Source organism: Mucilaginibacter sp. P2_A5 (genome assembly GCF_056404995.1).
This window is the reverse complement of the sequence record NZ_JBFUCY010000021.1, coordinates 1-57,671: the sequence shown is the minus strand read 5'-3', so window position 1 is coordinate 57,671 and position 57,671 is coordinate 1. Positions and strand designations below refer to the sequence as shown.

General features: G+C 42.9%; 58 protein-coding genes. 25 read left to right on the top strand and 33 right to left on the bottom strand.

The window, feature by feature from the left end:
* Window positions 1–158: 158 nt before the first annotated feature.
* The 6 genes from AC1DXF_RS19030 to AC1DXF_RS19005 form a co-directional block, all read right to left on the bottom strand.
* Window positions 159–1,202 (bottom strand): NAD(P)-dependent alcohol dehydrogenase, encoded by a 1,044-nt coding sequence (locus AC1DXF_RS19030; RefSeq protein ID WP_477450282.1) that lies wholly within the window; start codon window positions 1,200–1,202, stop codon window positions 159–161.
* A gap of 245 nt (window positions 1,203–1,447) precedes the next feature.
* The gene (locus tag AC1DXF_RS19025) at window positions 1,448–2,068 is read right to left on the bottom strand and encodes an ABC transporter ATP-binding protein (protein ID WP_477450281.1); all 621 of its coding nucleotides are present in this window, start codon (window positions 2,066–2,068) and stop codon (window positions 1,448–1,450) included.
* A 131-nt stretch (window positions 2,069–2,199) separates the two neighbouring features.
* Complete coding sequence (gene lpxA / locus AC1DXF_RS19020) at window positions 2,200–2,985, bottom strand: acyl-ACP--UDP-N-acetylglucosamine O-acyltransferase (RefSeq protein ID WP_090638506.1); 786 nt, start codon at window positions 2,983–2,985, stop codon at window positions 2,200–2,202.
* On the bottom strand, window positions 2,982–4,388 hold the full coding sequence (locus AC1DXF_RS19015) for a bifunctional UDP-3-O-[3-hydroxymyristoyl] N-acetylglucosamine deacetylase/3-hydroxyacyl-ACP dehydratase (RefSeq protein ID WP_477450280.1): 1,407 nt from the start codon (window positions 4,386–4,388) through the stop codon (window positions 2,982–2,984). The genes lpxA and AC1DXF_RS19015 overlap by 4 nt, the downstream gene beginning before the upstream one ends.
* A gap of 109 nt (window positions 4,389–4,497) precedes the next feature.
* Window positions 4,498–5,541, bottom strand: coding sequence for a UDP-3-O-(3-hydroxymyristoyl)glucosamine N-acyltransferase (gene lpxD / locus AC1DXF_RS19010; RefSeq protein WP_477450279.1), 1,044 nt, complete (start codon window positions 5,539–5,541; stop codon window positions 4,498–4,500).
* A gap of 136 nt (window positions 5,542–5,677) precedes the next feature.
* Complete coding sequence (locus tag AC1DXF_RS19005; RefSeq protein WP_477450278.1) at window positions 5,678–6,916, bottom strand: HD domain-containing protein; 1,239 nt, start codon at window positions 6,914–6,916, stop codon at window positions 5,678–5,680.
* A gap of 280 nt (window positions 6,917–7,196) precedes the next feature.
* On the opposite strand from AC1DXF_RS19005, the gene porX reads away from it, so the two are divergent.
* On the top strand, window positions 7,197–8,750 hold the full coding sequence (gene porX / locus AC1DXF_RS19000; RefSeq protein ID WP_477450277.1) for a T9SS response regulator signal transducer PorX: 1,554 nt from the start codon (window positions 7,197–7,199) through the stop codon (window positions 8,748–8,750).
* A gap of 239 nt (window positions 8,751–8,989) precedes the next feature.
* Here porX and AC1DXF_RS18995 read toward each other — a convergent pair whose 3' ends face one another.
* From AC1DXF_RS18995 to AC1DXF_RS18940, 12 genes are all read right to left on the bottom strand, one after another.
* The gene (locus AC1DXF_RS18995) at window positions 8,990–9,670 is read right to left on the bottom strand and encodes a YiaD family glycine zipper/OmpA-like lipoprotein (protein WP_477450276.1); all 681 of its coding nucleotides are present in this window, start codon (window positions 9,668–9,670) and stop codon (window positions 8,990–8,992) included.
* A gap of 231 nt (window positions 9,671–9,901) precedes the next feature.
* Window positions 9,902–11,236: a sensor histidine kinase gene (locus AC1DXF_RS18990; protein WP_477450275.1), complete on the bottom strand. Its 1,335-nt coding sequence runs from the start codon at window positions 11,234–11,236 to the stop codon at window positions 9,902–9,904.
* A 4-nt stretch (window positions 11,237–11,240) separates the two neighbouring features.
* On the bottom strand, window positions 11,241–11,924 hold the full coding sequence (locus AC1DXF_RS18985) for a response regulator transcription factor (protein WP_477450274.1): 684 nt from the start codon (window positions 11,922–11,924) through the stop codon (window positions 11,241–11,243).
* Between the two features lie 9 nt (window positions 11,925–11,933).
* Window positions 11,934–12,806, bottom strand: coding sequence for a hypothetical protein (locus AC1DXF_RS18980; RefSeq protein ID WP_477450273.1), 873 nt, complete (start codon window positions 12,804–12,806; stop codon window positions 11,934–11,936).
* 33 nt (window positions 12,807–12,839) lie between these two features.
* On the bottom strand, window positions 12,840–13,178 hold the full coding sequence (locus AC1DXF_RS18975; protein WP_477450272.1) for a hypothetical protein: 339 nt from the start codon (window positions 13,176–13,178) through the stop codon (window positions 12,840–12,842).
* A 190-nt stretch (window positions 13,179–13,368) separates the two neighbouring features.
* A complete protein-coding gene (locus AC1DXF_RS18970) occupies window positions 13,369–14,310 on the bottom strand; it encodes an FAD:protein FMN transferase (RefSeq protein WP_477450271.1) in 942 nt (313 codons plus the stop codon).
* A 344-nt stretch (window positions 14,311–14,654) separates the two neighbouring features.
* The gene (locus AC1DXF_RS18965) at window positions 14,655–15,308 is read right to left on the bottom strand and encodes a metal-dependent transcriptional regulator (protein ID WP_477450270.1); all 654 of its coding nucleotides are present in this window, start codon (window positions 15,306–15,308) and stop codon (window positions 14,655–14,657) included.
* 146 nt (window positions 15,309–15,454) lie between these two features.
* Window positions 15,455–16,090, bottom strand: a complete 636-nt coding sequence (locus AC1DXF_RS18960; RefSeq protein ID WP_477450269.1) for a hypothetical protein — start codon at window positions 16,088–16,090, stop codon at window positions 15,455–15,457.
* A gap of 199 nt (window positions 16,091–16,289) precedes the next feature.
* The gene (locus AC1DXF_RS18955) at window positions 16,290–16,787 is read right to left on the bottom strand and encodes a hypothetical protein (protein ID WP_477450268.1); all 498 of its coding nucleotides are present in this window, start codon (window positions 16,785–16,787) and stop codon (window positions 16,290–16,292) included.
* Window positions 16,788–16,918: 131 nt separating this feature from the next.
* Window positions 16,919–18,658, bottom strand: coding sequence for a S41 family peptidase (locus AC1DXF_RS18950; RefSeq protein WP_477450267.1), 1,740 nt, complete (start codon window positions 18,656–18,658; stop codon window positions 16,919–16,921).
* A 67-nt stretch (window positions 18,659–18,725) separates the two neighbouring features.
* Window positions 18,726–18,941: a hypothetical protein gene (locus tag AC1DXF_RS18945; protein ID WP_090638442.1), complete on the bottom strand. Its 216-nt coding sequence runs from the start codon at window positions 18,939–18,941 to the stop codon at window positions 18,726–18,728.
* A 78-nt stretch (window positions 18,942–19,019) separates the two neighbouring features.
* Window positions 19,020–19,655, bottom strand: coding sequence for a pyridoxamine 5'-phosphate oxidase family protein (locus AC1DXF_RS18940; protein ID WP_477450266.1), 636 nt, complete (start codon window positions 19,653–19,655; stop codon window positions 19,020–19,022).
* 81 nt (window positions 19,656–19,736) lie between these two features.
* Here AC1DXF_RS18940 and pdxR point away from each other — a divergent pair, with 81 nt between their 5' ends.
* The 9 genes from pdxR to pyrH all read left to right on the top strand — a co-directional run bounded on the left by pdxR (window position 19,737) and on the right by pyrH (window position 28,230).
* A complete protein-coding gene (gene pdxR / locus AC1DXF_RS18935; protein WP_477450265.1) occupies window positions 19,737–21,188 on the top strand; it encodes a MocR-like pyridoxine biosynthesis transcription factor PdxR in 1,452 nt (483 codons plus the stop codon).
* Window positions 21,189–21,392: 204 nt separating this feature from the next.
* Window positions 21,393–21,989 (top strand): porin family protein, encoded by a 597-nt coding sequence (locus AC1DXF_RS18930; protein WP_477450264.1) that lies wholly within the window; start codon window positions 21,393–21,395, stop codon window positions 21,987–21,989.
* A gap of 643 nt (window positions 21,990–22,632) precedes the next feature.
* Complete coding sequence (locus AC1DXF_RS18925) at window positions 22,633–22,995, top strand: hypothetical protein (RefSeq protein WP_477450263.1); 363 nt, start codon at window positions 22,633–22,635, stop codon at window positions 22,993–22,995.
* Between the two features lie 227 nt (window positions 22,996–23,222).
* Window positions 23,223–23,660: a 50S ribosomal protein L13 gene (gene rplM, locus AC1DXF_RS18920; RefSeq protein WP_090638869.1), complete on the top strand. Its 438-nt coding sequence runs from the start codon at window positions 23,223–23,225 to the stop codon at window positions 23,658–23,660.
* 26 nt (window positions 23,661–23,686) lie between these two features.
* A complete protein-coding gene (rpsI, locus tag AC1DXF_RS18915; protein ID WP_090638861.1) occupies window positions 23,687–24,073 on the top strand; it encodes a 30S ribosomal protein S9 in 387 nt (128 codons plus the stop codon).
* 18 nt (window positions 24,074–24,091) lie between these two features.
* Window positions 24,092–24,955: a 30S ribosomal protein S2 gene (rpsB, locus tag AC1DXF_RS18910; RefSeq protein ID WP_147054487.1), complete on the top strand. Its 864-nt coding sequence runs from the start codon at window positions 24,092–24,094 to the stop codon at window positions 24,953–24,955.
* 157 nt (window positions 24,956–25,112) lie between these two features.
* On the top strand, window positions 25,113–25,964 hold the full coding sequence (gene tsf, locus AC1DXF_RS18905; RefSeq protein ID WP_477450262.1) for a translation elongation factor Ts: 852 nt from the start codon (window positions 25,113–25,115) through the stop codon (window positions 25,962–25,964).
* A 313-nt stretch (window positions 25,965–26,277) separates the two neighbouring features.
* A complete protein-coding gene (gene nagA, locus AC1DXF_RS18900; RefSeq protein WP_477450261.1) occupies window positions 26,278–27,399 on the top strand; it encodes an N-acetylglucosamine-6-phosphate deacetylase in 1,122 nt (373 codons plus the stop codon).
* A gap of 126 nt (window positions 27,400–27,525) precedes the next feature.
* On the top strand, window positions 27,526–28,230 hold the full coding sequence (gene pyrH, locus AC1DXF_RS18895) for a UMP kinase (protein WP_477450260.1): 705 nt from the start codon (window positions 27,526–27,528) through the stop codon (window positions 28,228–28,230).
* A gap of 355 nt (window positions 28,231–28,585) precedes the next feature.
* On the opposite strand, the gene AC1DXF_RS18890 is transcribed toward pyrH, so the two are convergent.
* From AC1DXF_RS18890 to AC1DXF_RS18870, 5 genes are all read right to left on the bottom strand, one after another.
* Window positions 28,586–28,897 carry a hypothetical protein gene (locus AC1DXF_RS18890; RefSeq protein ID WP_477450259.1) on the bottom strand — a complete coding sequence of 104 codons (312 nt, stop codon included), beginning with the start codon at window positions 28,895–28,897 and terminating at the stop codon, window positions 28,586–28,588.
* 80 nt (window positions 28,898–28,977) lie between these two features.
* Window positions 28,978–29,409: a DUF3805 domain-containing protein gene (locus AC1DXF_RS18885; protein ID WP_477450258.1), complete on the bottom strand. Its 432-nt coding sequence runs from the start codon at window positions 29,407–29,409 to the stop codon at window positions 28,978–28,980.
* Between the two features lie 142 nt (window positions 29,410–29,551).
* Complete coding sequence (locus AC1DXF_RS18880) at window positions 29,552–30,457, bottom strand: prohibitin family protein (protein ID WP_477450257.1); 906 nt, start codon at window positions 30,455–30,457, stop codon at window positions 29,552–29,554.
* 9 nt (window positions 30,458–30,466) lie between these two features.
* Window positions 30,467–30,655: a DUF6358 family protein gene (locus tag AC1DXF_RS18875; RefSeq protein WP_477450256.1), complete on the bottom strand. Its 189-nt coding sequence runs from the start codon at window positions 30,653–30,655 to the stop codon at window positions 30,467–30,469.
* 2 nt (window positions 30,656–30,657) lie between these two features.
* Window positions 30,658–30,972 (bottom strand): rhodanese-like domain-containing protein, encoded by a 315-nt coding sequence (locus AC1DXF_RS18870; RefSeq protein WP_477450255.1) that lies wholly within the window; start codon window positions 30,970–30,972, stop codon window positions 30,658–30,660.
* 208 nt (window positions 30,973–31,180) lie between these two features.
* Between AC1DXF_RS18870 and AC1DXF_RS18865 the strand changes: the two genes are divergently transcribed.
* The 4 genes from AC1DXF_RS18865 (at window position 31,181) to AC1DXF_RS18850 (ending at window position 35,002) form a co-directional block, all read left to right on the top strand.
* The gene (locus AC1DXF_RS18865; protein ID WP_477450254.1) at window positions 31,181–32,281 is read left to right on the top strand and encodes a DUF4407 domain-containing protein; all 1,101 of its coding nucleotides are present in this window, start codon (window positions 31,181–31,183) and stop codon (window positions 32,279–32,281) included.
* Between the two features lie 437 nt (window positions 32,282–32,718).
* Window positions 32,719–32,958: a helix-turn-helix domain-containing protein gene (locus AC1DXF_RS18860; protein ID WP_477450253.1), complete on the top strand. Its 240-nt coding sequence runs from the start codon at window positions 32,719–32,721 to the stop codon at window positions 32,956–32,958.
* A 51-nt stretch (window positions 32,959–33,009) separates the two neighbouring features.
* On the top strand, window positions 33,010–33,657 hold the full coding sequence (locus tag AC1DXF_RS18855) for an HD domain-containing protein (RefSeq protein WP_477450252.1): 648 nt from the start codon (window positions 33,010–33,012) through the stop codon (window positions 33,655–33,657).
* Window positions 33,658–33,691: 34 nt separating this feature from the next.
* Window positions 33,692–35,002 (top strand): carbohydrate porin, encoded by a 1,311-nt coding sequence (locus AC1DXF_RS18850; RefSeq protein WP_477450251.1) that lies wholly within the window; start codon window positions 33,692–33,694, stop codon window positions 35,000–35,002.
* Here the strand turns inward: AC1DXF_RS18850 and AC1DXF_RS18845 are convergent.
* Together AC1DXF_RS18845 and AC1DXF_RS18840 are read right to left on the bottom strand one after the other, a co-directional pair.
* Window positions 34,999–35,433 (bottom strand): hypothetical protein, encoded by a 435-nt coding sequence (locus tag AC1DXF_RS18845; protein ID WP_477450250.1) that lies wholly within the window; start codon window positions 35,431–35,433, stop codon window positions 34,999–35,001. The two genes, AC1DXF_RS18850 and AC1DXF_RS18845, sit on opposite strands and share 4 nt — an antisense overlap.
* A 59-nt stretch (window positions 35,434–35,492) precedes the next feature.
* Entirely contained in the window at window positions 35,493–36,377 is an 885-nt protein-coding gene (locus AC1DXF_RS18840) for a UbiA family prenyltransferase (RefSeq protein WP_477450249.1), read from the bottom strand.
* Between the two features lie 143 nt (window positions 36,378–36,520).
* Between AC1DXF_RS18840 and AC1DXF_RS18835 the strand changes: the two genes are divergently transcribed.
* The 9 genes from AC1DXF_RS18835 (at window position 36,521) to AC1DXF_RS18795 (ending at window position 44,281) form a co-directional block, all read left to right on the top strand.
* The gene (locus tag AC1DXF_RS18835; RefSeq protein WP_477450248.1) at window positions 36,521–37,051 is read left to right on the top strand and encodes a YceI family protein; all 531 of its coding nucleotides are present in this window, start codon (window positions 36,521–36,523) and stop codon (window positions 37,049–37,051) included.
* A 50-nt stretch (window positions 37,052–37,101) separates the two neighbouring features.
* Entirely contained in the window at window positions 37,102–38,214 is a 1,113-nt protein-coding gene (locus AC1DXF_RS18830) for a type III polyketide synthase (protein ID WP_477450247.1), read from the top strand.
* Window positions 38,215–38,219: 5 nt separating this feature from the next.
* Window positions 38,220–39,344: an NAD(P)/FAD-dependent oxidoreductase gene (locus tag AC1DXF_RS18825; protein ID WP_477450246.1), complete on the top strand. Its 1,125-nt coding sequence runs from the start codon at window positions 38,220–38,222 to the stop codon at window positions 39,342–39,344.
* Between the two features lie 18 nt (window positions 39,345–39,362).
* The gene (locus tag AC1DXF_RS18820; RefSeq protein ID WP_477450245.1) at window positions 39,363–40,058 is read left to right on the top strand and encodes a methyltransferase domain-containing protein; all 696 of its coding nucleotides are present in this window, start codon (window positions 39,363–39,365) and stop codon (window positions 40,056–40,058) included.
* 12 nt (window positions 40,059–40,070) lie between these two features.
* Window positions 40,071–41,135, top strand: coding sequence for a sensor histidine kinase (locus AC1DXF_RS18815; protein WP_477450244.1), 1,065 nt, complete (start codon window positions 40,071–40,073; stop codon window positions 41,133–41,135).
* Between the two features lie 47 nt (window positions 41,136–41,182).
* The gene (locus AC1DXF_RS18810; RefSeq protein ID WP_147054451.1) at window positions 41,183–41,833 is read left to right on the top strand and encodes a DUF47 domain-containing protein; all 651 of its coding nucleotides are present in this window, start codon (window positions 41,183–41,185) and stop codon (window positions 41,831–41,833) included.
* A 20-nt stretch (window positions 41,834–41,853) separates the two neighbouring features.
* Window positions 41,854–42,864 carry an inorganic phosphate transporter gene (locus tag AC1DXF_RS18805; protein ID WP_477450243.1) on the top strand — a complete coding sequence of 337 codons (1,011 nt, stop codon included), beginning with the start codon at window positions 41,854–41,856 and terminating at the stop codon, window positions 42,862–42,864.
* A gap of 42 nt (window positions 42,865–42,906) precedes the next feature.
* Window positions 42,907–43,638 (top strand): DUF4197 domain-containing protein, encoded by a 732-nt coding sequence (locus AC1DXF_RS18800; protein ID WP_477450242.1) that lies wholly within the window; start codon window positions 42,907–42,909, stop codon window positions 43,636–43,638.
* A gap of 142 nt (window positions 43,639–43,780) precedes the next feature.
* The gene (locus AC1DXF_RS18795; RefSeq protein ID WP_477450241.1) at window positions 43,781–44,281 is read left to right on the top strand and encodes a heavy-metal-associated domain-containing protein; all 501 of its coding nucleotides are present in this window, start codon (window positions 43,781–43,783) and stop codon (window positions 44,279–44,281) included.
* Between the two features lie 83 nt (window positions 44,282–44,364).
* On the opposite strand, the gene AC1DXF_RS18790 is transcribed toward AC1DXF_RS18795, so the two are convergent.
* From AC1DXF_RS18790 to AC1DXF_RS18775, 4 genes are all read right to left on the bottom strand, one after another.
* Window positions 44,365–45,495, bottom strand: a complete 1,131-nt coding sequence (locus AC1DXF_RS18790; RefSeq protein WP_477450240.1) for an acyltransferase family protein — start codon at window positions 45,493–45,495, stop codon at window positions 44,365–44,367.
* A 104-nt stretch (window positions 45,496–45,599) separates the two neighbouring features.
* Entirely contained in the window at window positions 45,600–47,381 is a 1,782-nt protein-coding gene (locus AC1DXF_RS18785) for a RagB/SusD family nutrient uptake outer membrane protein (protein WP_477450239.1), read from the bottom strand.
* 22 nt (window positions 47,382–47,403) lie between these two features.
* Window positions 47,404–50,901, bottom strand: a complete 3,498-nt coding sequence (locus AC1DXF_RS18780) for a TonB-dependent receptor (protein WP_477450238.1) — start codon at window positions 50,899–50,901, stop codon at window positions 47,404–47,406.
* A 225-nt stretch (window positions 50,902–51,126) separates the two neighbouring features.
* On the bottom strand, window positions 51,127–52,188 hold the full coding sequence (locus AC1DXF_RS18775; RefSeq protein ID WP_477450237.1) for a FecR family protein: 1,062 nt from the start codon (window positions 52,186–52,188) through the stop codon (window positions 51,127–51,129).
* 243 nt (window positions 52,189–52,431) lie between these two features.
* Between AC1DXF_RS18775 and AC1DXF_RS18770 the strand changes: the two genes are divergently transcribed.
* Complete coding sequence (locus tag AC1DXF_RS18770) at window positions 52,432–52,998, top strand: RNA polymerase sigma-70 factor (RefSeq protein ID WP_477450236.1); 567 nt, start codon at window positions 52,432–52,434, stop codon at window positions 52,996–52,998.
* Here the strand turns inward: AC1DXF_RS18770 and AC1DXF_RS18765 are convergent.
* The 4 genes from AC1DXF_RS18765 to uvrA form a co-directional block, all read right to left on the bottom strand.
* On the bottom strand, window positions 52,995–53,249 hold the full coding sequence (locus tag AC1DXF_RS18765; protein WP_477450235.1) for a Txe/YoeB family addiction module toxin: 255 nt from the start codon (window positions 53,247–53,249) through the stop codon (window positions 52,995–52,997). The genes AC1DXF_RS18770 and AC1DXF_RS18765 overlap by 4 nt on opposite strands.
* Window positions 53,246–53,500, bottom strand: a complete 255-nt coding sequence (locus AC1DXF_RS18760; protein WP_090638667.1) for a type II toxin-antitoxin system Phd/YefM family antitoxin — start codon at window positions 53,498–53,500, stop codon at window positions 53,246–53,248. Before AC1DXF_RS18760 ends, AC1DXF_RS18765 begins: the two co-directional genes overlap by 4 nt.
* A gap of 103 nt (window positions 53,501–53,603) precedes the next feature.
* Window positions 53,604–54,335: a phosphodiester glycosidase family protein gene (locus AC1DXF_RS18755; RefSeq protein WP_477450234.1), complete on the bottom strand. Its 732-nt coding sequence runs from the start codon at window positions 54,333–54,335 to the stop codon at window positions 53,604–53,606.
* A 34-nt stretch (window positions 54,336–54,369) separates the two neighbouring features.
* Window positions 54,370–57,216: an excinuclease ABC subunit UvrA gene (uvrA, locus tag AC1DXF_RS18750; protein ID WP_477450233.1), complete on the bottom strand. Its 2,847-nt coding sequence runs from the start codon at window positions 57,214–57,216 to the stop codon at window positions 54,370–54,372.
* 227 nt (window positions 57,217–57,443) lie between these two features.
* On the opposite strand from uvrA, the gene AC1DXF_RS18745 reads away from it, so the two are divergent.
* Window positions 57,444–57,671: transposase family protein (locus tag AC1DXF_RS18745; RefSeq protein ID WP_477450232.1), on the top strand; the 228-nt coding region annotated here is incomplete at its 3' end.

Genomic DNA, 57,671 nt, shown 5'->3' with positions numbered 1-57,671 from the left:
GAAGAGCAAAATCGACCTGGGATTTTTGAGATCGAAGTAACACTTGTTTAACGACACCTTGCTTAGGTTCGCGGAAAGGATCGTGTCCCTACAAAAAAATGAGATTTGAGCAGCGGCAAACCGCAGCTGTCTCAAATCTCACATCTAATATCTCAAATCTACAGCGTAGCTATATCAATCACGAAACGATATCTTACATCACCCTTTTCCATGCGGGCATAAGCTGTATCGATATCTTTGATATCTATCATTTCAATATCTGAAACAATTCCGTGTTCAGCGCAAAAATCAAGCATTTCCTGGGTTTCGGCTATGCCGCCAATGCCCGATCCGGCAAGGCTTTTACGGCCGCCCAATAAACTGAATGCCTGTATGCTGGCTGGTTCTGGTGGTACGCCCACGCAAATTTGTACGCCATTGGTGCGCAGCAACGACAGGTACATGTTAAAATCATGCGGAGCAGATACCGTATCCAAAATAAAATCAAAAGAATTTTTGGCAGCCTCTATCTGTTTCGGATCGCTGGTAACTACAAAGTGGTGGGCGCCCAATGCTTTTGCATCGGCCTCTTTGCCTGGTGATGTGCTCAATACGGTAACTTCTGCACCAAATGCTACTCCAAATTTAACGCCCATGTGGCCTAATCCGCCCAAACCTAAAACTGCCAGTTTGTGACCTTTGCCAACTTTCCAATGCCTTAACGGCGAGTAGGTGGTTATCCCGGCGCAAAGTAACGGTGCAGTGGCGGCAAGGTCAAGTTTGTCAGAAATATGCAGCACAAAATCTTCATTAACCACAATGCTGTTTGAGTAGCCGCCGTAAGTTGGTGTTTTGTGGTCTTGCTCTAATCCATTATAAGTTTGTGAGCTGCCGTTTAAGCAATATTGTTCCAGGTCCTGTTTGCAATTTTCGCAAACCCTGCATGAGTCAACCAGGCAGCCTGTTCCTGCTAAATCGCCAACTTTGAATTTTTTTACATGGTCGCCAACTTTGACAACCCGGCCGACAATTTCGTGACCGGGAACCATCGGAAAAATACCCGGGAACCAATCATTTTTAATCTGGTGCAGATCGCTGTGGCAAACGCCGCAAAATAAAATGTCAAATTGCACATCATGAGGCCCAACCTCACGACGCTCAAAATCCCATGGGGCAAGGGTGGTAGTTGGCGATTGTGCCGCGTATCCTTTAACTGGTATCATAAGTAGTGTTTTAATTTTTGATTACCTAAAGGTACGGGAATAGATTTGAGATGTGAGATATGGGATTTGAGATTTTGCGCGGAAGTTGCTGAATTATGACAATAGTATAGGTTTGAGATGTTAGATATGAGCTATGAGGTTTTGTCCGGAAGTTGATGGATTACCCATGCATATGGAGATTAGAGCAGAACAAATTCTTCGGCAAGGAATGTCAAAGCTCCTGTCTCAAATCTAACATCTCGCATCTAACTTTTGTAATCCGATATATTCAACCTATGCCTGCAAAAGCCATATTCATGTTCCTGGTTGGAGCAAATAATGGTAAGGCGACCGGTAGCAAAACGCTCAACAAGGCTTAAATACCAATCAACACCCTGGGCATCAAGGTTTGATGTGGGCTCATCCAGCATCAGCATCGATGTATCAGCGCAAAAGGCCAGGATTAGTTTGAGGCGCTGTTTCATGCCCGACGAAAAATAGCGGATAAGCTTGTGTTCGCTTTTCGGGAGATTTAATAGTTCGATCAGTTGCTTTTTATCGAGCCCCTGTTTGTAGTTTTTAAATTTGAAATGAAAATCTATCATTTCGCTTAGCGTAAATTCTTCAATCACTTCCAGGTATGGCGCGGCAAGGCTCAGGTAGTTAAATACCTGCGAAATTTCAATGGGTTTATCCTGGAAGGTGTAATTTATTGTACCGATGGACGGCGCAAGGCTTCCGTTTAAAACCTGCAACAAGGTAGATTTACCCGAACCATTCGGACCAAGAATAGCGTATGATTCGCCGGAAGTGAACGTATGATCAACCCCCCTGAAAATCCAGTCGCGGTTAAAGCGGCGGCCGATGTTGTTGAGGGTGATGGTCATATGTGGTTCGTGTTGCGGGGTTCGAGTTGCGTGTTGTGAGCTTGGAGTTGCGGGGTTCGAGTTGCGGGATTCGTGTTAATTGCTAACCCGCAACCTTTGCCTCACAACTCGAACCCCGCAACCCGAACCAATTAAGAATTCCCAAACCCCTTCATGATACCCCTTTGCGAGTTTTGCAGGAAGTTGATGATTTCATCGCGTTCGACGCTTGGGGTAAACTCGGCTTCAATGATATCAAGGGCTTTACTTACGTTATATTTTTTAAGGAACAGGATACGGTAAATCTCCTGGATTTCGGCGATGGTAGCAGCCGAAAATCCTCTGCGGCGTAAGCCTACGGAGTTAATACCCACATAAGATAATGGTTCGCGACCTGCCTTGGTGAACGGAGGTACATCCTTACGTACCAATGAGCCTCCCGAGATCATGCTATGCGCGCCAATCTCAACAAACTGGTGTACGGCCGACGACCCGCCGATGAACGCATAATCATACACATTAATGTGGCCTGCCAGTTGCACTGCGTTGGCAATAATTACGTTATCGCCAATAACACAATCGTGTGCTACGTGTACGTACGCCATCAGCAGGCAGTTGCTGCCTATGGTGGTTGTGTTTTTATCTAAAGCGGTGCCGCGGTTAAGTGTTACGCATTCGCGGATGGTGGTGTTGTCGCCAATGGAAACGGTACTTTGCTCGCCTTTGTACTTTAAATCCTGTGGCGGTGCAGATACTACCGCACCCGGAAAAATACGGCAGTTTTTACCTATCCGGGCACCATCCATAATTACCGAGTTGGAACCGATCCAGGTACCTTCGCCAATTTCAACATCCTTGTGGATGGTAACAAAGGGTTCAATCACCACGTTATCGGCAATTTTTGCCTGTGGGTGTATATATGCTAAAGGCTGGATCATGCTTCGTTTCCTTTTACTTTTACAATTTGTGCCATTAATTCGGCCTCAACAACAACCCTGTTACCCACCATACCAACACCCTTCATGGTTGCAATACCACGGCGGATTGGCGCCAACAGATCGCAAATATAAATAATGGTATCGCCCGGCACTACCTTACTTTTAAAGCGCGCGTTCTCGATCTTTAAAAACAAGGTCAGGTAATTTTCGGGGTCGGGTACGGTGTTTAGCACCAATATACCGCCCGTTTGTACCATACCTTCAATTTGCAGCACGCCAGGAAATATTGGCGCCCCGGGGAAATGGCCTTTAAAAAACTCCTCGTTAATAGTTACGTTTTTAGCCCCCACCACGTGGTTTTTGGTCAGTTCCAATATTTTATCAATCATTAAAAAAGGCTGCCTGTGCGGCAGTAAGCCCATAATCTCAACGGTATCGTACACCGGTTTAGCATTGGCATCGTAAACTTTAACCTGTTTACGGCTTTTTTCTTTTTTAATCAGGGTTTTTATTTTTTTAGCAAAGGCTACGTTGGCAGCATGACCGGGGCGGGCAGCCATAATATGGCCCTTAAGCGGTACGCCAACGAGGGCTAAATCGCCAATCATATCCAGCAGTTTGTGCCTTGCCGGTTCGTTTTGATGGCGTAGTTCGGCATTGTTTAAAATTCCTTGCGGGGCTACGCTGATATCCTTGCGGTTAAATAGCTTGGCCAGGTGGGCAAGTTCTTCTTCGTCTACTTCTTTATCAACAACTACAATAGCGTTGTTTAAATCACCGCCTTTTATCAGGTCGTGCTTTAACAACATTTCAAGCTCGTGCAAAAAGCAAAAGGTGCGGCATGAGGCTATTTCCTTTTTAAACTCGGTAATGCTCGAGATACTGGCATGCTGGCTACCCAACACCTGCGAGTTATAATCAACCATGCAGGTAAAGCGGTAATCGTCTAAAGGCATGGCAACCATTTCTACCTTACGGTCGGGCTCAGAGTAATGGATATTGTAAGGTATATGGTAATATTCGCGGTCTGCTTCCTGCTCGGTAAAACCTGTTTCGGTTATAATATCAACAAATTGGATAGAGCTGCCATCCATAATGGGCGTTTCGGGGCCGTCCATATCTATCAGCACATTATCAACCTCCATACCTACCAAAGCCGCCAACACATGCTCTACAGTATTAACAGTAGCCCCATTTTGCGAAATGGTGGTACCGCGCGATGTATCGGTTACATTATCAACATCGGCATCAATTATTGGCGAGCCTGGTATATCAATCCTCCTGAATTTATAACCGTGGTTTTCTGGCGCCGGGTTAAAGGTCATGGTAACCCTTTGGCCGGTATGCAGGCCGGTACCCGAAACCGATACAGGTGATTTAATGGTTCTTTGTTTTACATTCATTTCTTTTAGTTCATTAGTTCACTGGTTCATTAGTTCATTGGTGGATAGTTCATTAGCTAAGTTCATTGTTTACCTGCGCAAAAGACCAATGAACCAGTGAACTAATGAACTAATGAACGTCCTTCTTTAATTCTGCAATTATTTTTTCTAATTCGTTTATTCTTTTTTCGAGTTCGGGCAGGCGGTTTATTACTACGTTCGAGCGCATATTCGCGCTGTAAAGGGTAGCCGGGCTGCCGGCCCATTTTTTTCCTTCTTCCGTGATGTTTCGGCCAATGCCCGATTGGGCCTGTACTTGCGTGCGGCCGGCAATACTGATATGTCCTACTACCCCTACTTGTCCGCCTAATATCACATTTTCGCCAATTTTGGTACTGCCCGAAATACCTGTTTGCGCGGCAATTACTGTATTGTTGCCTATTTCTACATTGTGGGCTATCTGCACCAGGTTATCCAGTTTAACGCCTTTGCGTATCACTGTTGAACCCATGGTTGCCCTGTCGATAGTGGTATTTGAACCAACCTCAACATCATCCTCTAAAATTACATTACCTATCTGGGCTACTTTAGTGTAAGTGCCATCAGGATTAGGAGCAAAACCAAAACCATCGCTGCCAATAACCGCGCCGGAGTGCACTATAACGTTATGGCCTATCACACAATCAAAATAAACCGTTACGCCCGAAAATAAGGTAACGTTGTTACCAATGGTTACATTATCAGATATGTTTACGTTAGGATATATTTTACAATTATCGCCAATTTTTGTGTTAAGGCCTATGTAAGCGAAAGCGCCTATGTATGGCTCGGCACCAATTTGAGCGGTGGGGTGAATAAAGCAAGGTTGCTCGATACCTTTTTTGTTAAGCTTAAATGTGTTGTACTTCTCCAACAATACCGAAAACGCACTGTAGGCATTCTCAACCCGGATAAGTGTGGCTGTTACCGGCCCGGTAAGCTGTAAATCGTTATTAACAATAACAACAGAGGCATTGGTAGTATACAAATACTGCTCATATTTGGGGTTGGCCAAAAAAGAAAGACTGCCGGCGGCACCTTCTTCTATTTTAGCTAACTGACTAACAGTAACCGAAGGGTCACCTTCCACCGTTCCGTTAAGCAGAAAACTTATATCCTGGGCAGTAAATTGCATCGACAAATTTAAATGTTATAATTAAAGCAGCAAATTATTAATTCTCAGTATCAAGTATCAAGTAGTTAGTATCAAGACAGCTGCATTGAATTGGGATTAGAATCTTCCGCCACACAAAAAATCTTGATACTTGATACTAACTACTTGATACTATTAATTCTTTACTATAGCAAAGTATGTATTTTTTTACGGTTTTTGCTAATGCCTCCAAATTGGAGTTATCGCTGGCCGTTGTAATGTCATGTACGTGGCCATCCTTCATCAATATGCCTATGTTGCCGTCGCCGGCTGTGTAGGCGTTATTACGGATGGATGTAGTGAAAACAAAGTACCCGGCTTCCGCCTCGCTTATGCTGTATTTTTTCATCGCCTTTTTTATAAGCGAGTTCACAAATTCCTTATCCGGCCGTTTATTGCTGATATCTACATGATACAACTTACGCTGCACCAGGTTTTGTGCCAGGGTTGATAGTATAAAATCGCTGTGCCCGGCCCAAACTTTAACCGCAGCCATAATATCTGTATCATCCAAACTGGCAAAGGTCTCCAGGTGATGGTCCTCACTCATGAAAGCGTCTCTGCCGATACCACCTTTTATAAAATGCTTTAAACCCGGTGTGGCAAAAAGATCCTCGCCTTTTAAGGTGAGCTCGCGACAGCGTTTAAATATCTTTACCAGCAGTTCCTCGCCCGCAATAACGGTTTTATGCAGGTATACCTGCCAGTACATGAGCCTGCGGGCAATCAGGAATTTCTCTATCGAATAAATTCCCTTGGCATCAACCACGATGTGATCGTCCTTAACATTCAGCATTTTGATGATCCGCTCGGAGCTGATCACCCCTTCGGATACGCCTGTAAAAAAGCTATCGCGGTTAAGGTAGTCCAGCCTGTCCATATCCAACTGGCTTGATACCAGCTGATGCAGAAATTTACGGGGGAAGGTATTGTTAAAGATGCTGATAGCCATGGTTAATCGCCCGTCAAACTGCTTATTGAGTTTGTTCATCAGCATAGATGAGATATCCTCATGATCAATCCCCTCAATAATAGTGCGCTCCAAGGCGTGCGAGAATGGACCATGCCCAATATCGTGCAGCAATATAGCAATGGTAACCGCCTCTTCCTCTTCGTCGCTTATGTTGTGCCCCTTGTTACGCAGGGTTTCAATGGCGGTATCCATCAGGTACATGGCTCCTATGGCATGATGAAAACGGGTGTGCAGCGCACCGGGATAAACCAGGTGCGTCATCCCTAATTGCTTAATGTACCTTAACCGTTGAAAGTAAGGGTGCTCAATCAGGTCGAATATCAGCTCGGTTGGGATGCTGATAAAGCCGTAAACCGGATCGTTTATTATTTTCTTTTTATTCAATGGATCAAGTAAAGTGCAAAAATGTAAAACAAAGGTAAAATAAGCCGGGGATGTTTGTTAAATTTTGTTAATACCTTTACTAATCAACAACAAATCCGTCCCTTTGGGGTTTACTGACTGAATCAGAATTATTTCTGAACCGGAATTCATCGAATTTATGAATTAACAGAATTGTTTGAATGCCAAATACTTACCATTAAAGTAAAATTCAAATAATTCTTTAATTCGATGAATTCCGATTCGGACGTTTCTGATTCAGACTACTTAAAATACAGATACTATGCAAGATACCACCATTTTATGGGCTGATGACGAAATTGACCTGTTACGACCACACATACTTTTCTTAGGCGAAAAAGGCTATAAGGTTACCACTGTAACCAATGGCAACGATGCTGTTGATACTTTCAAAAGCGGCTACTTCGACCTTGTTTTTTTAGATGAGAATATGCCGGGCCTTACAGGGCTGGAAACACTGCAGCAAATAAAAAACATCAATAATGATGTACCTATTGTGCTGATAACCAAAAACGAAGAAGAATATTTGATGGAAGATGCCATCGGCTCAAAAATAGATGATTACCTTATTAAGCCGGTGCACCCCAAACAGATACTGCTTACCATTAAAAAGCTGACGGAAAACAAGCGCCTGGTAACCGAAAAAACTACCATGGCTTATCAAATGGATTTCCGTACGCTGGGCATGACGCTGAACGATAACCTGAGCCACCAGGAATGGGTTGACGTTTATAAAAAACTCATCTACTGGGAACTGGAACTGGAGAAACTGGAAGATGCCGGCATGCACGAGATTTTGACCATGCAAAAGGCCGAAGCCAACATGCAGTTTTGCAAGTTTATTGAACGCAACTATTTAAACTGGATAAAAAATCCCGATTCGGCGCCAACAAGCTCGCCGCAGTTGTTTAAAAAGAAGGTGTTCCCTAAAATGGATGGCAAAGGGCCGTTGTTTTTTATATTGATAGATAACCTGCGTTACGATCAGTTTAAGATCATCAACCCCATAATTTCCGAATATTTCAGGATGGAGGAAGAAGATACTTACTACAGTATTTTACCTACAGCAACCCAATACGCCCGTAACTCCATTTTTAGCGGGCTTATGCCTTTAGATATGGAAAAACGCTACCCGCAAATGTGGCAAAACGATGAGGATGAAGGCGGCAAAAACCTTTATGAATCGGAATTTGTAGCTGATCATTTGAAACGTGTTTTACGCCGTGACTGCAAATACTCGTACCACAAAATTTTAAATATCGATGAAGGACGCGCGCTGAATGAGTCGGTCAGCAACCTGATGAACAACGAACTGAACGTAGTGGTTTACAACTTTGTGGATATGCTATCGCATGCCCGTACAGATATGCAAATGATCCGCGAACTGGCAAGTGATGATGCGGCCTACCGGTCGTTAACACTCTCCTGGTTTGAGCATTCGCCCCTGTTTGATCTGTTGAAGTTTTTGGCCCAGAAACAGGTGCGCGTAGTTATTACAACCGACCACGGCACTATTCGCGTAAAAAACCCAAGCAAAATTGTAGGTGATAGGAATACTAACACCAACTTGCGTTACAAACAAGGCAAAAACCTGAACTATAACGCCAAGGAAGTATTCCACATCCGCAACCCGCACGATGCCATGCTGCCCAAGCTGCACTTAAGCTCGAGCTTTGTATTTGCCAAGGAGGATAGCTATTTTGTGTATCCGAACAACTACAATCATTTTGTTAATTTTTATAACGAAACCTTCCAGCACGGGGGAATTTCGTTAGAGGAAATGATTATACCGATTGTAACTTACGGGCCGAAGTAACTCCCCCAGCCCCCTGAAGGGGGAGCAAAAAAGCCTGTCGGAATATTTGTTATCCGACAGGCTTTTTAATTTAATTCGCGCTTCTGCGACTGGCCTTTTTTATCATCGGCATCTTCGGCGGCATAATTAATGGGGTTTATTATATTAATTTGCGCCAATGCCGGGCGCAAAAAAAAGAAAACCCGGCCCTTGCGGCCAGGATTTTCTAATTAACTATCGATCTTAACTATTAAATTATATTATTGAGCCGATTGTTTTGCCTGGTTTTTCATTGTTGAGTTGGCAACAATTACAATTTCGACCCGGCGGTTTTTTGAACGGCCATCTACCGTTGTGTTATCGGCAATTGGCTCTGTTTCACCTTTGCCTGAAGTTTGCAAGCGTGATGCGGGAACGTTTTGGGCAGCTATAAATGATTTTACAGCTTGTGCCCTTTGAACGGATAAATCCATATTATGCGCGTCGCTTCCTGTGTTATCTGTATGGCCAACAATTAAAATATTGGTTTCGGGGTTGTTTTGAAGCGATACTGCCAATTTTTCCAGGTTGCTTTGCGCTTCGGCTTTTAAAGCCGATTTGTCGGTATCAAATAAAATGCCCGAGTCAAATTTCACCAGGATGCCTTCGCCCTCACGGGTTACGGTAGCGCCGGGAACAGTTTGTTTAATTTCTGCAGCCTGCCTATCCATATTTCGGCCAATAAATGCACCTGCGGTACCACCAACGGCTCCACCTATAATAGCGCCTAAAGCAGTGTTACCCGCAGCCTTACCAATAAAAGCGCCTACAGTACCACCGGCACCAGCGCCAATAGCAGCCCCTTTTTGTGTTTTGGTTAATGAATTACAGCCCGAGCCTAATATTCCAACCGTAGCTAATGCTATACTGAAAGTTGCTACCTTAATTTTTAGAGATTTCATAATAATAGTATGTATATATGTACTACCATTTGCAAAGCAGATGCCAAAAGCAAAATGGGGATAAATTGACTGCCCCTAAAAGCAAATACACACTTCTGCTTTATTTTTTTAACAATTACGAAATTGACGATTTGAAAAATGATCGCAGATTAGCTTTAATCTAATAAGCTGACTAATTTTTAGTACATAAATGTAAAATTGCCGATACAAAAGAGAGGTACAGGGAACCGGTCAACTAACTATTATCAACGTAGCCGGAAAAATGAGTTTAAAGGTACTGCCAACATCTTTTTCAGATACTACATCAATCTCGATGTCGTGGAAACCGGCTATTGATTTTACAATAGGCAGGCCCAGGCCAAAGCTATCCTGCTGAAGCGATTGGCGGAATTTTTTGAAGCGGTTAAATATCAGGGGCAACGCTTCGGCATCTATCCCTATCCCGGTATCGGTTATGCTTATTACAAATTTATCATGCACAGCCACTGCCACAACCCTGATGCTGCCGCCCTCGCGGTTATATTTTATAGCATTGTTAATCAGGTTAAAAAACAAGTTAAAAAGCAGGAACTTATTAATGTTTACCATGTACCAGTTATCGGGCACCGAAATTTCATAGCTGATGTTCTTATCCTGCAGGCGGATGGAGATTTCGTCATAAACATCCTGCAACAACTCACTTACCGAAACTTTATCCTCTTTTAAAAATTGCTCATTCTCTATCTGCGATATCAGGAGCAGGGTTTTAGTGATGCTTTTAAGCCGGTTAAGAATCTTCTGCATTTCCAGCAAACGTACTTTCAACTCGTCATTTATATCCTCTTCCTCAAACATATTCTCAATTTTGGATTGAAGGATGGATATGGGGGTCATCAGCTCATGCGATGCATTGGAAATAAATTCACGTTCCTTATGAAATTTATCGGCAATAGTCTCAATCATTTTGTGGATGCTCAGATCAAGATGCTCAAAATCAGAAGTACTGGTGCGCACCTTTCGGTACGACTGAAAATTGGGGAATCTTTGGCCTACCAGCTTGGTTTTGATAATGATGCGTAATGGTTTAAGCACATAATTGGAGTAAACCTGGTCGGCAAGTATAGTAAGCAATATCATGCCCAACAACACCTGGAAAGCCAGGTTTTGCAGGGGGATGCTGGTTTCATCAAGCGTATCTACGCTTTTGCCAATTTCCAGAAGGTAGTTTTTGTTTTTAACCTTAAAGGTATGGCTCAATATCCGGTACTCAAGCGTGTCGCCTTCGCTAAAAAGGCGTTTACCACGCTGAATAGTATCTAAAAAATACTTCGGATCAACCTCATCGAGGCTTATATACTCATCTTTAAGCGGGAGGTAGCTGCCATAGCCTTCGCCATTTACTATATAAGTTTCAATGCCCTGGCTTTTTACAATTTGCAGCAGTTTGTTTTTTTGTTTTATCAGCTTGCTGTCAACATAACTGCTGCTGATATTTTTAATCAATACGGGTACAAGCAATACAAACAGTATCACAATCACCAGTTTTGATATGGCGTTAAAAAGTGTAAGTTTTGTTCTTAATTTCAAATAATTAAGCGTTTATCTTTACTTTATATCCAAGCCCCCGTACAGTTTCCAGCCAATCGGGCGAGGCAAATGCGTTTAACTTTTTCCTGATATTTTTAATGTGCGCGTCTATATAATTGGAGTCGTAATCATTATTAACCACGCTGCCCCAAATATGTTCACTTAGCTGCATCCGGGTAAGTGTGCGGTTTTTATGCAGGATGAGGTAAGCAATCAGATCGAATTCCTTTTTTGTGATGGTATTGACAATGCTTGTGCCGTATGATATGGTACGGTTGGTTAAGTCAATCAGGAAACCATCAAGATCTATAATATTATTTTTAACCCCAAATTTGCGGCGAATAATGGCTTGCATCCTGCTTTGCAGTTCCAGCAATGAAAATGGTTTGGGCAGGTAATCATCGGCCCCCAAATCAAGGCCTTTAATGCGGTCGTTAATTTCGGCACGGGCGGTTAATATAATACAGGCGGCATCTAAACCCAGCTTTTTCACCTCTTTTAACAGGTCGAGCCCATCGTAATCGGGTAAGCCGAGATCGATCAGGATAAAATCATATAAATTGGTGGCTATTTTTTCCGATGCCGAAGCACCATCATAACAAACCTCGCAGATGTAGTTGTAATTGGTCAGGAATATTTCCAGCTCATGTGCAAGCGCCTTTTCGTCTTCGATGATCAAAACATTCATGCGCTGCTACTAATAAAACAAGTAAAAAAATGTCAGGTTAAAAAACGATTCTTTGTGATTTTCGAGCACACCCTCTACGTTAACAGGGATTGAATAACGCCACGAAGCCTCGAGGGTATAATGTGGCCTGTTGTAAGCAATGGGCACCTTAAAGCTATAGTTAAGCATTTTAAACTTACGGTTATAACGTGCCGAGTTAGGGTCATCGTACACAAATATATTGTCAATATCCTGTTTAAAGCGATGGTCTACCGAGTAGCGCTGCACAAAATTTTGTGTACCCGTTATAAAATTGAATGATGGATTAAATGAAAGGTAATCCTGATCGTCAAAAATACTCCAGCTGGTTTCAATGTATTTGGAGTTGGTAACAGTAACAAAAAAGTCATTGGATTTGCCAAAAAGATAATCGGCAATTACGCTGGTTTTCAAAAACTTCCAGTCGTATGAGTTTTTTAGGTTGATATCATTTGACGAGGCCGATTTAATTACGTTGGCCTGCTTGTTAAAAATAAACCGGGTATAACTTACCGTGCCCGAAAACTGTTTAGACAGTTTGTAAAAGTAGCCGCCGCCAACATCAATTTCATCAACCGGTGCATATCCCAAAACCTTTAATATCGAGCTATAGGCAAAAAAGCCTTGTTTGCTGTTATAAATAACATCGCCGGTAACAAAGGGATATTTAACGGGACTGGTGCGTCCGAAAAAGAGCGCGTCGCTGCCGTAGTTTACCCCTACCGAAACAGATTGTTTCCGGATGATGGTATCTGTATCGGCCACAATACGGATGTTGCCACTGGTCAAAAACGTATTGTTAATACCTGTAGCATATAAGGCATTACTGCCGGCAATAAAAAAAAGTAAGCAAAGGTACTTCATCAAAAATTGGTAAATTGTTTGTTAACCACCTGTTTAATCGCCATTTCTTCGAGGTATTTCCGGCGGACGCTCCAGTCCTTCTGGCCGGCGCTGTCTTTTTGGCTTAGGTTTAGGCGGCACAGGTGGAGTGTTTTCATTCACCTTTGCGGGCTTGGCCTGCCGTTTTGCTTTAGCTACCTCTTTAATTTTATTTTTTTCTTCCTGCTCTTTTTTACTTTTTGATAACGTAGTATCGGCCGGTAAATTATGATGCTGCAACGTAACCGTATGATGGTATTCAACAGGATTTGATGGGCTGTTTGTAGTACCGGCAGCTGATAAACGGGGCGTAAATATCAATAACAGTACAATATACGCAAACCACTTTACCATTGAGAGGAAGAAAAACTTAAAATTATATTCAAATATCGGTCAATATAAACAGTAATACCCAAAGTGGGGGTACTGTTGATAACAATTATCACTTGTTTATTTAAGCAGGGGAAAAATGCTTAGATAAACAAGTGATTATACGCTTACCGGAATAATTATGATTGGTTTAAAATAAATACGATTAAAGCTGTTATATGTTAATGCCTTTTGACATATAAACGCGGTCCTGGTCGTCAATAATAACGCAGGCAATTTGGTTTAGCTGGTTAATTAAATACATTCCGGCGTTAACACCGATGCTAATCATAGGAGATGCCATGGCATCGGCCAGTTCGGCGGTTGGGCTAAGTACACTTACACTTTTAATTTCGCTTACCGGGAAACCTTTATTGGCATTGGCAATACTTTGAAATTTTTTCTTGCTGATGCTTGCATATTTTTCGGCATTTACCGACGTTGCAAAAGCCATATTGCTAATGTTAAGGTGGGCAAATGGTTGTTTCCGCTGTTCAGGATCGGCAGTGCCTACTGTCCAGGGTTTGTTGTTGGGTTGCGTACCCCAGGTTAACAGGTCGCCACCTGAATTTATAACGCCGCTGCTAACGCCGTTCATTTGCAAAACAAATTTTGCCCTGTCGGCAGCATAGCCCTTACTGTTGGCGCCAAAGCCAATACGCATGCCTTTTTCTTTTAAAAAGATAGTTTGTTTGCCGGCATCAAGTACAACATTTTGATAGTTGGTTTGCATTACCGAGTAAGGGGCCGTTTTAACAGTCACGTTTTCAACCAAGGTAGTATCGCTGCCGGTATTGCCGGTGAAATAGGTAATATCAAAAGCACCGTGGGTAAGTTCAGATATCTGCAAAGCACGGCTTATAAGCCTGAAAATTTCGCCGTTGGCTTTAACCGGGGCAACGCCGGCTTCACGGTTTATTTGTTTAATGTTGCTGTCGTCGCCAAAGGCCGACAGTAGTTTTTCAACCCTGTTGATCTCGTCAATAGCGATTTCTATTTGTTCATTGGCCAATAAAGGATCATTCCCAACTACACTAATCTCAAATTTATCACCCATAGCGTGTACATTACGTTTGTAGGTGGTTAAATTGTTACTTAAAGTTTTTACTGCCAGCATAAAATAAATTTTTATCGTCAAAAAATCAAACTACTCTAATCCCGCTGTAGGATGATATGTTTATAACAAAAATGTTACCTCTCACCTCTACAACAACTAAGGTAAATTGCTTATATGAAAATAAGATGAAAACAAGATTGCGAATAACGTAAATCGCCGTTTTGGCTTGATCTTGAAGCAAATTGTATGAAATAAAGACGTGATTTTGACAAAAAAACCGGGATACGGAAAAACTGCAAACTTTTTCCGCATTACCATCAACTTTTAAATTTCCCCGAAATTCCATCCATCTAACCATGTGTTTTGTGGCTTTTTTGGGGAATTGGCGTTTAGATTTTAACCCCTTAATCGATCAAAATATTCTCGCCAAATTTTTGCGACACCGTAGTGTTTTCCTTGCCATTGATACTAATCACCAGGGAATCATCAAAAGGTATTTTTTCAATTAGCTGGATGCGGGTGCCAATACCAATATTAAGCTTAATGAGGTATTGCAAAAACGAATTGCTGGTATCACGTACGGCAGCCACACGGCAGGCGGTACCCGGTTTAAGATCGGTTAACGTTACCGAAAATGATTTGGGTACTTTGCCGTTGGCTTTGGGTATTGGATCGCCATGGGGGTCGTATTCGGGGAATCCAAGGAATTTGTCGAGCCTGTCGGCCAGGGTTGCATCGCTGATGTGTTCCAGTTCTTCGGCAATATCGTGGATCTCGTCCCAATGATAGCCCAGTTTCTCTAACAGGAAAACCTCCCAAAGCCGGTGCCTGCGCACAATTAACACGGCATCTTTTAAACCCTGAATAGTAAGCTTTACGCCAACTTTTTTATCATAGGCTATCAACTCCTTTTCGGTAAGCTTCCTGATCATATCAACTACCGAGGCCGGGTTATTGCCCAGGGCCTCGGCTATAGCAGTGGGCGTTATTTTAACATCCTTTTGCTGCGCAATACGGTAAATAGCCTTTAGATAGTTTTCTTCTGATAATGTATACATCCGCGGTTGAACTGGGAACGTACAAACATAAATAAAAACCAGCCCGTTTGTAATAGTTAGCCATGGCTAATTATTGTAAACCCGGTTTAAACAAAACAGGCCTCCGTTTTACGGGAAGCCTGCTGGTGTTTTTTTTGATTGGGTTATTAATGGTGCCCATGACCACCGCCATGCCCTCCGTGTCCGCCGCCACCATGGTTGCCGCCGCCGCCACCATGGTTGCCGCCGCCACCGCCATGATTGCCGCCGCCACCACCATGGTTGCCACCGCGGCCACCATTGCCGTGAAATTGCGGCCCGCGGCCACCGTGGTTACCATTATCAAAGTGGCCATTACCGCGATTATAAACTACCCTGCGGCTGTGGTTGCCCCTCCAGTAATTGGCGTACCTGGCATCGCGGCTGTTACGGATAACAACCTGGTCATGACGGCCCCTGTAGGTGGCGTACCTTGTTCTGTAAACATCGTTCCTTACCCATGGGGTGCGGTCATTTATTACCACTTTATAGCTGTGGTATAAATCGTAGTTACGGTAGCGTACCGGTAAATAGGTGCGGTGTACCCATACATTGTTATCAAAGTATACATACTGATGTGTTGGCACGTCATAGTACGTATCAATATCGGGCATGTAGTAGTAGTTGGCATAATCGTATCCAACAGGGCCCCAGGCCGGCTGGCTGCCTATGTTTACCCCTAAGCTTACGCTTACCTGGGCACTGGCTGTTTTAATAACGAAGCAGCTTAATAATATAGCTGCCGACAGGATGATCTTTTTCATTTGTTTGCTTTTTAAGTAGTGCCCCTTGTTAACGATCAATAGATTGCCAACCGGTAGCGTTGTTTGAATGTATGACAATATTAAATCAAAAAAGTTTAATATAAGTAAAACCCAAGTGAGGGGTACGTCTTCAAGACATAAAAAAACAGGCCTCCGTTTTACCGGAAGCCTGTTTTGTATAAAAATTAACAATCAAAAATTAATCTTTGTGGCCATGCCCTTTATTGCCATGGCTGGTTTTCCGTACCTCTTTGTGTACAATTACCTTGCGCGAGTTGCCCCGGCCATTACCTGTCCAATGGTTTTTGTATTTAACCTCGCGGCTATCGCGAATAATGGTTTGGTTATGTTTGCCTTTATAGCTTGCGTATTTAGTGCGGTACACGGTATTGTGCACCCAGGGTGTACGCTCGTTCACCACTATTTTGTATCCGTGGTAAACATCGTAGCTGGCATAGCGCGGTGGCAATGCGACTGAGTGTACCCATACATTATTGTTAAAATAAACGTATTGATGCGCGTTTACGTCATAGTATGCATCAATATCGGGCATGTAGTAATAGTCGGCACGGTCATAACCTGTCGGGCCCCATTCGGGCTGGCTGCCAATATTAATGCTTAAACTAATTTGGGCGCTCGCAGGCTTTATTGCCAAACAGCCTAAAAATATAGCGACTGTTAAAATGATCTTTTTCATGGTATTATTGTTTTGTTTGAATGTATGACAATAACCAATGAGAAAAGTTTAGTTTGAAGTATGCCAAGGCGGGTAACCAATCAGTTACAACATTTTAAATGCTAAATAAGCGCCTGATATAAGGTGGTTAGTTATTGGTCGTCATCGTTATCTTTATCGGTTACCTTTTTACCGGCCATGGCCAGCATAGGCTTACCAATAACTTTATAGTTGCCTTCGCCTTTAAGGATGGATGCCAGCTGGGTTTTATCCTGCATGGTTTTTACGGCCTGGGCCAGTTCTTTATCGTATTTAAAGTTTACTTCGTAGCGGCCCTTTTCGTAGTAATAGCGGGAGGCTATCTCGTTTTCAAGTATCTGCTTAATCTCGTCCTTATGCAGCTGAAGGTCGTTCTTTTTGGTGGCCATCAGCTTGGCTTTCAACACATCGTACTCGGCCTGTATGTCGGTAAACTGTTTTTCTTTGGTGGCCTCGGTCTTCAGGCTGTTCAGCACCTTTTCTGATGAGGTGGTGTAGTTATAGTTTTTATCGGCCAGGTATTTCACAAAATCACCGTATTCGCCATCAGATAACACGAACGACTTGGTATCGGCTATTTTAGCGTGCTTATCGCGGTAAACGGTGGCGTAATCAAATATCAGCAGCTTACCTACCAGCGCCTGGGTTACATTGGCAAATTTTTCCTGTTTGATAAAAATATCGGGGTAAATGGCGCTGCCGTCATAAACCGAGCGCCCATTTTTAGTTTTAAACTCGTGGATTAACGAATCGGCTACTTTAACTACGCTGCCATCATCCTTACGGTGCGTATAATCCAACTCCTGGATGCAGCGGCCCGATGGGATATAGTATTTGGCAATGGTAATTTTAACCAGGCTGTTATACGGCAGGTTAAAGGTTTGTTGTACCAGGCCTTTGCCATAGCTGCGTTGCCCAATAATAATGGCGCGGTCAAGGTCCTGTAACGAGCCGGCAACAATTTCTGATGCTGATGCCGAATGACTGTTAACCAATACTACCAACGGCAGGTTTGGCTCAAGCGGCGCGCTTACGGTGCTGTACGTAAAATTCTTTTCTTTTATTTTTCCTTTTTGCGATACAACTTCCACATCCTTCTGCACAAAAAGATTTACGATTTTTACAGCCTCCTGCAAAATGCCGCCACCGTTTGAACGCAAATCGAGGATGATACCGTTAGGATTATTCTTTTTTAAGGTTACCAGGGCGTTGGTAACTTCGGCAGCCGAGTTTTCTAAAAACTTATCCAGCTTAATATAGCCCATATTGCCCTGCACCATACCAAAGTACGATACGTTGGGTTGTTTAATTTCATCGCGCAGCAAGTTTTTTTCAAAAGGCTGAGGTACGTTATCGCGTTTGATAAAGAGCTTGATGGCTGCCCCTTTTGATCCTTTGAGTAAAAGGCTTACCTGGTCGTTGTTTTTTCCGTTAAGGTCAATGTCATTTATTTTCAACACCTGGTCGCCGGGGTGTATATCGCCCTTTTGTGCCGGGAAGCCCTCAAATACATCGGATACGAATACCTTGCCGTTACGGGTAAAAATACTTGCGCCAATACCACCGTACTGGGTACTTACATAATGTAGTTTATAATCTTCAATTTCCGATTCGGGTACAAATTCGGTGTAGGGGTCCAAACCATCCAGCATGGCATCAACTCCTGTTTTTACCAGTTTGGCCGAGTTAACGTTATCAACATAGTTAATATTAACTTCTTTATAAACCGATGCAAAAACATCCAGGTTTTTCGAGATCTGGAACAGGTCATCGTCAAAGGCCGCAACACCAACAGCCAGCGTTACAATGCCGGCAAACAAGCCTATCTTTCTGTATTTTTTTGAGATCACCATACCCGGTACAACATTATAGCATATAAAAATACGAAAAGCTTATCGATTTTTACAATTGAACGCTTATTTACAGCCTGTTATTGTCAATATTCACCAAAGCTTTTTTCAGGGTGAACACCACATATTCCCTGTTACGGTTTACAAGCTCCATAAGTTTGGTTATCAGAGCTTCTTCCTGTCCTTCGGTATATTTTAATTGCTCATCGCTCAGGTTGTTGTATTTGCGTTGAACTTTAATTTTCACACGTTCCCAATCTTTATTGGAGATACTGATCTCGGCCATTGTTAAATTATTTTAAGCAAAAATATAAAAAATACACGTTGGCTGAATTAAAAATGAGGCTACGCGCTCTTTTTACCACTAAATTACAGCAAGATGAGACGGCAATGGCAATCCTTCGCTAAGCTTATCGGGGATTGGTGCAAGCCGTTTGGTTTGCAAGGGGATAAGGCCCGACCAAATGGGCAGTTCCATGTCGTCATCGTCATCAACCGGCATACCGGTACGTATTTTAGCCGATGCTTCATCAGTTTTAAAAGCGAGGGCCGTGGTTTTAAGCACCTCTCTATCGGTTATAGGGCGCAGGTAATCCCAGCTGCCGGGCACAATTTTTTCGGTAAGCCATTTAAAAGCCTCCGTTTTATCGGCCACGCTTTCAATTTTTTCTGCCTGCGCAAATATCACCACCGACCGGTAATTAACCGAGTGGTGAAAAGCCGATTTGGCTACCACCAGTTCATCCATCAGGGTAACGGTGATGCAAACCGGGATGCCTTTCTCCAGCTCGCGCATCAAATGGCTGCCTACCGAGCCATGTATATAAATGCGGTTGCCGTACCGCACAAACGCGGTGGGGATGGCGTAAGGTTTATTATCTGCCGAATAGCTGATGGTGCAATATAATGCTTCATCAAGGATATTGTTGATGGTTTCGGGCTCGTAGCTGGCCCTTTTTGCTGCCCTGCTGGGGATAAGATGTGCCGGTGGATTTGCCATGATTTTGTTTTTTTGGTAAAATTATGCGTTTATTGGATGGTGACAATGCTCCAGATAATACAAAACAGGTAGTCCAATTTTATGCAGGTATATTCATCATGTTTGATAATTGATAAACAGGCGCAGCTGCCGGTTTATATTCAACTGGCCAATCAGCTTATGACGATGGTAAAAGCGGGCACGTTACAACCCGGTCACCGGTTGCCCAGCACCCGGCAGCTGGCCACTTTATTAAACCTGCACCGTAAAACAGTGATAAGGGCTTATGACGAGTTATTGGCACAGGGCTGGCTGCAAAGCCATACAGGCAGCGGAACTTTTGTGGCCGGCCATTTACCGGTAACAAAGCCCCGGCAGTTATTAAATAATAGCCCAAATGCGGCTAAAGTAGCCGGCTTTAGTATAAAAGAGGCGCCGCACCTGCAACGCGGGATCGTCGATTTAAACATCGATCTGCATCTTGATGATGGTTTCCCGGACACCCGCATGGCACCCGTGACCGAACTTTCAAGGGCTTACCGTACCCAGCTTTTAACAGGCAATCCCTATACTCGTTTGGGTTACGCTGACCCAAAAGGATCAGAGTGGTTGCGTACAGAGTTGGCCACCTATTTAAATATCACCCGCGGCCTGCGGGTTACACCGGCCAATATCCTGATAGCGCGGGGTACGGTTATGGGCCTTTATTTAACCTGCGCCGGACTGCTGCAACCCGGCGACACAGTAATCACCGCCGAACCGGGTTGGGCGGGTGCCGAGGCCAATTTTTTACAGGCCGGGGCAAATCTTTTAAAAGTGCCGGTTGATGAATACGGATTAGATGTAGATAGCCTTGATGAGCTTTGTAGCGGGCAAACCGTGCGCATGGTGTATGTTACATCGCACCATCATTACCCCACAACAGTAGCCTTGCGGCCAGATAGAAGGGTGCGCCTGCTTGAGCTGGCCCAAAAACATGGCTTCATTATTTTTGAGGACGACTACGATTATGATTTTCACTACCAAAACAAACCGCTGATGCCATTGGCCAGCGCCGATGATGCAGGGATGGTGCTGTATTGTGGTGCTTTCTCCAAAAGTATTTCGCCGGCTATAAGAGTGGGGTATTTGGTTGGCCCCGAAAACGTGATTGAGCATTTGGCCCAATTACGGCGCACTATTGACCGCCAGGGCGACAGCATGCTGGAGAATGCCATGGCCGAGCTTTTACAAAACGGAGTGATACAACGCCACCTGCGCAAATCATTACGGGTTTACCAGCAGCGGCGCGATTTTTTTTGTGGATTATTGAATGATCGCTTAAAAAATTACGTGCAATTTAAAGTGCCCGAAGGGGGCATGGTCGTGTGGACGGGTTTTGATTCAACCATAGATTTAAACAAACTTGCCCAAAGTGCCTTAAAAAAAGGACTGTATTTTCAGGGCACGAATAGCCCCTCGGCACCAAATTTTACCCGGCTGGGTTTTGCATCTTCCACTCCCGAAGAGTTGGAACAATGCGTTGATGTACTGGTGAAATTACTGGTAAAATAGCCTTAAGCGTTAACCTTGTTAAAATTATTTTAGCCCGATTATAAAAAACGGGTCAAAGCAACGTTTAAAACTTTGGCGCGTCAATTGATAGGCTGTAAAACAGGCTATCAATACAGCCGTATTGTAAACTAACTATGTAAACAAGGGGTTTGGTTATAATTATTCAAAAAATTATAGCTTCGCCCCGCTAAAAATTAAAAATTCATGAAAAAGTATTTATTAAGTGCCGCGTTACTGATTGCCGTGAGCATCAGCGCGAAAGCACAATTTTCTTTAGGTGTTAAAGGGGGTGTCAATTTTTCAAAAATTAACAGTACCGCATTGGGCGAATCAACATTAACAGGTTATCAGGCGGGTTTATTTGCACGAATTGGCAGCGGATTATATTTACAACCCGAGCTTTATGTGGCCAGCAAGGGTGGAAAATTTGAATTTCAAAGTGGCAGCGGAGCTTCTTTTACCAGCGAAGGGAAAGTAAGGTTTACCACGTTGAATGTGCCCCTGCTGTTAGGTAAATCTTTCGGCGCTAAGGATTTGAATTTTCGTGTTATGGCAGGTCCGATTTATACCTACAACATGAGCGAAAATAAAGACCAGAGCTTTAAAGATAACCTAACTGGAGCTTACCAGGATTTTGGTAACTACAACAAAAGCACATTAGGTTTCCAGGCTGGCGCCGGCGTTGATATCGGTGCAATAACTGCAGATCTGCGTTACGAGGGTGGCTTATCCAAAGTAAACTCCAGCTATGGTCAGCGCCAAAACCTTTGGGCTTTAAGCGTTGGTTTTAAAATTTTATAAGCTGGCTGTTAAACGGCTACCACAACATTATTACCCGGTATCGTTATCTCACTTTGCTGCACTCCGCGTAGGTCATAGTGCTTTTTTACAGGATTCCAGGACATCGCTTGAATAACAGCAGACATAAAAACTCTGTTACAAGCGATAAGTGCAGGCCGTTACCAAAGCGTATTTGTGCCGTGGTTTAACAATAATTCGGCGTTAACCGGTTTTTGCCCTATAACGGATAGTGTCTGGTAGTAATATACGGGGAGCATTTTCACTTGTTACGAACGCGACAAATGAAAATGCTGCCCCGTATAATTTAAAGCTCAACAGCGAAAAATCCATCAAAGCAGTTTTTAGTGTTGATTTTCAGCGGTGGATTGCTGTATAACCAAAATGCAGGGAAATTTAGATTTAAGGGACAGGATACTTCTATCAGCCGGAAATAATAATGAAGTTCATTATAAGTATAAACAGGGTTACTTTTAATTATTATAAGTATTAATTGTAAACGGCCATGAACTATTTTTTCAAAGTTGGGCGCAGTACATTTAAGCTTACTCTACTTACTACAATATTCATAGGATTGACGTCTTGTAATCAAACAGGAACAACGTTCTTTTCGGAAAAACGAGTGGTATACTTAAAGACTAACTTAATGGTTGAGGCAGATGATAGCATACTTGACTCAACGATGGGGCCGTCGCTTATCCGTATCTTTCCGTGCAACAGAGCAGGTAAAACAAATAGCCAGGTTCCCTGCGCGGACGTGTTTTTATGTAAACTACACAATAGAACAAACGCTTTATTAACAGATACCATCATGGTGCTTGATACCGGCAAAACAGCATCAGAACCGCCGACTAATTTAGACTATTACTGGACGGGGCTAAAAAGATCAGCAAAGTTTGAACAATGCAAGATTTCCGTTCCGGCAGAATTTGAAAATCAGATGAAGAGATACAAATATAAATACGCATCAGTTACGTTAGTAACCGACGATTTTGATTATAAAAGATAGCAGGTCAACCAACGAAGGGCTTTTTTTAATTGTTTGAGCGCGATTTTTTAGTGTAAAGGCGAGAAATAGAAGGCTTATGCTACCTCGTTAACACTGCTTCTAACAAAACAATTATTCAAGTCTATAATTTTCCACAAAAGCATTTGTTAATAACATAATAAGCTGTATCTTTGCAGTCCCGAAAATGCGGGGTATAATAAACGTTTAAACAATTTAATTTAAAGCAAGTGAATACGTTAAGTTACAAAACTGTCTCAGCCAACAAAAAAACCGTTAACAAACAATGGGTTGTTGTTGACGCACAAGGCGAGATTTTGGGGCGCTTGTCCACTAAGATCGCAATGATCATCCGTGGTAAAACCAAGCCAGATTTCACCCCGAACGTAGACTGCGGTGATAATGTAATAGTTATCAATGCAGACAAGGTAAAGTTGACCGGAAACAAATTCAGCGCAAAGCAGTATGTTTCTTACACTGGTTATCCAGGTGGTCAGCGTTTCATTTCTCCTAAGGAGTTAATGGCAAAACATCCTGAGCGCGTAATTGAAAAAGCCGTTCGTGGTATGTTACCTAAAAGTCGTTTGGGTAAAGCATTATTTGGTAACCTGTATGTATATGCAGGTGGCGAGCATCCACATGCAGCACAAAACCCAACAACCATTTAACTTTTTAATTTCAAAGGAGAAAAAAAATGCCAACAACTAACACTTCAGGCAGAAGAAAAACAGCCGTTGCCCGCATCTACCTTTCAGAAGGAAATGGTGCGATCATCGTTAACGGTAAAGATTACAAAGAGTACTTCCCAACATTGCCATTACAGTACATCGTAACTCAGAGCACTGAGGTTTCTGGTAGCACCGGAAAATTTGATGTTAAAGTAAATGTTGCAGGTGGTGGTGTAAAAGGACAGGCAGAAGCCGTTCGTTTAGCTATCGCTAAAGCCATTGTTGAACTGGATCCTGAAAAGAAACCAGCATTACGCGCTAAAGGTATTATGACTCGCGATGACCGTATGGTTGAGCGTAAGAAACCAGGTCGTAAGAAAGCACGTAAGAGATTCCAATTCAGTAAACGTTAATCACAGGAGGACAACAAAATGGCAAGAACAACATATCAGGATTTACTGGATGCAGGTGTACACTTTGGTCACCTTACCCGCAAATGGGATCCGAAAATGTCACAGTACATTTTCATGGAGCGTAACGGTATCCACATTATCGATTTAAATAAAACCTTAACTAAGGTTGAAGAAGCTGCTGCAGCTATCAAACAAATAGTAAAATCAGGCCGTAAAGTATTATTCGTAGCTACAAAGAAACAAGCGAAAGATATTGTTGCTGATTATGCAAAAAGTGTAAACATGCCCTACATCACCGAGCGTTGGTTGGGTGGTATGTTAACCAACTTTGCTACCGTTCGTAAGTCGATCAAAAAGATGTCAAACATCGATAAATTGACTAAAGATGGTACTTACAGCAACCTTTCTAAAAAAGAAAGACTGATGATACAACGTGAGCGTATCAAATTAGAAACCCTTTTAGGTGGTATTGCTGATTTGAACCGTTTACCTGCAGCATTATTCCTTATCGACGTTAAGAAAGAGCATATTGCAGTATCTGAGGCTTTGAAGTTGAACATCCCTACATTTGCTATGGTTGATACCAACTCTGATCCTTCAAACATTGATTTCCCTATCCCTGCGAATGACGATGCTACCAAATCAATTTCATTGATTACCAGCATTATCATCAAAGCGATTGAAGAAGGTTTGGAAGAACGCAAACGCGATAAAGAAGACGAAGCAGAAAAAGAAGCAGTTGCTGCTAAAGCAAAAGCTGATGCTCCTGAAGTAAAAGACCGCAGCGAAAACGAAGGCGGTAAAAGAACCAGGAAAACTGCCGAAGTTGCAGACGTTGTAGCCGACGCTGACACTGAAGCACCTGCCGAAACAGAAGAGTAATTAAATAGTTGTGGGTTGTAGGTTGTGAGTTATAAGTTTTTATAATCTGCAATTTGCAACCCATAATTTTAATAATAAAATAAGTTACAGGTTATAGTAAAGCTTTAATTTTGAAGCCAACTCATAACTCACAACTCAATACTTAAAACTAATAAAGATGTCTACAGTACAAATATCTGCAGCCGACGTAAATAAACTGCGCCAGCAAACTGGTGCCGGTATGATGGATTGCAAAAAAGCATTAACCGAAACTAACGGTGATTTTGAAGCAGCTATCGATTTTTTAAGAAAAAAAGGTGCTAAAGTGGCAGCAAGTCGTCAGGACAGAGAATCAAACGAAGGTGTTGTTATATCGCGCACAAGCGCTGATGGCAAAACCGGTGTTATCATCGAGCTTAACTGCGAAACTGATTTCGTGGCAAAAAATGCTGAGTTCATCGCTTTCGCTAACGAAATTGCTAACAAAGCAGTTGAAAACCAGCCAAAAAGCATCGAAGAACTTTACGCGCTTTCTATCGATACGGAAAACACCACTACTACTATTGGTGAAGCTGTTATTGACAAAACCGGTAAAATCGGCGAAAAAATTGGTGTTTCTAAATTAGAGATCATCACAGGCGAAAAAGTTATCGCTTATGTACACGGTAACTTCCGTTTAGGTGTATTGGTAGCTTTAAACTCAAACCCTGCCGGTGTTGAAGAAGCTGGTAAAGATGTTGCCATGCAAATTGCCGCAATGAACCCTATCGCGGTTGATAAAGATGGCGTAGATGCCTCTGTTATTGAGCGTGAACTGGAAATTGCTAAAGACGTGATCCGCGCTGAAGGTAAACCAGAAGAAATGGTTGAAAAAATCAGCTTAGGTAAACTGAACAAGTTCTACAAAGACTCAACCCTGTTAAACCAGGAGTTTGTAAAAGATTCATCTAAAAACGTTGCCCAGTTCCTGGCCACCGTTGAAAAAGGCCTCACAGTAACCGCATTTAAGCGGGTAGCTTTAGGAGCTTAATTATTTTATCCCCCTCGTTTTTAGCGAGGGGGATTTTTTTTGCAATATTGTTTGGTATTTGCGCTCATGTCATTGCATATCGCATGGCGGAGAAGACTCACCCGGCGAGGCTACGCCCGCCACCCTCTCTTCGGCTTTGCCGGAAAGAGGGATTTGAATGGTGGGTATTATATAAAATGAAACTTGATCAATTTTCAAGCCCCTCTTTCCACCGCAGGTGAAGAGAGGGTGGTCCAGCGAAGCGTAGACCGGGTGAGTCTCCGCCGCCAGGCTGCGATTATTGCTTATTCAACAAAGGTTTAATACTACCACGATGATAACAGCACTCCACAATCTCCAACTCATTTCCAACGGGCAAATCACCCGAGGCAAAGCCGTTTTAATCTCAGGCAACACCATTATTGATGTTATTGATGATACAGCCATCCCAGCTGATGCCGATAAGCATGATTTAAAAGGCTCATACCTTGCTCCCGGCTTTATCGATTTACAGATTTATGGCAGCGGCGGCTTATTATTCGCGGGCACGCCAACGGTAGCTGCTTTGGAACGACTGGAAAGTGATTTGCTTAACCAGGGCACCACCGGCGTTTTTGCTACTATAGGCACCAATACCAATGAGATTGTTGAAGCGGGAATTGATGCAGCTAAAGCCTATCGCAAGCAAGCGAAGGGCGCTTTTTGGGGATTACACCTGGAGGGGCCTTATCTGAACCCGGCAAAAAAAGGCGCACACCCGGAAAAGTATATCAAAAAAGCTACTCTTGCCGAAGTAAAAGGCTGGGTAGAACGCGCCGAAGGTGAGATAAAAATGATTACCATAGCGCCCGAACTGCAGGACCAGGAGGTGATTGATTACCTGCACAACGCGGGCGTTATCATATCATCGGGCCACAGCAATGCTACTTATGCCGAGGGGAAAGCATTTTTAAACAAACCCATCCCTGCGGTAACCCACCTGTTTAATGCCATGCCGCAAATGCACCACCGCGAACCAGGCTACATCCCCGCTATTTTTGAAGAGCGTCCGTACACCAGTATTGTAGCCGATGGTAACCATGTAGATTGGGCGATGATACGCCTGGCCAAACGCGAACTGGGCAATAAACTGTTTTTAATTACAGATGCGGTTACCTCAACTACCGAAGGGGCCTACCAGCACCGGCTGGTAGGTAATAAATATGTAATGCCCGACGGCACCCTCTCGGGCTCATCGCTTACGATGTTAAAAGCCGTTGAAAACTGCGTAAAACAAGTGGGCATTGAGTTAGCCGAAGCTGTTAACATGGCTTCATTATACCCGGCCGAATTGGCAAAACAGGGTAAAAAAGGCAAAATTGAGAAAAACTTTAATGCCGATCTGGTTGTTTTTAACCCTGATTTTGAGGTAGAAGCAACCTACCTCAACGGTCATTTATTAACAAAGACAACATAAAATTTTAACACTAATTTTTATTCGCTATTTTTGCGGAACGACACCTCATATGAACAACGCTTTATCAATTCATGATATCTACAAAAGCAAGTTCCCTTTATTTCTGTTAATAACAAATCACACCAAATGAAGTACAAAAGAATTTTACTGAAGCTTTCGGGCGAATCGCTTATGGGTACCAGGCAATATGGCATTGATAATGCACAGGTTTTGCAATACGCCCAGGATATTAAAAGTGTTTACGACACAGGAATGGAAATTGCGATAGTAGTTGGCGGCGGTAATATTTTCAGGGGCCTGAGCGCCGAAAAATCAGGCATGGAACGCGCACAAGCTGATTATATGGGCATGCTTGCCACCGTTATCAACTGTATGGCACTGCAAAATGCTTTAGAAAGTATTGGTGTGGAAACCCGCCTGCAATCGGCTATTAAAATGGAGCAAATTTGCGAACCGTACATCCGCAGGCGCGCTATGCACCATTTAGAGGTTGGTAAAATAGTAATTTTTGGTGCCGGTACCGGTAACCCGTATTTTACTACCGATACTGCTGCATCGTTACGTGCAATTGAAATTAAAGCTGATGTTGTACTAAAAGGCACCCGTGTTGATGGTATTTACACCGCCGACCCGGAAAAAGACCCAACAGCAACCCGTTACGACGAGATCAGCTTCCAGGAAGTGTATGATAAAGGTTTAAACGTAATGGACATGACAGCCATTACCCTTTGCCAGGAAAACAAGCTACCTATCATCGTATTTGATATGAACAAAGAAGGCAACTTCATGAAAATAGCCAATGGTGAAGCCATTGGAACACTGGTGAGGTAGAGCCTGTATTTTTTTTCTGTCATCCTGACGAAGGAAGGATCTGTTAACCGCTATGCATCACCGCCTGAAAAGGTTGTGAATAGATGCTTCGCTCTACCCATGGAATATCCAATTTCCTGTCATCCTGAGGTACGAAGGATCTATCAGTTGTGCATAACCGATAGAAAAGTTCGCGAATAGATGCTTCGTACCTCAGCATGACAGTCTTTTATCGTTAAATGCCATTTCCCCTTTAGGGTTTCGCGACATTTTTCTACTCAGCATGATAGTAGTATAAAAGAGCTCCAGAACCTCCCGCTATACACTATTCAAAAATAAAGCCCCATTATTCCGAAATTGGAATAAACGGGGCTTTTTATTTTGATGATGTTATAGCAGCGTAGATAATAGTAAACATGATTGACCCAAACCACAGCACAAACACCACGGCGTGAATTGCTACAGCTACCCGAAAGGTTTTGCCTTGGTTTATCAGTTTAAATATAGATCTGAAAAGCAGGAATATATTACCTACGATGACAATCATGGCGACCAATAACCCCAGCCCCGCCCCTGCTAAATTGGTTGGTGAAAGGCCGGCAGTTATGATAATAAGTAAAAGGGCAAATCCATAAAACATAACAATTGGCTGCCATTTAGTTTCAAGTTTATCTGTTGGATTTATCATTGTTCAGCGTGTCTTCTTAAAAAGACCATTCCGTAAACAGTCTAATTGCTTTTTGTAAAATGTGAACAGGTGTAATGTTTTCAGTTCTGGTTTATTTCAATGTTGCCAAGTATCGTCTCTACAACAGATAGTTCTTTGTCATGGGCATCAGTTCCAAGAAACTCCATATCAACCGAAAACGAGCATATAAATATATAGTTTTTGGTTCCGGTCGTCCAGAAGTAGTTGAGCGTCTCATCACTGCCTTTTTGACTATAAAAGGCAGCATCCCAGTTTCCTATTTTCGTAGCGACGGCTTTCGGGTTACTTTTCAATTCACCCGCGATAATGGCGCTCGCTTTATCGGGGTCGGGACTATTCCCCCACTTATTTGGCGTTATCCGTAAATTGCCGCTCCATTTATCTGTATTAAAGAAAGCATACGTGCCTTCATCATCGTCATATTCCGACCAGTTCTCGGGCAATAGAGTCGAAAACCAACCGGCTGCAGATGTAAATTTCCAGTAGCTCATAATTTCCTCAATGTGATTTTGGGTTTCAAGTCTTCAATTAAAAACAGGTCTGGTCTAAAAAAAGACTTCCGAAGTTTTTAAAACTTCGGAAGTTTGCTTATCATTCGTGAAATTCGATTCAATTCGCGATTATTCGTGTGTATTACTTATCACTCAGCATTATCGGGTTCCCCTTGCCGCCGCCCATGATGATCACTTTGGCGTTTGGCGAAGTGGCAATAGCTACCTGGGCTTTAATAGCCTCGTACTGCAATTGCTTATCCGACAGGCCTGTCGATAATATTTTTTGGTAATCGGCAATACCCTGGGCCTCTACGCGCTTGCGTTCGGCTTCCTGCTTTTCTTTTTGCAGTACGAATTGCATTTTCTGGGCATCCTGCTCGGCGTTAATCTTTGATTCTATACTTGCCCTTACGGAAGCCGGCAAAGTGATATTACGCACCAGTATCTGTTGTAACTCCAGGCCTCTTTTTACAAAGTTTGCTGTAATATAACGGTTTATTTTCTCCTGGAATTCCTGCCTTTTTGTAGAGTACAGGTCAACTGCCGCGTAATTTACTGCGTTGTCGCGTATGGCGGTGCGTGATACCGGGCGAACAATTTTCTCCAGGTAATCTACGCCAATATTTTGAAGGATGAACGGTGCCTTGTCAGGACTTACTCTATATTGTACCGAGAGATCGATGCTCACCTCCAGCCCATCAGAAGATAGCACCCTGATAGCATCGTCGCCCTCCTTTTGCCCCTCGCTGCTAACAGCACTCATGGTGTAGGTTTGCGTACGGGTATCAAAAACAGTTATCTCAACAGCGGGGTTAACTATATGTAAACCACTTTCAAGCACATGATCCTGTACTTTACCAAAAAGGGACTGCACGCCTGCATGGCCCGGCTCAATAACCTTGAAACTGGATAGCAGGAGACCAATGACAACCATTGCCCCACCAACTATACTTATGGTACTACTAAAGTGGCTGGCCGGCTCAGGCGAGCGTTTGAGTACGATGCCCACCACGAGCACGATAACTCCTAAAATTGCTATAAACATGCAATGAAGTTACACCTTTTTCTGCGAGTTCTTTACGTCTTTTAACAGTCTTATTTTTAATATTATAACAGCCGCGCCTGCAAGTATGGCCACGGCCATAACGGTGTAGTTTTTGGCCATAAAATACCGGTAAGCCACAAACGCGCACAATACCAAACCAATGGTATATAATATGTTAAGCACTAATTTAAACGCCATGATTAATATACGCTTAGGTCGGGGTCAATCTCGGCAGCCCAGGCTAAAATACCACCCTGTAGGTTATACAGGTTAGTAAACCCTTTTTGCTCCAGCTGCATAATTGCAGCGGCGCTGCGTTTGCCGCTACGGCACATTACCACTACCGGTTTATCTTTAGATACTTTTTCGCTCTCAATTAAAATGCCGCCAAGGGGGATAGATAATCCGCCAAGATTTGATGTTTCATATTCAAAATCTTCCCTAACGTCAATCAGCTGAAAATCTTCGCCTTTGTCTCTTTTTTCTTTTAATTCCTGTACGGTTATCTCGTTCATGATCAATAAAATTATAATCCAAAGGTAGCTTTTTTTCTAATGCAAATAATTACGGGCAATTTTTGTAACAATCAACGCATAAGAGCGTTTATTATATGATTTACTGCGCAATAGACTTTTAAGTAGCTTTGGCCCGTAAATCGCGGATGGCCCGATTAATAATTTGACATCAATATTAACCGGCATCTATTTAAAACAACCGATATACATGAAAAAAGTTACCCGCTTTTTCTGGTTTTGTTCAGGAGCGCATATAGATACACTTAAGAAATATCCAATCGAGCATAACAAATATGTGGGCATTGGGGCTACCATATTTTTCACGGCATTGTTTGCATCTCTTTCGGGAGGCTATGCCATGTACTTTGTTTTTAACGGCGATGCCTTTGCCGTTGGCTTTGCAATACTGTTTGGTTTATTATGGGGTACCGCCATTTTTAATATGGACAGGTACATTGTATCAAGTATTAATAAAGAAGGAACAACCAACCAGCAGATACTGCAGGCATCACCCCGGATATTATTGGCGATAATGATTGGGATAGTAATATCGCGCCCCCTGGAGCTGAAGATATTTGATAAAGAGATCCGTCAGAAATTAAAGCTATCCTACCTTAAAGGCCAGCACCGTAAAATTGATACCCTCGAAAAAACGTATAATCAAAAGTACGCCATGGAGATGGGTAAAACCGGCGATCTGAAAAAGGAAAAAGATTCGCTCGAAAAAGATATTAACCGGACCCGTTTCCTGCTTAACCAGGAAGTTTTTGGAGATAAAACCAACCAAACATCGGGCATTACCGGCTACGGCACCTACGCCAAACAAAAACAAGCCGTATTGGAAGAAAAGGAAGCTCGCCTGAAAACGGTTACCGATAACCTGGGTCAGCTTGACGAATATCTGGGCCATCGCAAAGACTATGAAGGACTAAACAGCACCCGGCTGTTTACCGATCATCAGCTGGATAGCCTGGCCAATGTTGCCGGGTTTTCTGACCGTAACTGGGCGCTGGGGCAGCTATCATATAATGAAAATGGCACGCGCGACCTGGATACCTATATGGCCATCTCATTTATTGGTTACCTGTTCATCTTATTTGAATGTTTGCCGGTGTTTGTGAAACTAATGTCGCCCAAAGGGCCGTACGATGTGGCTGTTGCCAAAACGGCCGAGGCCAATATATATATGGCCGACAGGGACAAGGATTTGAATATCAGCGTTACTGATAACACATACGATCATAGCCTGGAAACCGACGTAGAGCGGCGAAAGCGTGTGATCTCTTCAGAGTCTAAATACGAGTTTTAGCAATTAAGCCGGTATTTCCCAGGATTGATAGTTTAATACCGGACTTTTATATCCAGGGAAATTATTCCGCAGGATAGATGGCCGTGAAAAAAATACTTCTAAAAAAAGCAGGCTTGTAACGCATTTGTAGCTAAACTATAAGTTAAAGAACGCTCGTGTTCCCGGCAGTTCATCCGCCCACATTATACCGATATAATCATGGTTTTTAAGCGAAAAGCTTTCAAGCCAATGATTAAAGCAGGTTATGAAGCAATATTATTTTTAACAAAAACTAAAAAACGAATTAAACTATCGGTTTATACCGGTTGGATTTACAGCCTTTTTCATAGTGTCAAAAGCCCTATTTTGCCCTCTATTTGAGTGCGTTAGATAAAATTTTTAAAACAAAAAATCCAAAGATCTATTAATATCGTTAGATAATAAATATATTAATAGAGATGAAAGAGACGCTGAATAATAAAGTTAAGGCTATTGCGGCCAATGTCAGGAAAACCAGGGAACAGTTAAATTATACCCAGGAATACCTGGCTGCCAAGCTAAAAATATCGCAAAATGCATATAGTAAGATAGAACTCGGGTATACCAAAATAACGGTGGAAAGACTTTTCCAAATAGCCACCATATTGGAAGTGGATGTACACGACCTGATAGCTACCGAAAAAACAGCCGCCGCGTAATATGCATTAATTAGGCTCCTATTTCGCCGGGTAATGTATATTTGCAGCCGGATGGAAACAGGACAGCTCATTGATAATACCGTACAATTTGTACGTGAAACATTAAAAAATGCCGAAGGTGGCCACGACTGGTGGCACATACATCGCGTTTGGACCAACGCCAAACTGATAGCGCAAACCGAAAAAGCCGATCCTCTCATTGTTGAACTTGCTGCTTTACTTCATGATATTGCCGACAGCAAGTTCCATAACGGCGATGAAGAAATAGGCCCGCGTACCGCTGGCAATTACTTGCTGAGCCAAAACGTGGATGCAGCTATTGTTGAACATGTGCAGCAAATTATCAGGCACATGTCGTTTAAATCAAGCTTTGATAAGCAAACCTTCCACTCGCCCGAGTTGGCCATAGTACAGGATGCCGACCGGCTTGACGCCATTGGCGCTATAGGTATAGCCCGGGCCTTTAATTACGGGGGCTTTAAAGGGCGCGAAATTTATAACCCCGAAATTGAGCCCAACTTAAACATGAGTAAGGAAGAGTATAAAAATTCGCCCGCCCCTTCCATTAATCACTTTTACGAAAAATTATTATTACTGAAAGATAAGATGAACACCCCTACCGGTCGCCAACTGGCCGAGCAACGTCATCTGTTTATGGAAGCTTATTTGCAGCAATTTTACCTGGAGTGCAAACCATAAGCCCCGATAATCGTTTCAAGATCAACTTTTACGCATGAAAAAAACTTTATTTTTTATAACGCCCCTGTTGTGTACCATGCTTACAGCAAAGGCGCAGGATACGCTTAAGCAACAACGTTTTAATTTCCATTTCCAGCAAACCGTTATTACCCAGTACAAACCATCATTTGGGGCCAATTATACCGGCGATAATAGTTTGCTCACCAAATCAGAAACGCAAACGTCCATCACCACCACGTTATTTGGCGGGGCCAGGCTTTGGAAAGGCGCGTCGGCTTTTTTTAACCCCGAACTATCCGGCGGTTCGGGCTTAAGTAAAACCCTGGGCGCTGCAGGTTTTCCCAATGGCGAAACTTTTCGCGTTGGCGGCTCGGAACCTAAAATTTATATTGCCCGCCTCTACTTTACCCAAAACTTTGAATGGGGAAAAGAGAAAGATACCCTGCAAGACGATAATAACCAGCTTGCCGGCTTAAAAAGCAAGCGCTATTTTTCGGTAACCGCAGGTAAATTTGGCATGGCCGATTTTTATGACGGTAACGAATTTAGCCACGATCCACGCTCACAGTTTATGAACTGGGCTTTGATGGATAACGGCGCCTGGGATTACCCGGCCAACACCCGGGGCTATGTCATGGGGATCCATACCGAATTAGGCATGCCCAACTGGACGCTAAGGTTTGCCTTCACCATGTCGACAACTACTGCCAACGGAGCTATCTGGGATGCCAAAGTTGGCAAAGCCAACACCCAGACAATGGAATACGAGAGGCGCTATACTATCAATGGAAATAAAGGAACCGTGCGCATTTTAGGGTTCCGCAATAACGGCAAAATGGGCAACTACCGCGATGCCCTTGCCGTAAGCGCCGTTAACCCTGTAGTTGATACCAATTTGGTTTACGGCAAACACAAATATGGCTTCGGCATCAGCGCTGACCAGTACCTGAGTAAAGATTTTGGTGTATTTGCCAAATTGAGCTATAACGACGGCCACACCGAAACCTGGTATTTTACCGAGATAGACCGCTCGTTAAGCTTTGGCGGCGTGTTAAAAGGAAACTCCTGGAAACGCAGTGACGATGAGCTGGGGCTGGCATTTGTGGCAAACGGCCTATCCGGCCCGCACCGCGATTACCTGGCCGCAGGCGGTTACGGTTTCATTATTGGCGATGGGAAGCTGAACTACAGCAACGAGCTGATTGCCGAGTTGTATTACAAAATTAACGCCTATCAAAAAAAGTTCTGGCTATCGCCCGATTACCAGTTTATTGCAAACCCCGCGTACAATAAAGACAGGGGGCCGGTGAATGTGTTTTCGTTGAGGGTGCATGTGGAGTTTTAATTATACCTATATTTAAAATAATAATCCCGTATCGTGATGCTCATTTGTTCGGCATCGCCGGCAATTAAAATGCCTGCTATCGAAATTCCGCTGGCTATATACCCATAGTAAATCCTGACTATGGGGTTTTTTATTTGGGGCCAATTGCGCCATGTTGTTCTAAGCGACATTCTTAGCCCTTGTACCTTATCTATGCTTTCAATATCCCGCCAGGCAATAGTATAGCCGTTTTTCTGTATAAAAATAAATTCGCTGGTAATTACAATAGCCGGAATGCCCCGCAGCACATAATAAATGTGCCTGGTAAAAAACAACAGAAAATAATCGATAACCAGCACCAATATGATAGCGCTGGAATAATCTTTATAAATCAAAAGCTTGTTAAAAATCGAATAAACAGGCTGGCCCAATAAAAGTACAGACAGAATCATTGGTAAAATGAAGTATGGATTGTATTTATAAATTCGCAAGCCATCCATATCTCAATCTTTTAGCTCATCAAAGCCAGGGTGCCAAAGTAAACCAGCATACAGCCGGAGCTTAAAAAGTTCATGCGCATGGCATTTTTAAAATCGGCATTAGCTGTCGATTTTCCTACTTTGTAAAACCAGTAGTTAAAAAACAAAAATATGGGCAATGCACATAACAGGAAAAAGTAAAAATTTGCCAATTTGCCCGCTAAATGCCAATAGTAAAAAGAGCATGCTATGCCCAGGGCGAACATGGCGCCCGAAAAAATAAATGAGCCTTTGTAGCCCAATAATAAACTGATTGTCCTGTCGCCACGGCGGCTGTCTTCTTCGTGCTGGTAAACCTGGGTGAGCGGGTACGATGCGCCAATAAGGCATGAGCAAATTGCCCCGGCTACAATAAACCCGGTATCCCAGCGCCTGAACAGGCTGAGCCCGCTTAATGCCGAATAGGTGACGTAATAAATAAAGCATCCCTGGAAAATAAATACCGTTAAAAAACTGATGATAGCGTACTTTTTTAACCGTGTAGCAGAATGACTATACAGTTTAGACATGATGCCATAAATAAGCACCGCCACCGCAAACTCCCAGCTAATTAAGAAACCCAGGCCGAAAGCAAGAGCTTCCAGCAGGATAGAAAAATAATAGAGGCTGATATCAACCTCGGGCGGTTTCTCTAACAGGCCAATGCTATCCTCATCCTTATCAAAATAACTGTTATACCCGTTACTTGCCGGGAACGCCAGAAAATGCCAGATAAAAAATATAAGTATAGCCTGCCCTGGCTGTACAAAAGTAGCCTGGCTAAATGCAAACAAGTAAACAGGCAACAAAAAAACGGAGAAAACAAAACGCATGTGGGCCCAGGTCGACCTCGTGGGGATTAATTGTTTCAATTTCATGCGGGCATATTTATATTCATTGGCTAAAGCAACCAATACTATTTGTTAAAACGTATTAAACCTGCAGCCGGTTGCTTAATCTTACTAATGTAAAAATTAGTTAACGATAAATCATTATGTTTGAAAATCACCTTAGCAACAGTATGACCAGGAAATTATTTAGCATTACAATTTTATTTTTTTTAGCAACAAACGCGTTCGCGCAAAGTAAAGTAACCCGATCGGCAGTTACATTCAAAATCAAAAATCTGGGCTTTAATGTCGATGGCTCTTTTGGGGGCTTTAATGCCGATATTAATTTTAAGCCCACCAGTCTTGCCACAAGTTCGATAGAAGCCTCGGTGGCCTCAAATACGGTTAATACCGACAATGAAAGCCGCGATAACCACCTGAAGAGCGAGGATTACTTTGATGTTGCTAAATATCCCAAAATCATCTTAAAGTCGGTTTCATTTAAACACAAAAGCGGAAGCAACTATACCGGCAGCTTTAACGTAACTATTAAAGACAAAACAAAGTTGATTGAAATACCTTTTACGTATATTGAAGCGGGTAACACCGCCACGTTTAAAGGCGATTTCCAGGTTTTAAGGACAGATTTTGGTATCGGTGGCAAAAATGTAATTTTATCCAACGAGGCCAATGTGTCGATAGAAACGGAGATCAGTAAGTAAAAGAATATACTGCTTCAGGCTTTTAGCCTTTAGCTTTAAGCTTAATATTAATGGAGAGTTGCATCAGTGCCATCGGGATAGCAAATCCCCATAACCGGATAGCCCAGCAGGATATTTACCATTTTATGGTGAATGCCTTTGGGTTGGATGCAACTAATGCCGCACGCTTAAAAAGTATTTATGATAATTCAGGTATCGATTATCGCTACTCCGTAATCTCTGATTTTGGCGAAACCGATCCATCCAACTATACCTTTTTTGATCCGTCCGGAAGTTTCAACCCTTTCCCCGATACCCGCAAACGTTTAAAGCTTTACCAGGACGAGGCAATTGCTATCGCAATCAACGCCGTTAAAAACTGCCTTGCTGGTTTTGGAATGGACGTTACAAAACAAATCACTCACCTGGTTACCATAAGCTGCACCGGCATGCACGCCCCGGGGATTGATATTGAGCTGGTAGAGAAACTGGGGCTTAACCGCGATACCGAGCGTACCTGCATCAACTTTATGGGATGTTATGGCGCCATAAACGGCCTTAAAGTGGCCGATTATATTTGCCGTGCCAACCCCGAAGCCAAGGTTTTGGTAGTAAGTGTGGAGTTGTGCACCCTCCATTTTCAAAAAGATAATACGCTGGATAACTGGGTGGCCAACTCCCTGTTTTCAGACGGGGCCGCCGCGGTATTAGTCGAGAACACTTCACAACGCCTGGGTAAAGGGACCAGCCTCACCCTGAAAAACTTTTATACCGAATTTGTGACAGAAGCCCGCGACGATATGGGCTGGTATGTAGGTAATACCGGTTTCGAGATGAAGCTAACTTCGCGGGTATCAAAACAGATCAGGAAAAATATTAAGGCTTTAACACGCCGCTTTTTGCAAAAGGCAAAAATTAATGCAGATGAAATAACCGCTTATGCTGTACACCCCGGTGGCCGTAAAATATTGGAAGCTGTTGAGGAAGCGTTGGAGCTACCCGAAGAAAGCAACACATTTGCATATGAAACGTTGCAGCAGTATGGTAATATGTCATCAGCAACCATTCTGTTTGTACTGCAAAAAATGCTGAAGGCCGAAAGCCTGGTTAATCAAAAAATCATGAGCTTTGCTTTTGGGCCGGGTTTAACGGTTGAGGGTATGATATTGGAGATGCATTGCTAAAGCCTATGAACGATGTAATTATAGTTGGCGGTGGCCTTGCGGGATTATTTAACGCGATATTATTGAACCGCGCCGGCTTAAAAGTTACCCTCGTCGAAAAAAAAACATACCCCATGCACCGCGTATGCGGCGAGTACATCTCCAACGAAGTAATCCCGTTTTTAAATTCTTTAGATATCAACCCCGATCAGCTGAATGTTGCCCGCATTAACCGGGTTGAGGTTACAGCCGCTTCGGGTGCTAAATTTACCCAAAAGCTTGATCTGGGCGGCTTTGGTTTAAGCAGGTATACGTTCGATAATTTTTTATACCACAAAGCGATAATTGAAGGTGTAAATTTTATGACAGGTACCCGGGTAGAGGATGTACGCTACACCGGCAATCAATTTGAGGTGGTTACGCCCGGCAAAGTATTAACAGCCCCCCTTGTAATAGGCTCATTCGGCAAACGGTCGAACCTCGATCAAAAACTGAAGCGGCCCTTCTTTTATAAACGCAGCCCTTACCTGGCCGTGAAGTTTCATATAAAAATGGATTTGCCGCAGGACCTTATCCAGCTTAATAATTATAAAGACGGCTATTGCGGCGTAAGCAAAACCGATGGCGACAGGTACTGCATGTGCTACATGGCGCACCGCGATGACCTGCGCAAATACGGCAGCCTGCAAGGGTTAGAAGACAATGTTATCCGCAAAAACCCATATCTCGACGATATATTTGCCAATGCCGAATTTTTACTGGATAAGCCCGAGGTAATTAATGAGATTTCGTTTGAAAAGAAAGCCCCGGTTGATAACCATATTTTAATGAGCGGCGATACCGCCGGGATGATAGCGCCACTATGCGGCAACGGGATGACTATGGCTATTCACTCAGCTAAGATTCTGTCAGAGAAAATCATCAGCCATTATAAAACCGGCAAATTTAATGAAGATAACCGTGTAGCCTTAGAAGCCGATTATACCGATGCCTGGAACCGGCAATTTGCGCAGCGGTTATGGGTAGGCCGGCAATTGCAGCGCCTGTTTGGCAATAACAATACTACTGCGCTTACGCTCCATGTGTTAAATGGCCTGCCGCCGTTATCCCGGTACCTGATTAGTAAAACCCACGGAAAACCTTTTTCATAAGGTTGTTGTATTGATACCATGCCCAATTTAAAACACCGCGCCTTTGATGCCGAAATCATGGATGACCCGGGTCTGCCCGACAGCGAAATAGCTCCCGTTTTGGAGGGTTTAGGCAAAATAAATTCGTGGTTTGGCAGCCATAAAGAAGCTATAAAGGCTTTTAAAAAATTCCCGGTACTGCGAGGCTACTCCATAAGTGACTGGGGTTGCGGTGGCGGCGATACATTGATAGCCATTGCCAAATGGGCGCAACAACAGCAATTAAACCTGGTGCTTACCGGCGTTGATGCTGCTCCTGCAGCGGTAAACTACGCGCTGCGCGCGTCAACAGAATATGACAATATCAAATACATTCTGGCCGACGTAATACAGGACACTGACTTGTTGGGCTGTCATGATATTATCATCAGCAGCTTGTTTACCCATCACTTCGACGACGAACATTGGGTGAAGATGATTAAAAACATGCATGCCTCGGCCAAAAAAGGAATAATTATTACCGATTTGCATCGCCATTGGGCGCTATACTGTGCGGTTATTTTTATTACTCATGTTTTAACCCGCAATAAAATGGTGCGTTACGATGGGCCATTATCGGTAAAGCGGGGCTTTAAAAAACATGAATTATTAATACTTCTTAAAAAAGCACAAATTGATAACTTTAAATTAACATGGAAGTGGCCGTTCCGCTGGGCTTTAGTGATCTATAAGTAGTAACTTTACCTTATGAATTTGCGTGTTTTAGTTTTAGTTACGGCAACCGGCGTGGCCATAACGTTATCAGCAGTAAACTTTTATTTTCAGCATAAGTGGTACGATGTAATGATCACTTTTACCGCTACATTGGCCGTAAGCTACTTTGTGTTTTACTACCTTATAGAAAAGTATATTTACTCGCGCATCAAACTTATTTATAAGCTTATTCACAATTTAAAACTTGGCCGCGATTTGCGCGATGCCCTGGGCGAACATGTAACCGCCAACCCTATTGACGATGTGGAGCAGGAGGTAAAGGAATGGGCAAAACAAAAAAAATCGGAAATTGATGACCTGCGCAAACAGGAAAAATTCCGCCGCGATTTTTTATCCAATATCTCGCACGAGTTTAAAACCCCGCTTTTTGCCATACAGGGATACATTGAAGCGCTGCAGGATGATGATATGGAAGACCGCGAAATGGCGCGCCAGTTCCTTGAAAAAGCCTCTAAGAATGTTGACCGGCTAAGCTATCTTATTAAAGACCTGGATGAGATATCGAAGCTGGAATCGGGCGAAATACCTATTAATTATACCAAATTTAAGATAAACGACTTGATAAAAGAGGTTTTTGAATCACTCGAAATCAAGGGTAAACAATACAAAATCAAACTGATATTTAAGCAAAAATACGACGAGGGCATTATTGTATATGCCGACCGGGAAAAAATAAGGCAGGTACTGGTAAACCTCATTGATAACTCATTTAAATATGGCAAAGAAGAAGGAAGCACATCATTAAGCCTTTTTGTACTTGACGATCAGGTTTTAGTTGAGGTTACCGACGATGGCATTGGCATCGAAGAAAAGTTTTTGCCCCGCCTGTTTGAGCGTTTTTATCGCACAGATACCAGCCGTTCCAGGCAAATTGGTGGCTCGGGCCTGGGCTTGGCCATTGTTAAACACATTATTGAGGCGCACCAGCAAACCATTAATGTACGCAGTACCGAGGGGTTGGGGTCAACTTTTGGGTTTACTTTGCAAAGAGCAAAACAAACTTTACCTTTCCCCAATATACCAGTGTTAAAAAGTTAACATTAATTTAACATAGCAACCGTACCTTTACACCAATTTTAAGCATCATGTCATTAAACAGCATTTTCCAATACTTTGTACCTAAGGATAAAAAAATATTTTTTCCTTTATTTGAGCAGGCAGCAAACAACGTAGTAGCAATGGCTACTATTTTGGTAGAGGCCGTTAACTCCAATAACACTACCACCCGTGAAGAGTTGTTTAAACAAATAGACAAGCTTGAAAACAAAGGCGATGAATTTACCCACCAGATATACCTGGAATTGGGCAAAAACTTTATTACACCTTTTGACAGGGAGGATATTCACGCATTAGCTACGGCTATTGATGATGTTGCCGATTACATACAGGGCGCAGCAAACCGCATGAGCCTTTACAGGATAGATGATTTTAACGAGCATATCCGCAAATTATCTGACCTGATACTACAGGCCAGTATCGACCTTGAAAAAGCGGTACGTGAGTTAAAAGACCTGCGCAACGTGCGCAACATTGCCGATTCATGCATCAGGATAAACAGCGTGGAAAACCAGGCCGATTATGTATTTGACCGCGCCGTGGCCGACTTGTTTCTTTACGAAAAAGACGCCATCCGCCTGATAAAATATAAAGAAATCCTTGCCGCCCTCGAAACCGCAACAGATATGTGCGAAGACGCGGCAAATGTAATGGAATCTATTTTAGTTAAAAACGCTTAAGCATACCTAATCATCACTAAATGGTTACCTCCCTACTTGTTGTTATAGTTTTACTTGCACTCGTTTTTGATTACACCAACGGTTTTCACGATGCTGCCAATTCAATTGCCACCATTGTATCAACCAAAGTGCTTACCCCCTTCCAGGCTGTACTGTTGGCAGCTGTATTTAACTTTGCCGCCTATTTTTTTATCAAAGAGCACACGGTTGCAAAAACTGTTTCAAAAATTGTTTTAGAAAATTTTGTCACCCTCCATGTAATATTAGCCGGTTTGGTTGCAGCCATCAGTTGGAATTTAATAACCTGGTGGTTTGGTATCCCGTCAAGTTCATCTCATACGCTTATAGGTGGATTTGCCGGTGCCGGTATGACCAACGCCCTTTATATGGGGATTCATCCGTTACAGGCCATTGAAATGCAGTATGTACTAACCATTATGGCCTATATTGTACTTGCGCCATTTATAGGGTTGTTCATAGCATATATCATTACTATTTTAATATTAAATATTTGCAAGCGTGCCAAGCCTTCAACAGCCGAGCGTTGGTTTAAAAGATTGCAATTGGTATCGGCTGCTGCATTAAGCTTTGCACACGGCGGTAACGATGCCCAAAAGGTAATGGGTATATTGTATGTAACCCTTATTGCCGGCAAGGTTATAAAGCCGGGCTCGGAAATGCCGGAGTGGATTCCGTTGGCTTGTTACACTGCAATAGCTGCAGGTACCATGAGCGGCGGTTGGAAAATTGTTAAAACCATGGGTTCAAAAATAACCAAGGTAACCCCGCTGGAAGGTGTAAGTGCCGAAACTGCAGGCGCCATCACCCTGTTTATTACCGAGCGGTTTGGCATCCCGGTTTCTACCACGCATACCATCACAGGTTCTATCATTGGGGTTGGTTTAACCAAGCGTGTATCTGCCGTACGCTGGGGTGTAACCATTAACCTGGTTTGGGCCTGGATCATCACCATTCCAATTTCTGCTTTAATTGCGGCAGGTGTTTTTGCCCTGTTAAAGGCGTTGGAATAATTTACTGATAAGTTGGCTTCATTTTTGCTAATTTTAGCCACTATGAAAAAACAGATATTAATCCTTACAGCTTTGCTGTCCTTTATAACCTTAAACAGCTGCGATACATTAAACCAGGTGGCACAGGCCGCAACAACCAATGCGCAGGGAACGCCTACTACATTTGAGATAGGTAACGGCCTTAAGCAGGCCCTTGAAATAGGTACCGGCAAAAGCTCAGATAAGCTATCTGTTGTTGATGGTTTTTTAAAGAACGCCGAAGTTAAAATACTTTTTCCGCCCGAGGCGCAAAAAGCCGAGAAAACACTTCGCAGCATAGGCCTGGGCAGCCTTTGCGATAATGTAATAACCTCCATTAACCATGCCGCCGAAGATGCCGCTGTAAAAGCTAAACCTATATTTATCAGCGCCATAAAGCAAATGACCCTGCAGGATGTAACTAATATTTTGTTGGGCAGCCAGGATGCGGCCACTCAATATTTTAAAAAAACTACCACTTTACAATTGGCCGGCCAGTTTAAACCCGTGATACAGGCAAGCTTAAACAAAGTGGGCGCTACAAAATATTATACCGACGCCGCGCAGGCTTACAACAAAGTGCCTTTTGTATCAAAAATAAACCCCGACATTACCGATTACGTAACCCAGAAAGCTATTAGTGGTCTATTTGTCGAGATTGCTAAAGAAGAGCTGAACATTCGCCAGAATTTAAGCGCACGCACAACGCCGTTGCTCCAAAAGGTATTCTCTTTTGCGGATAAGCAGAAGAAATAGTAAGAGCCCGCCGATTTCCTGAAGAGGGAGCGTTTTGATTTGCTTATTCCTGCCCGGTTTACAGGTATTTTAATTGCGCAAAAACAATTTGTAATCAACAAGTTAATCATCTACTTTTGTTGCATGTTAAAAAGAGTTGGATATGAAAACGCTTAAAATATTTATCATCATGTTCTTTCTTTCTGCTACTGTTGCTAAAGCCCAGTTTACCAAAGCCGAGTTGCAGGTTAGCGGACTTACCTGCGCCCTTTGCGCAAAATCAACCGAAAAAGCTTTACGTGCATTGCCATTTGTAGGCGATATTAAAACCGACTTGATCCGTAACACCTATCTCATCACCTTTAAAGATGACGTACCCGTAAGTTTCGAACAGATCAGCAAAAAGGTGCAAAGTTCGGGCTTTTCGGTAAATAGCCTGAAAGCCACCTACAATTTTGATAATACCAAAGTTGCCGATAACAATTTTAGCTATGGTGGCGATACTTACAAACTGCTTAACCCTGCCAATAAACCAACAAGTGGAGCCGTAAATGTTACCGTTGTTGATCAGGGCTTTGCGCCAAAATCGGTATCAAAAAAATACCTGGGGCAGGTTACTGATACAGCACCTGCATCTGGCCGTATTTATCATTTAGCCATATAAATTTCCATAAAACATTCTTTTCAAACAAAAAGCGCAGCTCAATTAATAGCCGCGCTTTTTGCTTTGCTTAAAAAAATGTGTTCTTAAACCCGGATATAAACCTTCTTTTTATCTAATAGGTAACCTACAAACCAGCAAATTAGCATATAGCTGATGGCAAACAGTAACGAACCTATTGCCCCGGGTATTATTACCTGGTAAAAGTTGGTGTTTATCCAGTTATAAAAACTAACGCCTTTTACAGTGAATATGTAAAAGAATACCACAAGTGTTTCTGACAGCACGTATAGCGGTAATGGATTTTTGCCCATAATAACAAAAAAACGTGTCCAGTTGCCCTTGTTCCAATCATTAATTTCCAGGGCATAAACCAGGAATGACAGGATCACCAGGTCGAGGCCTGTGGTTATAAGCACAAACGGGCTGCTCCAAAGCTTTTTGTTGATTGGGAATACCATATTCCAGCACAAGGCCAGGAAGATAAACAGGCAGCCCATGAGCAGCATTTTTGATATTACATCATACCCTTTGCCTTTTTGCTGGATGAATTTACCTGCATAATAACCAACTATTACGTTTACAATAGCAGGTATGGTGCTTAGGATCCCCTCGGGCTCAAAGGCTATTTTTTCTCCGTGGTACATGTGGTTCTCTCCTATGATAAGCTTATCCAGGAAGATGCCTGCATTGCCCGTCATACTTAGCGGATTGGATGGATCGCCAAAAACCAGCAGTATAACCCAATAGCCCAGCAGGAACAGGATAGATAAAATAATGACCGATTGCTTTGATAAAAAATGAATCATGAGCGATGCGAAACAGTAACACAAAGCAATACGCTGCAAAACCCCCATGATGCGGGTATGGCTTATTGGCGAAAATTCAAAATGCCCTTTATCAAAATTGAAGAAGGGGAACCAATACATCAGGTATCCTATTAAAAATATCAGCAATGTGCGTTTAAATATCTTGGTAAGTACGGCAGCATTACCCATCTCTATGTAACGTTTCATCGAAAAACTCATGGCATTGCCCACCGCAAATAAAAATGACGGAAATACAAGGTCGGTTGGGGTAAAACCATGCCAGGCCGCATGCTGGAGGGGTGCAAAGGCATCAGCCCCGCTCCCTGGTGTATTCACGATGATCATAAAACATAAAGTCATCCCTCTAAATACATCCAGCGATAAAAATCGTGTCGATGATGTGTTCATATTTTGGTTTATAGTTGTTGGCCGGTTTACAGCAGGGGTAATACACAGCAATTTGAGAAAATCTGCCGGGATTTGAAAACCCCGGCAGATATATTTATAATTTATTAATGGTACCCAGGATTTTGTTTAAGCACTGGCGTGCCGCCTTTGGCGCTCAAATCAATTTCGGTAAGCGGGATAGGGTAGTATTCGTTTTTACCTTTTAAAAACTTGCCTCCTTTAACATCATTGGTGAACGCGCTTTGATAAGCTACGTAAGCATTAAGCTCGGTATCGGCAATGCCCCACCTAACCAAATCAAAAAAGCGATGGCCTTCCATAGCCAATTCAATTTTGCGTTCAAAATAAATGGCTTTAAGTGCAAAATCTTTGCTCACGAACGCTCCTGCAGGGTAAGTGCCAACTTTGTAATTGGCAGCGGCTGTATTGGTAAAGCCAGCGGTGGGATTATCATCATTTTTATACTTATGAACCCAGCCCGATGTATTGGCTGCCCGGCTGCGTACCATATTTACATAACTTTCGGCTTTATCAAAATTACCCAGTTGCCCTTCGGCTTCGGCAGCCATCAGCAGCACATCGGCATACCGGATAAGATTAACGTTAATGCCCGATCCCGGCGCCCAGGAAGTATTATCGCCGTTGGTGCTTTGCTCGGCCTGGCCATAAACATTTTTAATAGGCGAGTACGGACCTCCATATTGCTGATCTCTTATCCAATCAATACCCGGATGTAAGCCCCAATCGAGGTACGGTATGCCACGGCGGCCAACCGTCCAATCCAACCGCGGATCGATGGTTCCGGCATCAGGCGTAAAACTGGCCCCTGCCGCTACCCCCATATCTGTTTTTAAAGCATGGCTGTTGTAATCATCCAAATAAGGCAGGCCGGTAGCCGGGTTGGTACGGTAATGATTGGCCAGCTCAATTGATGGCTGATAAAAACCACAACAGCTAAACGGACTGCTATTACCATACGGAAAGTTCAGCATATCGCCATCGTTGGCGTTTGACGGTCCGTTGGGGTCGGTATTGGCGGCTGCCTGCACAGCAAATACAGATTCGGCGCTGTTGTTGGTAGCTGTTCTGAAATTATCATTGAATTTTTCGTTCAATGCATATTTCAGCCCTAATGCTGTTACCCCTTGTGCAATAACAGCATCAAAAACAGCTTTTGCCTCAGTATACTTATGCTCATACAAATATGCTTTTGCTAAGTAAGCACCGGCAGCCCATTTGTTGGCCCTGCCCACATTCGCCTGGGTATTGGGCAGGTTGTTATAGGCATACAAAAAGTCGGCTTCAATTTTTGGCCATATATCCGTTGTATTTGGCTGATTGATGTCTGTTGTAGTTTCATCAATATAAGGCACATTATTAAACATTTTTTTCAGGTCGAAGTAATAATGAGCGCGTAAAAACCGGGCCTGTGCTATGATGTTGGTTTTGGCGGCAGCTGTAATACCGGGCACCTTATTTGTAATTATAATGGTATTATTTGTGCGGGAAACGCCCTCATAGTCGGCCCGCCATTTGCTATCAAAAAAGCCGTTGCTGGCGTCGGGATTATACTTCATAATCGGCTCGATGGGTTGCTGATCGCCGGCTATACTGCCTTTTGAAGCGTCGCCACCCGCAACGCCGCCATAAATCCAGTTATCGGGCGATGCCTCCCATGAACTGCCACCACCAAAAGCGGCATCGCCACCCTGCTGACCATCTAATGCCGCATAAGCGCCCACAAGCAATTCGTTTGCACCTGCTTCGGTTTGTAAAAACTTAGGCTCCAGCGCCCCATTTATAGACTTATCAAGAAACGTTTTTTTACATGCACCAAGCGCAAAAACGCTTAGCAACATAATACTGAAATATTTTTTTGCTTTCATTGTAATACTTTTAATGCTGTTGTTATAATGAAAAATTAACTCCGAATAAGAATGTGCGCGGGCTGGCATAGCTGCCTTCGTCAATGCCAAAATCTTTGGTGTTACCGCTCAACTCCGGATCGACGCCACTGTAACCGGTTAACGTGAACAGGTTAGTTGCCGACACATATACGCGCAGTTTCTGAACGCCTGCCTTTTTTAAGGCAGCGACTTTAAAGGTGTAGCCAATTTGGGCATTGCGCATACGTACATATGTCCCGTTTTCAACGAAGTATGAGTTGGGTGTTGCGCCGCTGCTGGTAGATGCATCCAACTCCTGGATAGGGGCTTTTGCATTTTGATGCGTTGGCGTCCACGAATCATCAAGGGCGGTAAAGCTTTTGGCAGTACCAAATGAAGCGTAAAAGTCTCGCCAGTATTTAACGCTGTTCCATAGTTTGTTGCCAAATGAACCGTACAGGAACACGCTGGCATCAAAGTTTTTATAGTTTACGGCCAGGTTTAGCCCGGCTGTAAATTTAGGGTTGGGGTTGCCAATAAAAGTCCGGTCGGCATCTGTTATTACACCATCGCCATTTATATCTGTATACCTGAAACGCCCCACTTTGGTGTCCGATTGATAAACAGCATTTGGGTCGTTAGTTACTTTTTGGGCACTGGCGTCTGCAGCATCAATCTGTGTCTGGTTGTTCCAAAAGCCGGCTATTTGATAGCCATAAAATTCGCCCAGCGAATGGCCAACCGCACTCCTGGTTATTGGGCTATCAAAGCGACTTGTGGCGTCGCCAACAAAATAGTCCCTATCGTCAGATACTTTTAATATTTTGTTATTATAGGTTGTTAAGGTTCCTGTGGCGTTAAAACCCAGGTCCTTATTCACGGTTATATTACTTGTTACAGATATATCAAGTCCATCCGTTTTCATTTTGCCCACATTTTGTGCAGGCACATTACCATTACCGGCGGTACCCAACTGCCTGGCTGCGTATAAAAGGTCCTTTATATCCTTGCGGTAATAATCGGCGGTTATAGCTACTTTACCGTTAAGGATGGTTGCATCAAAACCAAAGTTGGAGTTGATGTCTTTTTCCCATAAAGCATTGGGATTAGCTATCTGATCCTGGTAAAAGCCTGGCAACAACGCGGAGTTACCATCCAAAGGATAATACGACTGGCCAATATTGGTACCAAAAGTCGTGTAAGCATCTTTTGCCCCCATATTAATCTGGTTGCCCATAATACCCCAACCGCCCCGTACTTTTAGATCGGTAAGCCATTTTACTTCTTTTAAAAAACTCTCCTGTGATACGCGCCAGCCTGCGCTAAAAGCAGGGAAGTAGCCATAACGCTGATTTACCGGGAACTTTGAAGAACCATCGCGGCGGATTGTGGCATTAAACAGGTACTTATTATCAAAAACATAATCCAGGCGGGCAAATTCAGATAATAACGAAGTTGAACTTTTGCTGCTGTAGGTGTTTTTATTTGTTGTACCGGTTGAAAGGCTAACATAATCAGGATCAAAATTATAAAAGCCCTGTATACTACCACCCAGGCTTTTATCATAAGTTTCAACAGCTTCGGTACCTATAACCACGTTCAAATTATGTTTGCCAAAGGTTTTTAGATAAGTAAGCGTATTTGTCCAGTTGTAGCTATAGCTATTGGCCGAATTTTCGTTATAGCTGTTTGTTTGGGAGTTTTCTACGTTTTCGTATGTTGGATAGGTAAACGCGTGGTCGTTACTATTTGTAATATCTCCGCCAAAACTGGTGCGCAGGGTAAGGCCCTTAAAAATATCCGCTTCGGCAAACATGTTGCCCAGCAGCCGGTAAGCTATAGCGCCATTTACTTTAGTGCGCTGCTGTATAGCTACGGGGTTATTAGAATCGCCCAGGCCTGTACCATAAGTGCCGGCATAATTACCCATTATATCATAAACAGGTATAATTGTCTGCTCTCTTAAACCCATAGCTATTACGCCATCGGGATTATTGGCGCTTATTTGCGCATGGTTGGCGGCAGCAACCTGGGGCGTTTTGGTGATAGAATAGGCCAGGTTTTCGCCAATTCTGATATGTTTGGTGATATTAAAAGTGGTATTTGAGCGCAAGGTGTACCGTTTTAGGTAAGTATCAATCAATGTTCCCTGCTGATTAAAATAATTGAGCGAAAACAGGTAGCTCGCCTGATCGCTGCTGCCGCTTAAAGTTAAATTATGGCTGGTTATAGGAGCCGATTTAAATAATTCATGATACCAATCGGTACCTGCTTTATTTGCCCTTGTTATCCGATAAAAGCTATTAAAATCATCAGGCGAGGTATAGTTAGGGTTAACGTAGTATTTTGAGGGATTTACCGAAGGATCGCCTGCTTTTGCACCGGCAGGTGTAATATAATCGGGCAAAGTAAAAGTGGAGTTTGCCCCTGTTGGATTATATAACGGGTCTGTAAAATCGGTAATACCTGAATTTTTTTCGGCCATTAGCTGTAGGTTGGCCGCCTGCTGCGGATTTAGCGTATGCCAAACATTACCCCCTTTTGGCACCTGCGAACCATAATAAGCATCATACTGAATGCTCACTTTGCCCTTGCCCCTTTTGGTGGTAATGATGATAACCCCGTTTGCGGCCCTGGCGCCATATATTGAAGCGGAACTTGCATCCTTTAACACCTGTAACGATTCAACGTCATTTGGGTTAATGGTGCTCACATCATAGGTTTCCATTCCATCAACCACGTACAATGGCGTGTTATCGCCAAATGTATTAAAACCCCTGATGTGTACCTGTGGCTCTTCACCTGGCTGACCCGATCCGGTTACTGTAACGCCCGATGCCTGCCCCTGCAACTGGCTATTTACTGATGACGAGGCTTGTTTATTCAAATCCTTAACATTAACTACGGCTACGGCCCCGGTAAGGTCTTTTTTCTTTTGGGTGGTATAGCCAACCACAACAACCTCGTTTAGCGCTTTTGATTCTTCAACAAGTTTTATGTTGACAATTGTTTGGCCGCCAATGGGTACTTCCTGCGGTGTAAAGCCTAAAAAGTTAAAAAGGAGCGTGCCCGTGCCATCGGGCAATGTAAGGCTGTATTTTCCATCGATATTGGTTACTGTTCCTAATGTGCTCCCTTTAAGTTTTATGCTTACACCGGGTAGCGGCAGCCCGGCAGCATCTGTAACGGTATCGGTTACAGTTACGGTTGCTATAGTTTTGCCGTCGGCCGGTTTAATAATAATGATGTTATCAACCACCTGGAAGGTGAGCTGCTGATTTTTAAGTACATCTTTCATTACCGTTTCAATACTGGCGTTTTGTAGTTCAACATTAATCTTTTTATCAATGTTAACCTGGTCAAGCCGGTAAAAAACCGTGTATTTGCTGTTTTTTTCAATCTGCTTAAACATCTGTTTAACAGATATATTGTTCACATTAAAGTTGTAAACGTTTTGCGAAAAAGCAGCTGCGTGTATTTGCATTATTCCCGTTAAGAGTAAAACAGTTACAAGCTTCATAATTTTAATCGTTTTTTGCCACGCACGCGCAGCCATTACAGATTTTCTGTCAAAATTTATCATAAATTTGTTTGTTAATCAGTTAATACGATGCTTCCCCAAGCGTAGGGTATTAGCTATTGATTTTATTGAAGCCCGGAGTGTTAGCGCACACCGGGTTTTTTATTTTGAAAGAGAGCGTTAGTTTTTCGCCATAAGTCATTTTGTTTTTAAAGGGTTAACAGATTAGTTTTTATTGGTTTTTGTGATATTTATTGTATTGCCTGTAATGGAATAGTTAATGGCCGTATTGCCTTTTATCAGTTCCAAAACCTTATCTATACTGGGTATGCTCTTGAAACTACCCGAATAGCGGATGTTTTGCAGTTCGGCATCGTCCATAATGATTTTTACATTATACCGGCGCTCCAATACTTTAGAAATCTCGTCGAGCGTATTGCCATCAAATACCAGCAAGTCGTCCTTCCAGCCATCATAGCGGTCCATCTTAGCTGAATCGACCTGTAGCACCTGGATCTCATTCAGGTTTTTCATGTCCTTATCGTCCTGGTTTATGGCATATTGCTCTGTCTTTGGATAGTAAATCCTCAACACCTGGTGCGGCTTAACGTATATGCGGCTCATCTCCCGGGTGTTATTATCAACATTGCCTTCAACCGCAACCTCTCCCTTTATAACTGTGGTTTCAAAAAAAGAGTCGTTAGGATATGCCTTCAGGTTAAATTTTGTACCGATATCCCTGATGGTATAATTTTTAGTATTAACCAAAAAGGGGATGGTTTTGCTACCGGGCGCGATCTCGAAAAAAGCTTCGCCCTCCAGGTATACCGTGCGATTTGTTTTATTAAAATCGGTATTGTAATTGAGCTTGCTGCCTGCATTTAGCCAAACGATGGTACCATCGCTTAAAACTATTTTTTTAATGCGCCCATTATTAACAGATACCAGCCTTGTACTCTGCACATTTTTTGAATAATGCCTTACAAGCACTGCTGTCAGCAAACCAAACAGGGCTATGGCTGCAGCTACTTTGCTCCATACAACAAGCGTACGGTATTTCGACTGGTGCGGAATAGTTGCCGCCGAAAATTTGGCGAATGCTTTCTCCTCATTAATAACATCGGGCTTCAGGTATAGCATGTTTTGCCAGGTTTCATATAGCTGGGCAAAGTACTGCTCATTCTCAGGGTGCGCATTAACCCATTCTTTCACCTGCTCCACCTCTTTTTCATCGGCTTCGCGGGTTATGTATTTTACCAGTAACAGTTTTATTTCGTCGTTGTCCATTTGTGTTATTATTAGCAAGACAACTGAAAAGTTCCGCACCCTCAAACGGGGTGAAAATATTTTTTATTTAATTTGGACATGTTGCGAAATCCTGCCTGCTAATTATGTGCACTCCCCTTGTCACAAAATATTTGCAGATCAGTTTCTTTTTATCCCATATTAAATTTGAACCGTTTGAATATTTATTGCTAACTTGTTAAAGTTTTTTAAAAAGTATTCAATTTTTACCGATCCTATGAATAAATGATTACTCAAAAAACCGAAACGTCAAAAACAAAACTCACGCAGGGAGATGCGGAAGCGTTTGAAGTTTTATTTAAACTTCATTATACCCGCCTTACGCTTTTCGCCAATCGTTTTGTGAATGATTTGCCGGTTGCCGAAGAGATTGTTGCCGAAATATTTACTGATTTGTGGGAGAAAGGCCATGAGGTTACCTTTTCAACATCGGTAAGTTCATACCTATATAAAATGGCGCAAAACCGCAGCCTCAATTATTTGAAGCACCAAAAAATAGAAAACCTTTATGTTGATTACCTGCAAAAAAACAACCTGCTTGATGAAGTACGCAGCGCGGTTGAAAACGGTTACGAAGAAAAAGAGCTGGCCCACCAAATAAAAGCGGCCATAAACACCCTTCCCGAAAAATGCCGTGAAATTTTTGTTTTGAGCCGCTTTAGCGATATGAAGTATAAGGAAATTGCCAGCCACCTTAATATTTCGCCAAAAACGGTGGAGCGGCAGGTAAGTATTGCTTTAGAAAAGTTGAGGCAGATGTTGAAGCACGTGAGTTATTTGTTGATGTTTTAGTAGTGATAACGGCATTGATGTATATGAATTGATCCGTTATCAATTTTGTATATAAGGCGATGTTCTAAATTTATCCGGCGAGACCATAAACCCGCCAAGTTATACTTTAACGGCTCTGGCTTGCCAGAACCTTCAAATGGAGCTCTTTCTATTTCCTTTACCAAAGCATTTATCTTTCTTAAAATAGATTTATCGTTAGTCTGCCAGTATAAATAATCTTCCCAGGCTTGGTCGGAAAAAACTATTTTCACTCTTCAATCAGTTTTCTTTCGGTACCTAAACCATTTTCCAAATCCTCGATACTTTTCATCAGCCGGGCAGAATTTGCCGGGCTCTTAAGCAAGTAAAATGTTTCTTCCATGCTTTCGTAATCAGCTTTGGAAATAACTACAACATCCTCTGCATTCGTACTTGTAACCACTAAGGGTTTATGATCATTGCGAACTTTATCCAGATAGAATTTAAGTTGCTGCCTGAAGGTTGTATATGTGGTAACTTCCATTTGTTTAATTTTAAATAAAGATATAAAACAAAATGCACATGTACAACAAGTTGTACATGTGCATTTGAAAGCCTGATCTCCGCTTTTGTCCGTCAGTAAAATATTATTTAGGTTCGGTTACCCCAATCATCACCCCAAAGTTCCCATCTGTCTGTATCCAATTCTTTTCGGGCAAATAAGCCCGGGAAACAAAACCATCCAGGTACAAAGCATTTTTACAGCCCATATTCTTAAAATACGCCGCAAAATCATAAAAGTTTACGGGCACTTTAGATATTACAAAAACGACTTCGCCGGAGGGTAAAATGCCAACGCCATTCCTGATATTCAGGTTTGCTGACCCCGCTTTAAATGATAGATGAATTTGCCCGCCTATCACCAGCATCGGCCCGGATTGGGTGGCGTATTTGATATCACCATTATCTTTGAATGAGGCTGTGCTGCAAATAACCGCAGTATTGGTTGTTGTAAGATAGAAAACTCCGTTAGGCTTCAGGTAAAAATTACCATTACCGGATGACGTATCTAATGGCGATAATGTTTTTTTATTTTCGATGTACAGCCCTTGCGGCGATCCATTCGGTTTGTACATACCTGCATTCATGGCAAATACAAGTTTGCGTTTACTTATATCAAGCCATGTTTTCAGGTTTAGGATACTGCCGAAATTCGCCTTTTTTTCATCTTTCCAGTAAAGTTTCAGTTCTTGCTTTTTAGGATTTACCTGGTAACTGAGAAAGCGACCTTCATCCTGATTAGTCCGAGTAAAAGCGATTGCAGCCGCAGCTACGAGCAGGATAATAACTGTGGATAGAAAGCCCTTGCTTTTTTTCATCGCGATTAGCATTAGTTTCTATCCACGATATAGTCTATTTAATCCCCATTTCCTTTTTCAAAAACTGGCCGGTAAAGCTATCCTTCACTTTGCACAAACCTTCTGGCGTGCCGCTAAAAAGTATCTTACCGCCGCCAGAGCCTCCTTCGGGGCCCAGATCTATCACGTGGTCAACCACTTTAATTACATCCAGGTTATGCTCAATTACTAATACCGTATTGCCTTTATCAACTAATTGGTAAAGCACGCCTAACAGCACGTTGATATCTTCAAAGTGTAGGCCGGTTGTAGGCTCGTCTAAAATATAAAAAGTGTTGCCAGTATCTTTTTTTGACAGCTCGGTAGCCAGCTTCACACGCTGTGCTTCGCCGCCTGATAGTGTTGTTGATGCCTGGCCCAAAGTGATATAACCCAAACCAACATCATTCAAAGTTTTTACCTTGCGGAAAATAGATGGGATATGCTCAAAAAACGGCGTGGCATCCTCAATGCTCATATCCAGCACGTCGCTGATGGATTTGCCCCGGTAGCGTACTTCCAGTGTTTCGCGGTTGTACCGGCGGCCACCACATTCTTCGCATGGTACCTGCACATCAGGTAAAAAGTTCATCTCGATAACCTTCATACCGGCACCCTGGCAGGTTTCGCACCTGCCCCCTTTTACGTTGAACGAGAAACGGCCGGGTTTATATCCCCTGATCCTCGACTCGGGCAAGGCCACGTACAGGTTACGGATATCTGAAAACACCCCGGTATAAGTAGCGGGGTTTGAGCGCGGCGTACGCCCGATTGGTGTCTGGTCTATCTCTATCACCTTATCAATATTCTCCAGGCCTTCAATTTTCTCATAAGGCAACGGGTGCTTTTTAGCCCGGAAAAAGTGATGGTTTAGTATTGGGTACAGTGTTTCGGTAATTAAGCTTGATTTACCGCTACCCGATACGCCTGTAACCCCTATTAGTTTACCTAAGGGAAAATCAACCGATACCTTTTTTAAATTATGGCCGGTAGCTTTTTTTAGACTTAATGTTTTGCCATTACCTTCTCTCCTTTTTTCGGGTACTGCAATGGAACGCTCACCATTAATATAGGATGTGGTAAGGGTATGCTCTTTCATTAGTTGCGCGGGTGTTCCCTGGGCAACTATCTGTCCGCCGTGTACGCCGGCTGCCGGGCCCATGTCAATTACATGGTCGGCTTCCAGTATCATATCCTTATCGTGTTCAACTACCAAAACTGTATTACCAAGGTCGCGCAGGTTTTTGAGGGCGTTTATTAAGCGCTCGTTATCACGCTGGTGCAGGCCAATGCTTGGCTCATCTAAAATGTACATCACGTTCATCAGCTGCGAGCCAATTTGCGTGGCCAGCCTGATGCGTTGCGCCTCGCCGCCCGACAGGGTTTTGGCAGTACGATCCAGCGTTAAATAACTCAGCCCTACATCCAACAGAAATACGATACGTGCACGGATCTCTTTCAGTATCTCTTTGGCAATAACATTCTGGCGTTCGCTCAGCCTGTCTTCCAAACCGTTAAACCATTCCTGCAGGTGATTGATATCCATGCAGGCCAGCTCGAATATATTTTTATTATCTACCTTAAAATGTAACGATTCTTTCTTCAGCCTTGCACCATCACAAACCGGGCAGGTTTTCAACACGCGATAGTTTTCCATATCGTCCATCCCTTCATCGTTGCGGCGTTCCTGCTGCTCTTCCAGCATACGCACAATACCATCAAAAGTGATGGTATAACTTTGAACATTCCATTTATTGTACTCAACAGAAACACTGATGGTATCGGGCGCTCCATTAAGTATAATATCTAAATGATCGCGGCTTAACTTCTCTATCGGGGTAGTTAATGAAAACTCATACTTTTTAGCCAGCGCCTTCAGCACCTGGAATATCCAGGTTTCTCTGTATTCCCCTATCGGTGCCAGGCCGCCATTCATGATAGTCAACTTAGGGTTAGGAATAACCGATGCTTCATCAACCTCAAAAATATACCCCAAACCATTACATTTTTCGCAGGCGCCATAAGGCGAGTTGAACGAAAATGTATTTGGCTGCGGTTCATCGTACGAGATCCCCGACACCGGATCCATCAAATATTTACTATAATAGGCTACGTTACCATCCTTATCACCCACGCGGATGATCCCTTTGGCAATTTTAAGCGCCGTTTGCACAGAGGTGTATAAACGCTTGCTGTCTTTTTCGGTCACCACCAGCCTGTCAACCACAATATCAATATCGTGGATCTTGTACCTGTCTACCTGCATCTTTGGCTCTACGTCGGCCATGGCGCCATCAATCCAAACCTTAAGGTAGCCCTGCTTACGTATCGATTCAAACAACTCCCGATAGTGACCTTTACGGGCCTTTACCACCGGTGCCAGGATATTAACCGGCTGTCCGTCGAATTTTTCGGTAATGGTTTTCAGGATCTGATCTTCGCTCATCCGCTCCATTTTCTCGCCGGTTGTGTAGGAATAGGCGTCCCCGGTACGGGCGAAAAGCAAACGCATAAAATCGTAAATCTCGGTAATGGTACCCACTGTCGATCGTGGATTTTTACTGGTCGTTTTTTGCTCAATAGCAATAACCGGGCTTAAGCCAGACACCTTATCTACATCGGGTCGCTCCATACCTCCCATAAACTGGCGCGAGTAGGCCGAAAAGGTTTCCATATAACGGCGTTGCCCCTCGGCATAAATGGTATCAAATGCCAGTGATGATTTCCCGCTGCCGCTTAACCCGGTAATTACCACCAGCTGGTTGCGCGGAAAAGAAACATCAATATTTTTTAAATTATGTACCCTGGCCCCGTAAACTTCAACTTCGCTTTGTTCGCCCAGGTCGATGGTTTTTTCAATCATATGTATTTTTAAAACAATACAGTTTGGCCGGTTAAAAAGGCCAGGTGACTATACTAATATTTTTCGCAAATATACGTAAAAAGCTGGTGCTTCATAAGATATGCATCGGCACGAACAGGGCAAACGCATTAAAATGATTCACTAATTGGCGATTAAATAAACACCTGATAGTCAGATATTTATGTTGTTTTTGTGATTGTATTTAWGTATATTTATCTGACAATCAGATGGATACAAAAAATAAGACAAGTACTATTTTCGCTTATTTTAGCGAAATGCAAGACTTCCGCATTGACAGAAAAAAGCAACATCTACTAACAGATATCATTACAATTACTATAGCCGCTGCATTATGTGGTATTGAAAGTTATAATGACATCGAAGATTTCGGGGTGGTTAGAGAAGACTGGTTAAAAACCTTTTTGGAACTTCCTAACGGGATTCCTTCGCATGAT

Bases quoted from the DNA above. Each gene is read 5' to 3' on its own strand.
- AC1DXF_RS18800 (WP_477450242.1), top strand. From the start codon at position 42,907: ATGAAAAAACAGATATTAATCCTTACAGCTTTGCTGTCCTTTATAACC.
- AC1DXF_RS18860 (WP_477450253.1), top strand. From the start codon at position 32,719: ATGAAAGAGACGCTGAATAATAAAGTTAAGGCTATTGCGGCCAATGTC.
- lpxD (WP_477450279.1), bottom strand. From the start codon at position 5,541: ATGCAATTTACTGCCCAGGATATAAGTTTTCTGCTTAACGGAACGGTG.
- AC1DXF_RS18945 (WP_090638442.1), bottom strand. From the start codon at position 18,941: ATGGCCGAGATCAGTATCTCCAATAAAGATTGGGAACGTGTGAAAATT.
- uvrA (WP_477450233.1), bottom strand. From the start codon at position 57,216: ATGATTGAAAAAACCATCGACCTGGGCGAACAAAGCGAAGTTGAAGTT.
- AC1DXF_RS18975 (WP_477450272.1), bottom strand. From the start codon at position 13,178: ATGGTAAAGTGGTTTGCGTATATTGTACTGTTATTGATATTTACGCCC.
- AC1DXF_RS18875 (WP_477450256.1), bottom strand. From the start codon at position 30,655: ATGGCGTTTAAATTAGTGCTTAACATATTATATACCATTGGTTTGGTA.
- AC1DXF_RS18925 (WP_477450263.1), top strand. From the start codon at position 22,633: ATGGTTGAGGCAGATGATAGCATACTTGACTCAACGATGGGGCCGTCG.
- AC1DXF_RS18780 (WP_477450238.1), bottom strand. From the start codon at position 50,901: ATGAAGCTTGTAACTGTTTTACTCTTAACGGGAATAATGCAAATACAC.
- AC1DXF_RS18805 (WP_477450243.1), top strand. From the start codon at position 41,854: ATGGTTACCTCCCTACTTGTTGTTATAGTTTTACTTGCACTCGTTTTT.
- AC1DXF_RS18870 (WP_477450255.1), bottom strand. From the start codon at position 30,972: ATGAACGAGATAACCGTACAGGAATTAAAAGAAAAAAGAGACAAAGGC.
- AC1DXF_RS18865 (WP_477450254.1), top strand. From the start codon at position 31,181: ATGAAAAAAGTTACCCGCTTTTTCTGGTTTTGTTCAGGAGCGCATATA.
- tsf (WP_477450262.1), top strand. From the start codon at position 25,113: ATGTCTACAGTACAAATATCTGCAGCCGACGTAAATAAACTGCGCCAG.
- AC1DXF_RS18820 (WP_477450245.1), top strand. From the start codon at position 39,363: ATGCCCAATTTAAAACACCGCGCCTTTGATGCCGAAATCATGGATGAC.
- AC1DXF_RS18785 (WP_477450239.1), bottom strand. From the start codon at position 47,381: ATGAAAGCAAAAAAATATTTCAGTATTATGTTGCTAAGCGTTTTTGCG.
- pyrH (WP_477450260.1), top strand. From the start codon at position 27,526: ATGAAGTACAAAAGAATTTTACTGAAGCTTTCGGGCGAATCGCTTATG.
- AC1DXF_RS19015 (WP_477450280.1), bottom strand. From the start codon at position 4,388: ATGAATGTAAAACAAAGAACCATTAAATCACCTGTATCGGTTTCGGGT.
- AC1DXF_RS18855 (WP_477450252.1), top strand. From the start codon at position 33,010: ATGGAAACAGGACAGCTCATTGATAATACCGTACAATTTGTACGTGAA.
- AC1DXF_RS18970 (WP_477450271.1), bottom strand. From the start codon at position 14,310: ATGCTGGCAGTAAAAACTTTAAGTAACAATTTAACCACCTACAAACGT.
- AC1DXF_RS18760 (WP_090638667.1), bottom strand. From the start codon at position 53,500: ATGGAAGTTACCACATATACAACCTTCAGGCAGCAACTTAAATTCTAT.
- pdxR (WP_477450265.1), top strand. From the start codon at position 19,737: ATGCAGGTATATTCATCATGTTTGATAATTGATAAACAGGCGCAGCTG.
- AC1DXF_RS18830 (WP_477450247.1), top strand. From the start codon at position 37,102: ATGGAGAGTTGCATCAGTGCCATCGGGATAGCAAATCCCCATAACCGG.
- AC1DXF_RS18965 (WP_477450270.1), bottom strand. From the start codon at position 15,308: ATGTATACATTATCAGAAGAAAACTATCTAAAGGCTATTTACCGTATT.
- AC1DXF_RS18980 (WP_477450273.1), bottom strand. From the start codon at position 12,806: ATGAAGTACCTTTGCTTACTTTTTTTTATTGCCGGCAGTAATGCCTTA.
- rpsI (WP_090638861.1), top strand. From the start codon at position 23,687: ATGCCAACAACTAACACTTCAGGCAGAAGAAAAACAGCCGTTGCCCGC.
- AC1DXF_RS18930 (WP_477450264.1), top strand. From the start codon at position 21,393: ATGAAAAAGTATTTATTAAGTGCCGCGTTACTGATTGCCGTGAGCATC.
- AC1DXF_RS18815 (WP_477450244.1), top strand. From the start codon at position 40,071: ATGAATTTGCGTGTTTTAGTTTTAGTTACGGCAACCGGCGTGGCCATA.
- AC1DXF_RS18995 (WP_477450276.1), bottom strand. From the start codon at position 9,670: ATGAAATCTCTAAAAATTAAGGTAGCAACTTTCAGTATAGCATTAGCT.
- AC1DXF_RS19025 (WP_477450281.1), bottom strand. From the start codon at position 2,068: ATGACCATCACCCTCAACAACATCGGCCGCCGCTTTAACCGCGACTGG.
- AC1DXF_RS18950 (WP_477450267.1), bottom strand. From the start codon at position 18,658: ATGGTGATCTCAAAAAAATACAGAAAGATAGGCTTGTTTGCCGGCATT.
- AC1DXF_RS18985 (WP_477450274.1), bottom strand. From the start codon at position 11,924: ATGAATGTTTTGATCATCGAAGACGAAAAGGCGCTTGCACATGAGCTG.
- lpxA (WP_090638506.1), bottom strand. From the start codon at position 2,985: ATGATCCAGCCTTTAGCATATATACACCCACAGGCAAAAATTGCCGAT.
- AC1DXF_RS18880 (WP_477450257.1), bottom strand. From the start codon at position 30,457: ATGTTTATAGCAATTTTAGGAGTTATCGTGCTCGTGGTGGGCATCGTA.
- porX (WP_477450277.1), top strand. From the start codon at position 7,197: ATGCAAGATACCACCATTTTATGGGCTGATGACGAAATTGACCTGTTA.
- AC1DXF_RS18845 (WP_477450250.1), bottom strand. From the start codon at position 35,433: ATGATTCTGTCTGTACTTTTATTGGGCCAGCCTGTTTATTCGATTTTT.
- AC1DXF_RS18940 (WP_477450266.1), bottom strand. From the start codon at position 19,655: ATGGCAAATCCACCGGCACATCTTATCCCCAGCAGGGCAGCAAAAAGG.
- AC1DXF_RS18825 (WP_477450246.1), top strand. From the start codon at position 38,220: ATGAACGATGTAATTATAGTTGGCGGTGGCCTTGCGGGATTATTTAAC.
- AC1DXF_RS18840 (WP_477450249.1), bottom strand. From the start codon at position 36,377: ATGAAATTGAAACAATTAATCCCCACGAGGTCGACCTGGGCCCACATG.
- AC1DXF_RS18955 (WP_477450268.1), bottom strand. From the start codon at position 16,787: ATGAAAAAGATCATTTTAACAGTCGCTATATTTTTAGGCTGTTTGGCA.
- AC1DXF_RS18790 (WP_477450240.1), bottom strand. From the start codon at position 45,495: ATGAACACATCATCGACACGATTTTTATCGCTGGATGTATTTAGAGGG.
- AC1DXF_RS18850 (WP_477450251.1), top strand. From the start codon at position 33,692: ATGAAAAAAACTTTATTTTTTATAACGCCCCTGTTGTGTACCATGCTT.
- AC1DXF_RS18960 (WP_477450269.1), bottom strand. From the start codon at position 16,090: ATGAAAAAGATCATCCTGTCGGCAGCTATATTATTAAGCTGCTTCGTT.
- AC1DXF_RS18885 (WP_477450258.1), bottom strand. From the start codon at position 29,409: ATGAGCTACTGGAAATTTACATCTGCAGCCGGTTGGTTTTCGACTCTA.
- AC1DXF_RS18795 (WP_477450241.1), top strand. From the start codon at position 43,781: ATGAAAACGCTTAAAATATTTATCATCATGTTCTTTCTTTCTGCTACT.
- AC1DXF_RS19030 (WP_477450282.1), bottom strand. From the start codon at position 1,202: ATGATACCAGTTAAAGGATACGCGGCACAATCGCCAACTACCACCCTT.
- AC1DXF_RS18835 (WP_477450248.1), top strand. From the start codon at position 36,521: ATGACCAGGAAATTATTTAGCATTACAATTTTATTTTTTTTAGCAACA.
- nagA (WP_477450261.1), top strand. From the start codon at position 26,278: ATGATAACAGCACTCCACAATCTCCAACTCATTTCCAACGGGCAAATC.
- AC1DXF_RS18770 (WP_477450236.1), top strand. From the start codon at position 52,432: ATGATTACTCAAAAAACCGAAACGTCAAAAACAAAACTCACGCAGGGA.
- AC1DXF_RS18775 (WP_477450237.1), bottom strand. From the start codon at position 52,188: ATGGACAACGACGAAATAAAACTGTTACTGGTAAAATACATAACCCGC.
- AC1DXF_RS18755 (WP_477450234.1), bottom strand. From the start codon at position 54,335: ATGAAAAAAAGCAAGGGCTTTCTATCCACAGTTATTATCCTGCTCGTA.
- rpsB (WP_147054487.1), top strand. From the start codon at position 24,092: ATGGCAAGAACAACATATCAGGATTTACTGGATGCAGGTGTACACTTT.
- AC1DXF_RS18810 (WP_147054451.1), top strand. From the start codon at position 41,183: ATGTCATTAAACAGCATTTTCCAATACTTTGTACCTAAGGATAAAAAA.
- AC1DXF_RS18890 (WP_477450259.1), bottom strand. From the start codon at position 28,897: ATGATAAATCCAACAGATAAACTTGAAACTAAATGGCAGCCAATTGTT.